Below are 57,671 nucleotides of genomic sequence, written 5' to 3' on the forward strand. Positions count from 1 at the left end.
ACTTTGGCTAGAGATACTATATCGACCTGTGGTCGACTCAATAAATTAAATAGTCTCGTTTTTTGAGTAATGGCAGACGATCCCCAATCTTCCAATGCCGTATTCACGTCACTAGGTTCTGTGCTAGTGTTGCGCATGAATTGAACAATTTTATCAGAGTTTGATATCTTCTCTTCTACCCTATTCATACGCTCGTCACTAACTAATCCTAGCTTATAAGCTATTGGTGTCAATCGAATATCTGCATTATCTTGACGTAATAGTAAACGATGTTCTGCTCGGGAGGTAAACATACGGTATGGTTCGTCTGTGCCTTTTGTGACTAAGTCGTCTATCAATACACCGATGTACGATTCTGATCTTTTCAATATGAGTTCATGCTGATCGTTGATTCGTTGATGTGCATTAAGGCCTGCGATGAATCCTTGGGCAGCAGCTTCCTCATAACCTGTAGTTCCATTAATCTGTCCAGCAAAGAAGAGATGTTTGATACGTTGAGTTTCCAATGTTAGATCTAATTGCATTGGCGGGAAGTAATCGTATTCGATCGCATAACCCGGCCTATACATCTTGGCTGTTTCGAAACCTGGAATAGATCTCAAAGCTTTTAATTGTACATCTTCAGGTAATGAAGTTGAAAAACCATTTACATAGATTTCAACTGTTCTAAAACCCTCTGGTTCCACGAAGATTTGGTGTCGATCTCTTTCTGCGAATCGATTTATTTTATCTTCTATGGACGGACAGTATCTTGGGCCTAGACCTTTGATACGACCAGTAAACATGGGAGATTGTTCGAACCCTGTTTTCAAAATTTCGTGTACATCTGGATTGGTATAGGTGATCCAGCAACAGCGTTTTTCGAGAGGTCGTTCTATATCAGTGTAAGAGAATCTGCCAGGGTTTTCATCGCCCCATTGTTCTTCCATTTTTGTATAGTCCAGACTTCTACCATCAACACGTGGTGGCGTTCCTGTTTTCATTCTGCCCGCTTCAAAACCTAATGAAACCAATTGTTCCGTCAGACCAGTTGCAGCCTTTTCGCCAGTTCTTCCACCACCGAAAGTTTTTTCTCCCACATGAATAACCCCGTTCAGGAAAGTGCCGTTGGTGAGTACGACGGCGTCACAAGCAATACGAATACCTAACGATGTCACTACACCACGAACTACATTGTCTTCTACAATTAGTTCCTTGACGGTGTCTTGCCATATATCGAGATTAGGCAAATCTTCTAATTTCCAACGCCATTCTTCTGCAAAGCGCATGCGATCATTTTGCGCTCTTGGACTCCACATAGCTGGTCCTTTCGAGCGATTGAGCATTCTAAACTGGATGGTAGATTTATCGGCGATAATTCCGGTATAACCTCCCATAGCATCAATTTCTCGTACAATTTGTCCTTTTGCTACACCACCGATAGCCGGGTTACAGCTCATTTGGGCTATAACGCCCATATTCATCGTAATTAAAAGGGTTTTCGATCCCATATTAGCAGCTACTGCAGCAGCTTCACAACCTGCATGTCCTGCCCCTACTACAATGACGTTATATTTATCAAACATGATATTTTATACTATGTTCCACGTGAAACATCTATCGGATGTTTCACGTGGAACGTTATAATAATTCCGCTAATTCAAGCCAACGAGCGGATTTGTTGTCTAATTCTAATTTTAAATCTTCAATCTTTTGAGCAATTTCACTCAATTCTACATGATCTGTAACCTGTGTTAACTTATCTGAAAGCATGGTTATTTCACTTTCTGTTTGTTCAATCTCGGTTTCTAGATTGTTGTATTCAATCTGTTCCTTGTATGATATTTTTGACTTGGTAGGTTTTGCTTCCGCGATAACTACCGGTTCAGAAACCTTTATTTTGTTGACCTTTTCCGCTTTTAATTTTTCGTCATTTTCGAATTTAAAGTCTGCATAATTTCCATTATACATATTGACAAATCCGCTGCTATCGAAAATGAATAATTGATCGGTTAGTTTATCTAATAGGTATCTATCATGTGTTACCAATAAAAGCACACCTGTGAAACGCTCCAAGAAATCTTCTAATATATTCAATGTGTCCATGTCCAAATCATTGGAAGGCTCATCGAGAATTAAAAAATTTGGATTAAGCATGAGCACACGCATTAGTTGCAAACGTTTACGCTCCCCACCACTCAATTTAGATACCATCCCAAATTGCTTTTCTGGTGGAAAAAGAAACTGAGTAAGTAATTGCGAGGCCGTAATGATTCCGTCTTTGCCCATGTCGATATGTTCCGCTACATCTTTAACGACATCAATCACGCGCTGGTTTTCCCGAAAATCTAATCCGCCTTGCTTATAATATCCTATCACGGTGGTCTCACCTGTTGATATACTTCCACTATCAGGTTCTAGCGCCTTTGTGATTAAGTTTAGAAAGGTTGATTTACCACTACCATTTCTTCCCGCTAAGCCAATGCGATCACCTTTTTTAAAGGTATAGGTGAACTCTGAAATAATTGGGCTTTTTTTGAATGATTTGCTAACCGCTTCAATTTCCATAATCTTAGAACCTTGGCGCGATGTCTGCATCTTTAATTGCACTTTGTCGTGTTCTGTAGGAGCTTTTGATTTATCCTGCAAATCATAAAATGCCTCAATTCTAGATTTGGATTTCGTTCCACGCGCTTTTGGTTGACGGCGCATCCACTCCAATTCCTTTTTCCAAAGATTCCGGGCTTTGTCCGCACTCGCAACTTGTGATAGATGCCGTTCCGCTTTCTTCTCTACAAAGTTGGCATAATCACCTTTGTATTGAAATATTTCTCCCCTATCCAATTCACGAATTTCCTGACAAACATGATCTAGGAAATAGCGGTCGTGTGATACAATTAGAACGGTCTTATTTCCGGAAGTCAACAATTTTTCTAACCATTCAATCGTCTCGATATCCAAATGGTTGGTAGGTTCATCCAAGATGTATACATCCGGCTCATCAATTAACAACTTAGCTAAGGCCAATCTTTTTTGCTGACCCCCTGACATAGAAGATATCTTCTTATCGAAATCTGATATTTGCAAGCGATTTAAGATCGTTTTGATCTGATGCTCGTATTCCCATGCATTAAGTGCTGTTAGTTCATCAGAGATGCGTCCTAATTCGTCTACATCGTAATCATCCGATTCTACTAAGCGCTCATAGTCTTTAATGAGTTGCTGTTGTTTATTATCTGCACTATATATAAAATCTTCGATCGTATTCAAATGCGCAAAATCAGGTTCTTGCGGTAAATAGCCAACACGAATACCGCGCTCACTAACTACAGTGCCGCTATCTGGATCCATTACGCCAGCCATTATCTTCAAAAGGGTTGACTTTCCGGTACCGTTGATACCTACTAAAGCTATACGATCTCCAGCCTGCATGCCGAAATGTAATTCACGAAAAAGCCAACGATCGTGAAAGGAATGACTTAATTTTTCTGTACTTAATATGCTCACGCGAGTTTTTTAATTTGTTCTGTATTATATGTGTGCACACCAGGATGATCGATCCCAGCTGTCTTTACCAATGCTTGCGCAATCGTTTTTCCATCAATGCTTCGGTATTTTTTTAGATTACCTAATAATAAGGGATTAATTATTTTGAAAAACCAAGACGCAAAGCCCTCTGCAGGTCTGACTTCGTCTCGATTTCCCGTAATTAATGCTGGTCGCATGATGTACAGTTCTTCAAAATTCAGAGCCTTGATATCTTCTTCAACTTGACCCTTCATCTGCATGTAGAAATTGTTTGATTTCACGTTTGCTCCTAAAGCAGATACGAAGGAGAATTTCGTAGCACCATTCGATTGGCCTATTTTGGCAACTTTAACAGGATAGTCATGATCAACTTTTAAATAGTCGCTCTTGTCCGGAGTCTTCTTCTTAGTAGAACCTAAACAGCTGAAAATGTGGTTGATATGTAATTTTTCGATAAAAGAATCTATACTATTAAAATCAGCCTGAATTTGAACCAGACGTTCGTGTTCTAGGGGAATTCCACGGCGGCTTACCGCATAGATTACATCATACGTATTCTGCTGTAAAAGCATTTTGGTGGTGTGCAGACCGACGAGGCCGCTGGCGCCCAATACTAAGGCCTGTGACTTTGTAGTTGACATAATATTCCAAATGTCAAAAGTACACAATAATTCGACAAGAGATTGTTAAATCCCCTTAACGAAAAGATGCAAGTATATAAGATGACGATGAAATGTATATATATCAGTTCATCCTAAAATCGGCTATGAGATTAAATCTTGGTATAGCAACGGCCAATAGTTCACCATCCGATAAGCGCTGCATCTCATAAAATCCTTGCATATATCCCATATCGCTACGTAAATTGCAACCAGAAGCATATTGATGGATTTGTCCCGATTCAAGGATTGGTTGTTCACCGACCACACCTTCCCCATCCACTTGTTTATGATCTCCTATGGTATCAAAAATATCCCAATGGCGCCTAATCAGTTGAATTGTGTCTAGGCTCTGGTTTTCTATCGTAATACGATAAGCAAACATGAAATGAAGATTATCTGGATTGGAATATTCTGGCTGATAAATTGCCTCCACCGAAATCCTTACATCTGAAGTAATTTGACTAATCATATGTTGTAGCATTAAGATACCACTAAAGTACTAATTATTTCTTTGCTCCATATCCATAACCATATCCGTAGCCATATCCATACCCGTAACCATATCCTGCCCTTCCTTTGCGGATACCGTTGAGCACGACGCCCATATTATTCAATAAACCTTGCTGGTAAATGTTTTCAATCTCAGGTAACTGTCTTTTGTCCATCTTACCTGCCCTAATTACAAAGATTGTCAGTTCTGATATTCTGTTAATAATAGAGGAATCGGCTACTACCCCGACAGGAACATTATCTACCACAATGTAATCATAGAGCTCTTTTAACTCCGCGATTAAGCTATCTAAGCGATCGCTCAAGAGCAGTTCGACGGGATTTGGTGCTACTACTCCGATCGGAATAATATCAACAATACCAGAGATTTCATTCTTGTATAAAACATCTTGAAGCGAAACGCTGCGATCAGCAAGATAATGACTCACCCCTTTTGTTTTTGGTACATTGACTTTTGCGCTTAATGTACCTTTACGAAGATCGAGATCTAACAACAAAACTTTTTTCTTTAAGAATGCCAAACTGGTCGCTAAATTAATGGCACAAAACGTCTTCCCTACTCCCTCTGTGAGAGAAGTGAGGGTGATTACCTGTTTGCTTTTTCCATTAGACATGAAGTCTATATTGGTTCGTAAAATTCTGAATGTTTCTGTTACTGGATCAGTTGCCTGTTCTCTTACGATAACGTGCACGTTCTTCTTACTGTTTTTTGAAAAAGGTATTTCGCCTAGAAATGGAACGGTTAATGATTTTTCTAAGTCTTTACGATCACGTACGGAGGTATTTAGGAAAAGTATCAATAACAAAATTGCTGTCGGAATAGCAATACCAATACCTATACCAATAGCTAATTTGCGAACTTTGTTAGGAGAAACAGGAAAATCACTACCGGAAGCTGGATCTATGACACGGATATTGTCATCTGCCATTGCTTGATTTAATGCATTTTCTTCCCTTTTATTTAATAGTAAGATGTAAAGCTCTTCTTTAACCTTTTGATTCCTTTCTATCCCCAATACTTGACGTTGCTTTGCTGGCATTGATATGGCATCTTTTTGCGCTGAGGCCATATCTCTTTGAGCATTTCTTACTCTAATTTGTAGGCCAGATACAGCATTGTCTACCGCACGCTCAATATTCTGCCTGTTGGAACTCAAATACTGATCGAGCTCCTGAACATAAGGGTTGTTTGAATTATTACCTTCTAGCAGGCGATTTCTACGTAATAGTGCGCTATTGTAATCACTGATATAACGGTCTACATTAAGATCTGCCAATCCCATATTGCTAGGAATTAATTTTTCTGATCTACCGGCATCGTAAATATAATCGCGCATCATTTCAGCAAGGCTTAGTTGCGTCTCTAACTCACGACTGGCATTTAGATATTCACGACTTTCAGTGATATACATACCTGCCGCCTCATTTACATCCATACCCTTATTATCCATTTTGATGCGTTCTAAGTCGGTTTCCACTGTACCTAGATCACGCTCGATAATGGCAATACGCTCCCGAATAAAATCAGCCGTACTAACAGCAACACGATTTTTTTCTTCCACGGTTTGTTCATTATATACCTCAATAAGGGTTTTGATCAGGTCTGTCGCTCTTTTTGGAGAATGATCTTCTAACGTTAATTGCAAAAGTCCAGCATCATCTTCTATTTGAACGATCTTCATTCTAGATAGAAAATAGGACACCATTGTTTCTCTGGGGATCTTCGTCACCGTGATTTCCTCACCAAAGATGGAAGGTTTGTATAGCTTATTGGAAGATATTGTAAGCTTTCCTATAGGTGTTGTAGTTTCTTCTCTTAATTTAATCCTTTGGCTATGAATGATGTTATCATTTTCCATTAATAGAAAGTCTACATGGTTAGAATCCTTTGGAATAATAGTCATTGAAGCATGCGCTTCCGGATCTAATTTAGTAAAGGTCACTCGGATAGGAGAATCTTTATATAATTCAATATTGCGTAAACCCTCTGTTTTTGAATACGATATATCACCCTGAATCGTTGCAATAGTGTGCCGCATCAATTCCTTAGATTTCAATTGCAGAATTTCACTTGCCACACTAACCGTATTCATCATAGAGCTACGTGTAAATCGCGCTGTGACGTTCGTATTTTGAGGAGTCTTAATCATCAGTATAGCAGCTTTGCTGTATACAAAAGGTGTCTTACTATATTGATAATAATAATACCCACCAAAAAATAGTACTGAAAGTAAAAACCACTTCCAATGAACAAAAAGGTATTTAAGTAAATCAAGTACGTTAATAGACTTGTCTTCTGCTCCTGCTATATTTGTATCTTTTAACATAAAGAGATTATCGAATTAGAATTAATATGGATATTATCATACTTGCTACACCAGTGAATAGTCCTAAATAACGTATGGTATTATCTTCTCTTGCTGACGGAATAGGACCTTTAGGGTGTACGTAGACGATATCGTTTTGTTGCAAGAAAAATGTTGGCGAATTAAATAAGTTAGTTGATTCAACATCATTCATATACATCTTGCGTACACCATTCTCTTCTCGGATAACACTGACTTTGCTTGGCACAGCATTAGAAGTTAATCCACCAGAACGAGCTAATGCATCTAATAGTGTTACTCGAGTGTCCGGAATATCGAGTATACCCACAGAACGAACTTCACCCATCATAGTAATTTTAACATTTATCAATTCTACTTTGACGATGGGTTCCGCAATCAATTTTTTACTGACCAAATTTTCCCATATTAAATCGCGTACGCCATCAATCGTTAGACCCTCTACGCTCAAAGAACCAATGATTGGGTAATCAATTCTACCATCAGTATCTACCAAAAAAGTATTATTTGATTGTCCACCTCGGATATTTGCTTGTCCGTCAGGATCAATACCGTAATTACCTATGTCTAAATTAAATGGTGCTGCCAACTCGGGATTCTTGGAACTAACCGTTATGCTCAGACGATCGTTTTGTTGGATACGAATTGGAGCCGCTGCAACCGTAGGGTAAGCGACACCTTCTTTCATATCTTTTACGTAAACAATTTTCTTGGACACGATGCAAGAATGTAATGAAAATAGAGATATTAAGGCGGTAAAAAACAGTAATTTTTTCATGTTTTATTATGATTAAGCATTTTTAATTTCGGTAGCAGATAAATATGCGGCCTCTGCATTGGGAAGACACTCCAATTCGCCGATGGCTACATTTGATACAATGTGTTCAACGAGATCTGCCATGCTAGCAAATAGATCCTGATTCCATCGAAGCGCAGAGCAACTAGGCAACAAGGTAATGAAAGCAAATTGACCAGATTTCCAAGACATTTTATTATGAGGAGCTTGTTTAAGCCTTACGATGGCGCGTAAATCCGCACTTGCATTACGATAACACGGAGTTTTCCCACTCCAAGGTGTCCCATAAATACGAACGGTGCCATCTTCCTCTATCTTTACCGCAGGATTATCATCATTGAGCAACTTCGAGCCATTTATGTGTTTTAGCCATAAATTACTGTGCGTACTTTTTCCCGTTCCACTTTTCCCCAAAAAAGCGTAAGCCTCTTTACCTCTTTCAATAACGGAGGCGTGGATCAGAATTGTTTTATGCAACAGGGCAGATTGAGCAAAAGTGACCATCAGTAACCAGCTAATGATTTCTTTTGGTGCGACCGAATCGTAAACCCAATGAATTGTTGATTGCGAGAAATCTTTTTTACTCGTCATAAACCAAGTTCCTGGAGAATGCGCGCTCATTATTGTCGTAACGTATTCGTCAGCCATTTCGAAAAACTTAAAACGATTACCCCAAATAATGGATATGTCACTCAAGAGCTTTGCTCCAGTGGGTGGTTTATCAAACCGTTCTTTTGTGATCAGTACACGACTTATAACCGGCCTAAGTTGAGAAACTTCCACTCGAAAATCGTGGAAGCTAGGAAGTAAGCTATCTAGGTCTATCTCGGTGTCAGATTGCACTTCTATCGAGCAATCTGCTATCGTATAATAGAAAGATTGTAGCACAGAAGGGTTTTGGTTAGTTTCTTTCTTCATTTTTAGTTAGTGCAAGTAAACCGATGTATCACAATATTCCGCTAATTTTAGATCATGCGTAACAAATATCAAGATTTTATTTTTTCCTTCATATAATAATTGTTTAATAAGACGCGCTGAAGTTTCCTCATCTAATGCAGATGTAGGCTCGTCAAAAAGCCACACTGGCGTGTCTCTAATGATAGCTCTAGCTATAGCAATACGTTGCGCCTGTCCTTCTGATAATCCATATCCCGATTCTCCTATAAAGGTATGTATTCCCTGCGGTAAGTCATGTACAAAATTTGCGGAGGAAAGCTCCAAGGCAGATTCTATCTTTTCAGTTGATACAAGCAGAGAACCCACAATATTTTCTCTTATGGTGCCAGTGAATAAGGAATTTCCTTGCGGAACAAAAGCGAAGTTTTCGCGGTGTTTTTCATCTAATAAATGTACCGTGTTAATTCCATCTTCTAAGGAAATTTTGCCACTATCTGGTGTGCACAAAGCAAGTAATAGCCGTAACAACGTAGTCTTGCCACGACCACTGCTTCCTAATATTGCTAATGGCTTCCCTACACATACCTCAAAAGATAAATTGTTGATAACGTTGGTCTCTTCGTACTTGAATGATACATTTTCAAAACGTATTTTCTCAATACTTTCTAGCTTTACTGGCTTTGGTTTTATTTCTTTTTTATCTTCAAAAAGCTCTAATATACGATCTAAAGACACTCTAAATCGTACTAAGGAAGGAACAAAGGCTGCCCCTGATAAAATAGGATTTTGTATACGTCCTACTAACTGTAAAAAAGCAGTCATCGTACCAAATGAAATCTCGTGTTGATTAAGCCGGTATACTCCCCAAATAAAAGCAATCAGGTATCCAATATTCATGGTGATCCTAACAGTTGTATTGCTGATTAAATTGAAATTGATTTGACGCATCTTTAGTTGAAGCAGTCGTGCTTGTTCGTTTCTCAATTTATCATCTCGATGAGGGAGTAACCCAAGCGCTTGAATAATCATCCGGAAACGCAGGTTTTCTTGAATAATATTTCCTACAGCACTATCAGCCGCTTTTGCTTCCTGATTCAGCTTTCGCATCTTTTTAAAGTAGAGCTTAGAAAAGAGGAATAACGGTGTAATGATTAATATCATTGCGGCTAATATAGGATCCATGCTCCATAAAAAATATAAGGAGGCAAGTAATTTTAGTATCGTAACAAAGAATGATATCCCCGCACTGCCGATCATCTGTACCACATCGCGATTGTCTTCCTGAAGTCTCATCATTAGATCGCCAGTTTGTCTTTTTTTGATCGAATTCCAACTAGAGAGCATCTGCTCTTTGGTGAGCAAGTTTTGAAGTTGAATGGTCATTTTTAGCCGCGTATTCTCGTCAATCCAACTAGATATAGTTCGTATAATTACTCCACCTAATGCCGCCACAATGATTAGGACAAGTATCGGAAGTATTTCTTTTTCAAAATCTGCTGTTGCACGATCTATCGCAATTTTAGACCAATAAACAAACAGAAGAGATAATGCAACTCCCACCAATTCTAATAAAAAATACAACGATAACCGTACTCGATATCTTTGTGTGAAGGATCTGACCCACTCATATTGTTGTCGATAGGTATAATTCATGGACGGCAGATTAGTTAGTGAAACGCGAGTAAAACTGTACCATTGGAAAAGAAAGTGCTTCCATACGCGCAAAAGGTAGGTATCTCATTAAGTTCTTCCACAAACGTGTATTTAATACCGTTCGATTACCAGTTTGTGTTTCTGAGTCATCAGCCGAAAATCCGAAGTTTCCTGCAGTCCATACATCTCGCATCATCGTTTCTACAAACGAATATTTGACCAAAGGGAAAGGAAGTTTATTTTCCGGTAGGCCGAGATATTGTACTAATACCCCGTGTAACACGTGGATAAATTTTAGAACACCAAATCTTTTGTAAACAGTCAATAATTTGTCAGAGTTCAACTCCTCTTGATACGTGTAGCAAACACGGGCAGCATCGCATAACTGTCGTAAGCCAATTCCATAAGCCAACAGATGTTTAAGAATATGAATCGAAACCGAAACATGCATTAACAAAGAAGAGGGCAATAGCCATTCATCACCATTATTCCAAATTGACTGCGTTAGATTTGCTTCAGATCGGTATAATTGCTGGGTAAAATGTGCTTTGAACGGATTATGAATGTCAATCATACGACGATGTAGTTCTACTTCAGCATCGTTCCAGATGGCATACGTACTAAAACCAGGGACAGATTTTACTTGAACGCCTTGATCTGTTAAGAGCTTTCTAGCCAAGTCGTATTCTTTTTTGTTCTGAAAAAACCAATCGATGTCACCAGGAAGGCGTACACTAGGATTTTCGTAACAACGAGCAACTCCCTGTCCCTTTAGCAGAAGGGGATGAAGATTGTGATTTGAAAAAAAATTAATTTGCTCGTTAACTTGTTTATCCATCCACCCGTTACGTTGCTCGATCTGCTCCATGCGTACAGTCCAGGATAAAATTAAAGAACGAGGCGGCAATAAGTGGTCTGGTAGTGTGATCATACCTTGATACAATAACCCTTCGACAGTATGATTTAAGGCCATATGAAACACATCTTGCCATTGATTGGAAGACAAGGGAAACCCTTCGAAATCAGATACTGCTTGATTCCAAAGACCAGATCTCAACAAAGTAAGAAATACGTTTCGTGCCTTCACCCTTTTACTTATAATTTTTGTCCAGCAAATTTTGAGCTATAAAAACATCTAGCAATTTTTGAACATCTTTACTAGCTTGTTCTTCTGACACCTCGTATTCTTCTAAGAGCTTTTCAACCATATCTTCCTTGGAAAACTCCTGAGGATGTAGTTGTTGCCAAAGCCAAGCTGCTGTTTCGTTCAACGTATAAACTTTTGATAAATCGACTTTATCCTGTCCAGGTTCTACAATGATATAGTCTTTTCCGATCTGTCTTAGTTTAAGCTCTTTTCTTAATTTCATAGATTTATTTTACGTTTAAACAATTTTGCCCACACCCTTCTTACTGGTCGTACATAATACCAGAATTGTGCAAAGCACATTACTCGACTTGTATAAAGCGGTACATTTTTTTTGTTTCGAGTGGCTTCACACAGAAACCCAATTACCGACTGACGCTCTACTTTTTCTATTTGCACCAAATTAGCATCACCCGCCAGAAAAACATGTTGCTTGTCTAAACGGACTATTCGATGAAGAATATAACCATTTTCAAAATAGGCTAAAACAATATGTCCAATCTTTAACGTTATTCCTTTTAGTGGCTTCACAGTGATAAGATCTTTCTCTTTCAAGAATGGACTCATACTTGAACCTCGAACTGTAAAAACAACTTCTTTTCCAGCATTGATGTACTCCAGTACGTGCTCGAAAAAAACACTGTTTTTAATAGTTATTGGTAAAATATGCGACATAAAAAGAATCCATTTATCCTAACAACAAATCTAGCTCTTTTTGTGTTGAATTGAAGAACTGACTCTATCAGCATCAGAATAAATATAGATACTTGTCGATAATACGCTACAATTATTGAATACTAGTTATAGGCCAATATTTTCATAAATCTGTAGCGTTTTGTCGATCATACATTTGTCCGTAAATAATCTTTCATACCGCATCCGTGCACCCGCACTCAGCTTTTGATACGTTTCTTGATTTTCTGCTAAGTGACGAATAGCTTTTGCTAGCGCTTCCGGATTTTCTTTTTCTACCACAAACCCCGATACGCCATCAGCATTGACCCAGCTTACACCCGAGCCCTCGATATGAGTAGATACTACAGGTTTTCCGAGCGACATCGCTTCGATTTGTACAATAGCGAAAGCTTCTGTTTTCTGCGTAGAGCTTAGACAGAATATATCACAGATATCAAAGTAACAAGGAACCTCATCGTCAGCAATATAATCAAGGAGTTGAACCCGATTACAAATATCTAATCGAGAGATCAAAGCGAGTAAATCTTCTTTTAAAGGTCCTTTTCCACCAATGATAAGAAGATAGCTATCATCTAGCAACTTCATCGCCTCTATCATATGGTTATAACCCTTGTATTCTACTAAGCGACCTAAAGCAAATATAATTTTTTTACCAGTATATTTTTCACGGATTACTTGGGAGATGCTTTTTTGTGGCTGTAAGGGCTCTACTCCGATAGGAATGTAAGTCACTTTGTGTTGCACTTTTTTCAAAAATGGCGACTCTTGTACATAAGTAGGAGATGTGCCCACGATTATATCTGCTCTTTTGATAAGCCAACGCTGCAAAGGCTTGTACAACAGCAATAGTTTTTTTTGTTTTACAATGTCGCTATGCCAATGTAAGACCACTTTTCCCTGATATCCAGAAAGGAACAAAGACAGACATGCCATCGGATCGGGATGATGAATATGTATTGCGTCGTAATGCTTTTTGATCTTACGAAGCTTGGAAATCATTGCCGGTGCTAACATCGTAGCTGCTAACTTTAATTGAGTCGGTACAATGATTATACGAGCATATTCATTAAGTTGTATATCTCTTGCCTCGTAATTTTCAGTACTGGCACATAGCATATCACAATGGATTTGGCGCTTGGATAAACCTAGCATAAGGTCGTACATTACTTTTTCGACGCCACCACGAATGGGATAAAACTTGCCGATCTGCAATATTTTTCCCTTTTGACGATTATCTCTATCCATGTAATAATGTTTTAAATAATTCACTCCAGCTATGTGCTACCGGGTCTTCAATAGGTTCTCTTTCTACAGCGGTAAGAAATGCGGTGTCACCCATAATTAGACGCTCCATTTGCGTTGCCAAATCATTTGCATTTTCAGGGTTGAAGAAGGCAACATTATTGCTTCCTGCTGCTGTTTCATGTGTGTATGGAAGATCGGCCAAAAGCATCGGCTTTTCAAAAAGAGCGAATTCTGAAATGGGTAGTCCCCAGCTCTCGACTTTGGATGGGAAAAGCAAACAATTGCTTGCTGCATAGATTTTGAACAGTTCATTTCTGCTCACAAAGCCACCAAAATTCATAGTTTTAAGGCTTCCCCAGTGCTTATACAACCATTTTGCATAGGCATTTTCATCACCTTTAACGGTAATTTGAATTTTAAAATTTTTCACACCGCGTTTTTCCAAAATTTCTGCAGCTGCGCAAAGCACTTCAAAATTTTTATGGCTATTTGGTGATGCCGCATATATAAAGCGATATAGCTGATCTGATGTCTGTTCTACGTTTATGATTGGCATTTTGCTTTCATGCTCTGGAGGAGCAACTATTATACTTTTTTTGTCGAAACCAAACATAGCTGACATAGCATTTCTAAACCAAACTTGTTGGACGACTAAGAAAGTGTTTTGGTGAATGTTAGTCCGATAAATGTATTTAGTAAAAGCCGAAATTGCCGCAATTTTTGGAGAGAACAACCAATCGTGCATTTTACGCTTATAGAAAGCGTAAGTATTATGACAATACACTGCACGCCGTTTTGCGATTACTGTTGGTGTGGTATCGTGTAAAGAGAACCACAAATCGATGCTTCCGATTTGTTTTGATACAGATTTTAGACTGATATATTCATACCACAAGCGATTGATCCAGCGCTTTTTGGGCCAGCGTGTTTCTATGTATTCAATATTTGGGAACTTGGCTAATTCTTTATCATAAACAATGGCAACAATACGGTATGCTGGATCACTTGCCAATGTAGAAAGATAGGCCAAGCAATCTTTTAAAATAGTTAAAGTCCCGGCTTCTACTAAATTAACTGCAGAAATGACAATCGTCTTTCTCATTGTGACATTACTCCTTTACGCATTTTTTTGATTCGGTTGTAGCAGTTCATTAAATAAATCTAACCAGTGCTTCATAATTAGATCTTCGGCATAATTTTCAGACATCTCAGCAGCATTATTTCCGAGTTCTTTACGAAGTTCGTGGTTGCCCATTAGTTTGGTCAATTTATCTGCCATTCCTATTCGGTCTCCTTCTTCAATCAGATATCCGTTGACACCGTTGTGGATAATATCTCTCGGACCACATTTGCAGGCATAAGAGACCAAAGGAAGTCCACACGCTTGTCCTTCCAGCAATGCCATAGGCAATCCTTCATAGCGAGAAGTCATGACTAATATGGCGCTATCCACATAAGCATTCTCGATATCCGCCACAGGCGGATGCAAGGTGACTGAATTTTGCAAATCAAGCTGATCTATTAGATTTTCTAACAGTTGTTTCTGAAAACCCTGACCATAGATCGTCAAAGACCAGTCTGGATAAAAATGTGAAACCAGTTTCCAGATATGAATTAAATCTTCAAAATTTTTCTGTGTATCATAGCGCCCAACGGCAATTACACGTTTGTTGAGTACTGTAGATCGTTCTTTCGGAACAAAGCTATTCGCGTTGGGAATAACATGGATATTGGGGAGCGCACCCCAGTATCCCTTATCTTCTTCGGTCAATACGACGAATCTGCTAAATTTTTTGACTAAATTCAGGTCTTGATAACTACGGAATTTGTCAAGCCATCTCCATACTCCCTTTCTATTATATTGAAGTCTTTTGTAGCGCGAAAAATGAATTTCTAAGACCTTTCTACTACGATCTCTTAAACGAGAAAGAATAGTGACGTCGTGATCAAAAAGAGAAATAACAATGTCTTGTGGTTTCTCTTTTAATAGTAAGCTCAATTTTTTTCGGTGGATTCTTTGTTTGCGAGCGTAAGAAACCAATCGCATAGCCAAGCCGTAATTTAGGTCATCTGTGTAATTGATTTGCAAATCAAAAGATCGAATCTTCGGGTCTAGAGAATAATACGAACCTCTTCCTTGCTGATCGGTAGTAATTACAGTGACCTCATGACCCAGCTTCGCAAGGTAATTGGCTTTGTTTGCCAATACGCGCTCCATCCCACCAGAATTATATGTACCGAGGATGCAATACGCGATTTTCATAGCTTCGGTTTTGGAATGGTACACGATCATTTACAAATCTATCTAGGCAAAAGAATAAGGCATAAAACTGGAATATATCTGTAGCCACCTTTACCCAAATCATAAAACTAAGTGCCATCATCAGTAAAAACATAATGGTATATTGTGGATTTGCTCTGGCAAAATACATTGGTAGATAGACGAAAAATAACGCAAAAACAGAAAAACCGATAAGTCCACAATATAGAATAAACCGACAGTATCCAATATCAGTGCTGTAGATGAATCCATCAAATAGGCCACTACCGATCATCCAAGTTTTAAAATCTGTTGGCCAGATCCACATATTTGAATTAAGTTTATCTGTAGAATCGGTACGCCACTCGCCCTGCTCAACCCAGTTAAAAAATCCTTCAAAAGCAAAGCGCATATATTTATAAAAAGCTTCGTTTGTTTCGTAAAGGAAAACGCTAATCATGACAGCAGAAACAAGAAATAAGGCAAACCATGTAGCGAGTTTTATGGCGTCTTGCGTGATACGTAATCGAAAAACTCCCGAAAATAATATAAAATACCCAGAGGCCAAGCTCAATCCAAGTATGGTTGTTCGTGAAATAATATTGCCAACTACAGCGATAATAAAGAAAGATAGTAACAAGAATAAAATGTTGGTGATGCTTTTTCGCGTAGTAACATCGTGATTGAGCGTTGCAGCAATCATAATGAGGACTACTGAAAAACGCACACCTGCAGGATCTAGCGCAGCACCAACACCATAGAGTCTATCGACCTCTTCGTAGAACTCTTGACCCTGTACGGCGAATGAATCCACGAAAATTTGAATGGCTGGGATGTTATCGATCATCAGAGCGATAATACATTGACTAGCACAAACCGCAGCCAGATAATACGTTACTAAGCGAAAACTGGTTTGCCCGTGAATCAAGCGATATAATGAACATAAACCGTAAGCACCAAATAGCCAAAGCACGAGACTGATTACATAAGTGGCATAGGCGAAATCTTTCGTATTATTTATATCGGCCGTAATAAAACAGATAAGAGAGAAAGTAAAAGAAAATGCGATAGAACCTAATATTCCCGAAGTCATGGTCAACTTTTCTTTACGAATCGTATTGAACACCATCATGACTGCCCCTAAAAGACCTATCATAATTTTGGTGTTTATTGTTTGAGGAATAAACGTGAAGCTAAATGGAAATAAAAAGAAACTTGTCAGTATCCCGACAATTATATATAATGGGAGACGAATCATTGATAGTTATTTATAGATGATACCATACACCACACGGATTACTAGGTAATAATATAATTTTATCAACCAAAATTTTCCAGATAGAGCCCATCGCTCTAAAAGGCGAGTTCGCCAGGAGTTATCCTTATTTTTACCTGCATATTGATTGACCTCTGGAAACCAGCTCTGCCATCTTCGATACTGACTTGTTTTGTTAGAAATTAATAGCGGCAACTTAATGTTCAATTTAAGGAATGCTGTAAATTTTTCCAAATCGAAAGTTAGCGACTTTTCCTTCAAGAAAATGACAGCTTGATTTACATTATTGCTTACTTGTAGCATATGCGCCTCAGAATAAGTCTTTGTGAGCGAATCATTGTTTGATTGACGATAATGATATAAATACTGATCTAGGTATGAAACGGTATTAGCCACAGCAAAAAGCTTTATCATCACCATCAAATCTTCACCCATATTCATACCTGGAATAAATCGGATTTGGTTATCCTCGTACAAAGAACGCTTGACGAGAAAAAGCCAAAGATTCCAACGCATCGAACCACTCATCATCTTTACCAACGCATCTGTTGGAGACGTAAATGTAGGTTGCGTCATTTTACGCTTATTTTTGTCAAACGCTAGATACCAATTGAATCCGACGATATCAGCATCTGTTTTCACAGCGAGCAATACGGCATCGTTTATGGTGTTTGGCTCCAGCTGATCATCTGCATCCACATAATAGATATACTCACCTTTGGCATGATCTAAACCCGTATTGCGCGCTGCAGCGGCACCTTTATTGTTTTGGTGCTGTATCAATAGTGAAAGGTTATCCTCTTCCCTATCATTTAAAAAAGTTTTTACTAATTTTTTTCCGTTATCCGAACTGCAATCATCTACGAATACAAACTGAATATTTTCGTACGCCAAAAGACTTAAACTTTGTAAGCAGGTCGGCAATGTCTTTTCTGCATTGAAAATAGGTGTTATTATGCTGATGAGAGGTTGACTAATCATAAAAGATCCTGATTTTAATTACTAACCTTTTTAAGAATTTTGTGGACAATATCCATGTTTTTGCTGTTAAACTTTCGAGCAAACAGTAATGGTGAATGGATTAATTTTTCGTAATCTTTATTGGTAAAATCATTTATCTGTCCATTTTCCCAACCGATCAACCGTAAACTGCCTCGACCTTCGTCTTGTATATCATAGATTTGTTTGTGAAAAGGCGAATGCCAACAAATGGTCTGTTTATAGATCTCGTCTGCACAAAACGTATGCTGGTAAGTCTTTAATACATGGTGCTCCTGAGTCAGTAGATGACCAACGAAATTATGTGTAACACTAACCCAGTTTGTACCTTTTTTTAATTCAATGCTTTTAGATCTGTATAGATTCAATGTGATCTGCAATTGCATGAAAGCAGCTCTTACTGCACGTCTAACGAACTGGATAAACCCTTTCTTCCTGACGAAATGTTTTGAAAAAAGATGGTATCTTTTTGCCTTTCGTTCCAATTCTTTTGAAATATCTCCAGATGTAAAACCGATGAATTCTGTACCAAGGTTGTGTTCGAAAAATGCATGAGTGTAGTCTTGAGATTTCAAGGGCATATCTACTCCAGACATCAAATGATAGTATGCATATTCATCATGTTTGAATGCGGTATTGAAAAGTAACAACTCTACTTTGATCTGGCTCACATCTCCCCATCTAACATCAATTCGATTATCCAATACGATTAATTCTGCGTAGCGACAAACGAGATTTGGAATAGCAGGCACTTTTTTGTCAAAATGAATGAAAATAGTGTTTCTTTCGTCATCCAAAGCAGCCACAAGGCATGTTAGCACATCGAATTCGTGGTGGGCAACAATAAGGTAAGCATGTTTTCTCATGTGCTTTGATTCATTCAACGCCGTATAAATTTACGAACACCTTCCAACAAATTTTTACCCAACGAGGTTGCGTAGATTGCGGCCAGCAATCGAATCCTAGAGCTATAGTTATTGAATTTCTTGATAGAGTTTGGTAAGTTGTTATAATATTTCCACCAAATATCAAAAGCCACGGTAAACGTATTCCAAGGTTTCGGACCTGTATAGTGAATATTACCTTTTTGTTGAACGTTTATCCAATCATCCTCGCTGTAAAACTGTAAAAAATTATCCTTGTAAGCAGGTATAAAAAATGTACGAATACTATTCCAATAAGGTGGTAAACCTATTATCTTGCCGGCACATAACTGATTGATAACGTCTTGGTCTGGAAATTCTAAACCGGGAAAACGTAATGCGTCTAAAAATTTAGCACTCATATTATCTTGGCGAAGTTCACGCAAATTCATCAGTAGCAGCCCAGAATTTATGTATTTTCCAGGATCGCAACCAATGGCCAACATATGCTCTTTCTGAAAATCTAATGTTGCTTCGAAAACTCCTGCCATATAGTGGCCTGTTAGATCTACCGAATGAAAAAGTTCTGCGAGATCATTGCGAACAATTATGTCACAGTCTATGTAAATGATGGTGTCAAATTCAGGGAGAAGATCGGGTAGTAACAAACGGTAGTTTGCCGCAACAGTGTATTTCTCGTCAACGTAGATATCATCAGCGATTTTACCAGCTAAGTTTAGGAAAGACAAGGTGTTGGTGGGCCCGATCAACTCTGCTAAAGAGTTTCTCATTTCATCGTTTAGTTCTTCAGTAAGTAAACAAATTACATGAAAAGAACCCTTGAAATTGGAAGATTCAAGAATAGAAACCAAGCAAGTACATGCGGGCACATAGTAGTTAGGCGTGAAAGCTAAGACAAGAGGTATACTATTTTTGTGCATTGCGATATCGTTTTGTAAATATAGCTTTAATTTTTGTTATCAATAATTTAGAAATTTTCTCAGAAAACAGGGTTGATCAAGCAACTATTATTCGTATTCCTTTAGCGCCTAAATACTTTGTTATAGAAAAATCGGCCCAGTGTAATGCTCTTATCTCGTATGGAAAGTAATTCACATTGGCTTATTTTCCAAAATTTGTACCAGGGCAAATATTTGATAACCTGATTGTAGTAATCGTAAAGGCACTTTTTCTGGATGTATTTCGAGTTGTTTTCGTAAAAAAAGAACTGATCTCTTTCTTCAACAGGTTTCTCGTAATTCAAGGCAAGTAGCCAACGATAAAATAGGGTCGTTGCTAGCAGCTTGTTATCTAGCTGGCGTCTGTCACTTGATAAATGTATACCAGATATCCTAAACGAAAATAGCGCGTGATCTGTATTTGCTATGCCATTTTCGGCCATCATAATTGCTGTTGCAGCATCTGAGCAGAATGCAGATGGAAAATTTATAAAGCCTTTGCTCTTTAATACAGTAGTTTTAAACATGTAATTGCCAATACACGTAAAAATCGTAGCGCGTAACCAATGGTATAGAAACTCATGTTTACTACAGTATTCGGATATCGTTTCATCAGTTATCGACACTTCATTGTGTTCATTGATGATGGATGTTTTGGCTCTTACAATGTCTACGGCGGGGTATTTTACGGAAAGGTCCACCATAGTTTGCAAAAAGTTTGGATGATAGATATCATCATCCGCCGCTAGGACTATATATTCTCCTTGCGCAAAAGTAATGGAGTGATTCCATTGTTTTACAAGATCATTACCACCGATGTTCTTTGGGTTGCGATAATATTTTATGCGAGAATCTTCAAAAGAATCAACGATGACCTTTAAGTTTTCGGGCGAAGTATCATCTACGACAATAAGCTCCCAATTTTCGTAAGATTGATGCAGGATACTTGAAATTGCTTGCTCAAGATACGTTGCTTTATATGCCGGAAGAACAAAAGAGATTAGTTTCATGGTGTTTTTGTAGATTGAAAAACAACTATTTTGAAAGTTTACGACCTATTTTTACCATCGCAACATATAAAGGATAGCATGTTTTCTTTATCAACAGTATTAATCGTGTTGATAATCCCAAAGTATCGTTTGTATAAATGTCTCGTAAGCTGTATTCTGACCAAATGTGGTTTGTGTTTTTGATAGTTGGCAAAACAAATCGTTTCAATAACGCGGAATCTAATGCTGAAGCGTCGTCATTGCGGCCTAGGTCTATAAAGAAATTTCTACGGTTATAGATGGCTTCTGTTTTATCTACAAAGCCAGCTGCGTTTGTCTCATCAGCAGTAATGCTTCCTGCGCGACGGCGGTAATAATACAAAGGAATATCCATATAACAGGAGACATCTACTTGATGTAGGATCTCGTGTATTACAAATTCATCTTCGTGTACTCTGCCTGAAGGATATCGAATTTGATCAAATAAACTTTTTGCATACAGCTTGTTCCAAGGAACGACAAAAAGTATGTCGAAAATATCTACCAATTTTTTTAATGGATCTGATAGGTTTTGTATCTCGATTTGACTGACGTTGATCTGGTCAGTAGGATTAACTTCAAAATCTTGATCAAACAGTTCATATCCGCAAGTTATCAGCTTATTAGACCCGATAAAATTAAGTAACAACTCGATAAATCGAGTGTGTACACGATCATCGCTATCAATAAAGGAGATGTACATGCCATTTGCATGATCTAGCCCCGTGTTTCTGGCTGCTGAAACGCCAGCATTTTCTTGGTGAATAACCTTAATGCGCGCATCTTTCTTTGCAAAATCGTCGCAGATTGATCCGCTTGAATCTTTTGATCCATCATTCACTAAAATAATTTGAAGGTTTGGATAGGATTGTGCCAAAATGTCTTCCAAACAATGCGCTAGATATTTTTCTACATTGTAGATCGGGACAATGACAGAAACTAATGGATGTTGTGTCTCGCTTATCTTTTCCATAATTCTCCTGCGATAGCACGACATTGTCTAATAATCCTTTCTTTTAAAGGAACTTTTTCTGAGTACATCGTATATATTTCTTGGTAAGCCTGTTTAGGAACCTTGTGTCTCACACTATAGAAGTTGCTGAAATGGTAGGCAAAGATTCCTCCTTTATGTACAAACCCTTGTAGAAGCTCATTCAGGTACGTGATTGCTTGTAGTTCTTCCTTAAATCGAAGCCCTGAAGCAGTTGTCTTAGTAGTAACATCTGCTGCATGTTTTCTGAAATAACTGAGAAACTTACCGCTGACAAAAACGTCGCCGAGTAAACTAATTTCACTCCAAAAAATCCAGTCGCCACAAAGTTTATACTTCAAGTATTCTGAAGAAACCTTATAAAATGCAGCTTTCTTGAATATGGCTTGGCTAGCGTTCCAAATACTTAAATGAGGCAACATATGATTTTGGACAAAATTTAAGCCGCCTATCGTATTGTGTAAGTTTTTTCCCTCGAATCTAGCGCTGATGTATTTAGGTTCCTCTTGTACCAAATATAGCTGAGTGAACGCCAAATTTGTGTTTGGGGAGCCGTTAGTTTGGCTTATCAATTCTTCCAAAAAATTGGGCTCTGCCCAATCGTCACTTTCTGCGATCCAAATCCACTCTCCTTTTGCAAGCGCAATACCTTTCTCCCATTGCTTAAAAGTACTTCCCGAATTCTTCTCGTTATAAACAATATGTGACACCTTCGGGTGGTTAGCATATTGATCTATGACACTTCTGCTCTCGTCCGATGAGCAGTCATCCATTATAATGAGCTCAAAATCTTGATAAGTTTGATTGAGTATAGAATTTACTCGCTGCTCTAGGTAAGGAGCATGGTTATAGTTCGGTACAATTACGGAGACGGTTGGCATGTTAACGGATAGGTTTCAATTCTTGGCTAATTAGAAATAGTAAGTCTATAGTAAACTTCGAAAATTTACTGATCGATTTTCAACTTGCATCTTTTTAATGATCTCTATGTTGATCGTACTTTTCCTTGCTTTTAGATTGTTCAATTCATTTACTCTGACAAATTCATAGCCAAGGCTATTGAAATCACCCATATTTTCGCTCAATACAATGGGTGTAATCCCATAAAACATGTATTCTATTAACTTTGTCGGACAAGCAACTCTATTGACAATGATGTCGTCTCGTAGAACAAATCCATAGTGACATTTTTCGTAGTAGTTCTTCAATTCTGTGGGAGAAACACTTAATACTTCTACATTATTGATTTCTCCAATTTTTTCGCGAACTAAAGAGACCATCTCTTCTAATTCTCCAGTAAGAATATAAAAATGATAGTTACTGTTACGTGCTAATTTAGCGATGCTTTCAAGCATCATTTCTGCATTCTGCCACTTTTGTAAATTGCCTGCGTATACAAAGTTAATGGTCTCATCCTCTATCGGCTTGGGCTGTGGTGGCGATTCTTGAAGATGAGCAGGAAATATAGAATATTTGAGACTTGAGAATTTGGCATTTGGATATTTCTCCTTATAGTATTTGGTCATAGCGTCCGTAATGGTAACTATTTTCAAATTACTCATCTTAAACAATCTCTCCTCAATTTTCTTAAAATGCTCAAAATAATGGTGATATCCCATAAATTCATTTTCTTCTGGAACCACTCCATGAACGTCTAAAATTATAGGGCGCTTTACGAGGTATAAAAAGAAGAATACATATGTTGGCACATTGTATAATGAATGTATGTAAATATTAGAAGCAGAAAAAAATAGGCGGAGTATAAGAAAAAAGTCTCTAACAAGACTGAGGGAGTAGAGCGTCAGTAATCCGCGGCGTTCGATGATTTTTTTTGTTTTTTTTCGATTGTATATAGTTAAGTAAGCGCGTTCTCGATCAGCGAATTGCGCGTCGATACTGGCAATTCTTTGAACCATACCATCTTTCTCACTGGATTCTGTTGGATATGTTGCTAAGAATAAAATCATCTCTATTTATGTGTTATTTGTTCAATAAAGTCGGCAATCCTAGCGCAAGCCTTTCCGTCACCGTAAGGATTATGAAGTTCAGCCATAGCTTGATATCTCTTTTTATCATTAAGTAACTCCGTAGTTTCACGAATAATTTTGTCGGTGTCTGTTCCCACTAATAGTACAGTTCCTGCATCTACAGCTTCTGGCCTCTCGGTATTCTCCCGTAAAACCAGTACCGGCTTGCCTAAACTTGGCGCCTCTTCCTGAACTCCTCCAGAATCCGTAAGAATTATGTACGAATGGCTCATTAACCATATAAAGGCTTCATAAGATAATGGAGGTATCAGGTGTATATTCTCTACAGAGCTGAGTAAGTCGTAGACAGTGTCTTTAACTTTTGGATTAAGGTGCACCGGATAGATGATTTGTACATCTCTGTTGGAATTGGCAATGTTAGACAATGCATTGCAGATATTTTCAAAGCCTTTACCATGGTTTTCTCGTCGATGACCGGTAACTAAAATAATCTTTTTTTTGTTGGTGATGAGTTTCTTTAACGCATTAATTTCATCAGTCTCCAGTAAAATAGCTTTTTTTGTACTGTAATGTAGGGCATCAATTACGGTGTTGCCAGTGATCAAAATATTTTGATCATCAATGTTTTCAAGCAAAAGGTTTTTTTTGGAAGTTTCTGTGGGCGCAAAATGATAATCTGCTATCCGACCGGTAATCTGCCGATTTATTTCCTCTGGAAATGGTGAAGACTTAACAAATGTTCTTAAGCCAGCCTCCACATGGCAAACTTTTGCTCCTGAATAAAAAGCTGCGATACTGGCGGCCATAGACGTAGTTGTGTCACCATGTACATAAACAAAATCTGGGTGATAATCGTCTAATACAGATTCTAAGCCATTAATAATTCTAGCGGTAAGACCATGTAAGGTTTGTCCCGCAGTCATTAAATCCAAATCATAATCCGGCGTAATATCGAAGAAAGTCAATACCTGATCTAACATCTCACGGTGTTGAGCGGTAACACAAACCTTCGTGTCGAATTGATCACGTTGTTCAAACTCCTTGATTAAGGGAGCCATCTTTATCGCTTCGGGTCTAGTTCCGAAAATCACTAGATTTTTAACCATCTTTTCGTATTATAAAATAAAGACCTAACCATTATTCTAATTAGGCTGTAACCAAATTTTGATCTTCGTACCGTGTTCAAATTCAATGATATACGTTCGGTAATCGATTTTATCGACTCAATGACAGATTCTTTAGAATGATTATTCTTGACGTAATGCAAGCCTTGTATCGCATCATTTTCAATATTTCCATTAGCAATTTTATTCATCAAACTACTAAAATCGTGGGGGTATATATTTTCATCATGATACTCATCAGCAACAGAATATTCTACCGATTCATGTACAAAGCGAAATCGGTTGGTTAGGGGAATATCTATATATGAAAAATCGACGAGTATGGTAGGTATATTTAGCAAGGAAGTTTCCAATGCGGAGGTACCCATTGCAAATACTAAATCGACTTTTTCAATTAAATACCTATCTAAATCGTCGCCAGATAACGTGCCTAAAAAGCGTAAGTTAAGGTTTGATACTGTTTCTTTTGAGCGAATAAGGGACATCTTATCTCCCTCGCCGATGATATGAAAGTCGATACTTTCATCCGTGTTTGAAGTTAGATAATTGTTGCAATGATCAATTATATTCGCTAAGGCAGTTACCTTTTCTGTAGAAAGTCTTCCGAGCCAGCCGAGTGATATGTTTTTTTTAGGTGATGAATTACTACCGTAATCTTTCTTAATCAAGGGGGTTCTGCAGAAAATAGGCAAGAACTTTCTATTGCTTATCTCAAATTCATATAAATTTTTCTGTATGTCTAGGTTAGGACCATCCATAAAATGTACACCACCTAATGAGATCAGGTTAGAAAGATCCTCTCCATAGATGTTATAATTGCTTCCAGTTAAATTTTTGCTGTAGATATCGATCATTGCCTTAAGACCTATGGGATGAATCGACCAAAAAAGGATCTTCGTTCCACCGAAAAAGTGGCGACAAATGTCAAATATTGATGACAATGGGGTAATAAGTAAATTCCTTTTTGAAAAATATAACGGTTTGTTGCCAGTAAAAGGTATCAAATTTATATTATCGCCGCTTTTGGAAATTTCATTGGCTACGTACCCGTCTTCGTAATCTACATATTGAATTTTTACTTTGGATAAGTGTATTTCTGATAATTCTCGCGCGAGTCGTAAAAACAGCAGTTCTGCCCCACCCAACACATGACTTGGATAGAAGAAAGTAATGGTTTTGAACATTGACTGCTTCATGAATGATTATCTTTTTATCATTTAGTATTTGCGGCTGTCTCCAGTACACGAGTGCAACTAATCTAACCTGAAATTATTTAGTGAGTCGACAATGGTTGCTACTTCGGAATCCAGTAATATAGGACTGATCGGCAAGCTTAAAACTTCCTCATGAATCTGTTCCGTAATCGGAAATGTGAGATTATTGTACTCTTTATAAGCAGCTTGTTTATGAGGAGGAATAGGATAATGGATCAGTGTTTGTATACCATTATCTGTCAAATATTGCTGAAGTCTATCCCGGCTTTTGGTACGTATTACATACAAATGCCAAACATGCTCCTCTTGTTGAAGTGGATGCTCTGGCAATATGATCTGCTTATTTGTAATGTGAGCAGAATAATATAGCGCAATTTCTGCTCTACGTGCATTATCTTGATCTATAAATTTTAATTTTTCATCTAATACAGCCGCCTGAATTTCATCTAATCTAGAGTTCAGACCTTTGTACATGTTTATATATTTCTGATTAGATCCATAGTTCGCAATAGCACGAATAGTTTTTGCTAAAGACTCATCTTTGCAAGAAACCGCTCCACCATCTCCCAATGCGCCTAGATTTTTACCGGGATAAAAACTAAATCCAGCAGCATCCCCTAGCGCACCTGTTTTTATCTCATTCCAAACAGCTCCAATCGCCTGTGCATTATCTTCGATAATCTTTAGCCCTTTTTGCGCAGCTAATTGAGCTAATCCCTCAGAGAAAACCACGCGCCCATACAAGTGGACCAGAAGTATCGCTTTAGTGCGCGCTGTAATATGTTTTTCGATTTGATTGATATCAATATTAAACGTGCTTTCGTTGGGTTCACAGAATACTGGGATCAAATCATTATCCGAGATCGCTAGAACAGAAGCTATGTATGTATTGGCAGGAACGATCACCTCGTCTCCAGCTTTCATCACCCCCATCTCAATATAGGCTCTAAAAATTAGCCTAAGTGCGTCTAACCCGTTGGCCACGCCAATAACATGTGGTGCTTGGATATAAGATTTTAACGAATTCTCAAAATTAACAACCTCTTCTCCTAATAAGTACCAGCCTCTTCGGAATACGGTAAGCATTCTGGCTTCAATTTGATCCTGATAGGTCAGGTTTATTTTTTGTAAATCTAAAAACTTAATCATTTATATTTTTCTATATCGTATCCATTTCCTTCTTTACAATACCCGTTAAAATCGAGCAGCTTTCCATCTTCAGTGACGTAACCGCGGTGTTTTGCAGGATTGCCGTAATAAACATGATGTGCCGGAATGCTTTTGGTAACGACACTTCCAGCACCGATAAATGCAAATGGGCCTATCGTAGCTCCGGCGATGATGGTGCTATTAGCTCCTATCGACGCTCCGTGTTCAATTATTGTTTGTTCAAAACTCTGAGGATATTGTTTCGATCTCGGAACTAAATCATTTGTGAAAGTAACGTTTGGACCAATAAAAACATTGTCTCCCAGTCTAACTCCATCCCATATTTGAACGCCGGATTTTATGGTTACGTTATTTCCAATGATCACATCGTTCTCAATAAAAACGTGACTATTGATATTACAATTTTGTCCAATTGTAGCTTCAGCAAGTATGACACAGAATTGCCAAATAAAACTACCTTCTCCAATTTTTGATGTCTGTACGTCCGCTGTTGGATGAATTTTAGCCATTTCTACTTCTTAAAAAATTATTATAATCCCTGATATAATCGCTCTCATCGTAAAGCTCGGAGGCGAGCACTAAACAAATACTACCGCTCGAAAAATCTTTCATCTCACGCCAAATGCCAGGTCTGATATGGAGCGCTTTTTGAGGGCTATTTAGAAAAATCTCTCTTTTATTTTTCCCATCATCTAGTACGAATGTAAAGGAGCCGCTTGCTGCCATGACATATTGCTGTAGCTTATAATGGGCGTGTCCTCCACGATCTGCACCATATGGGACATCATAGAGATAATATACTCTTTTTACAGAAAAAGGGATCGAAGACTGGTTTTCAAGGGCAGTCAGGCTTCCCCGATCTTGATGTAAGACCTCCAGATCTATCACTTCACAATCATCTACAAGAAACATGCTTGTTGAATTAGATTTTTGAATTTTCATTCTTAAAAATGTTAAAGTCTCGAATATAATCCTCACTATTATACGACATATCTGAAACGATTAAGGCTAGTGAATTGGTAGAAAAGTTTTCTAAACGTCGCCAATACATATTCGGAACATACAGGCCATAGTACGATCTATTTATCGCGTATTTCACCTCTTTTTCTCCATCGTTAAGTACGATATCGAAACTGCCCGACAACGCAATGATGAACTCTTGCTGTTGACGAAAGGCGTGACTGCCTCGTGTTTCTCCTCCTGGCACATCATATATCCAATACGTTCGTGCTATGTCGAAAGGTATTTGTTTATTGTTTTCGAAAAAAGATAAGTTTCCGCGATTATCTAAAATCTTGGGTAATTCAATAATTCTAGGTTCGTTCATAATCGGCTAGTATATACACTTAAAATGGGAAAAACCTTACAACTCCTGTAGCTCCACCATCCTCTTGAATTTGGGAGAGGAGTCTTTCAATGCATTGAAAGAGCCGTGATCTACAATCTTTCCATCACTCATCAAGACGACCTTATCTGCATTACGAATAGTGGCAAGGCGATGCGCAATAATAATGATGGTAAATTGTCCTTTGAGCGCATCAATATTTTCTTGTATAGTTTTTTCAGTTTCTGAATCTAACGCCGAGGTTGCCTCATCCAGGATCAAAATATCAACATCCTTAAATAGCTCTCTCGCAATGGATATCCGCTGTTTCTGCCCTCCGCTCAAATTAATGCCATTGTTACCAAGTTCTGTTTCTTTTCCCATGTGTAAACTGTCAACAAAACTTGTTAAAGAAGCTCTATTCAATGCCTCTTGAAACCGTAAAATATTTTCTTCATTAGGCTCAGCCCATAAGGTAACGTTGTCATAGATACTGGCATTGAATATCACGGTTTCTTGCGATATATAGCCGATCTTTTTTTGGAAAGAATATCTATCTAAACTTGTCAATTGATTGTTGTCGATCGAATAGGTGCCATTATTGGTGTCAAGCAAACCTGCAATGATATTTACTAGGGTCGACTTTCCACTACCCGATTCGCCCACTAATGCAGTGGTTTCATTTTTTGAAATTTTTAGATCAATTCCTTTAATGATGCGGTGATTTCCGTAGGAAAATTCAAGGTCTTTAAAAGTGAGCCCTTGTTGTAGCGATTCATATTTAGTTAAGCCTGTTACTTCGCGGTTTTCATCAATCTCTTCAGTAAACTTGGCAACATTCTCCATAGTGCCCACTTTACCCAAAAAGTAGTTATACTGTGCTTGAAGATCTGTTAAGTTGGTCAAGGCGCGATAAAAGAAAAGCAAACTGACAATGATTGTGCTTAAAGGGCTTTCTCTGACATAAACCTGCAATAAGATTACTGCCGCAACGATAAAGATGAGTATCGGCTCTCTAATTGCCCCTGTGATAGACCCTAATTTGCCCAATCGGTAATTTACTGCCTCAATAGATTCTATATTTCGAGCCACTCGTTTTGCATAATCTTGGATAAAACCCGTCGCCTTCAAATATTTAAAATTGGCCACCAATTGAATAATGGTGCCTTGGTAGTCGTTGCTTTCACTGACCAATTTTCTTGATGCGGCAAGAGTAAATTTGTAAATCCACTGGAAAACAAAATTAAACAACAACCCACCGATCATGATCAAAATAGCAAACTCAGCATTCATGGCAAAAGCAAATAGCATATAAACGATCACCATCACCCCTTTTTGTACAATAATCAAATAATCTCGAAAAGCATACAATAGGTTGTTTATCTCGCTGGTCATGAGATTCTGTACGGCACCAACATCGGCCTTGATAAAATAGCGGAATGATAAGTGCGAAAACTTTTCTAATAGGTTTTTGCGTGTTGAGACGAGGAAATATCGAGATACTTTTGCATCATAGATAGATTTCGCATAATAGAATAGTCCTTTGAAAGCAAAGAAAACAACCATCAGGATGAGCATATTCACTAAAGTGAACTCTATTCCGGCAATGGTGAAAAAATTCATCAAGAAATTATCTTCCGCAGGCGCATTTGCTGTCCCTCCTTCTCTATCTGCCGCTATCTGAAATAGGGGTAAAAACATACTTAATCCCAGCCCGTCCATCAAGCCAAACATGAAAGTCAGACCGATAACGATGAAGATCCGGTATCGGAGATATCGATAGAAATAGGTGAAGTTTTTAAGGTATTTTTTGATAAACTGCTTAAGCATGGAGTCTGATGATTCTGTCGTAATAATTTTATTTACCAAACTCTGCTGCTAAAGTTCGTCTTAATCCCTCTTGCATACTGTATGGCGGTTGAAAACCCGAAGTCATTGCTTTGGTAGAATCGTATTGTGTCACAGCACAAAACTTCTTAACTCGAACAGAACTAATCGGCAGCTTTTTTCTGGTTAGAAAAGCTAAGACATCGAAACCATATCCGCCCAGCATGCCTAACCAATACGGAATACGTAATGTGGGAATACGTTTGCCCAAGATTTTTCCTGTATGATGTACTAAATCTTTGGTAGTAAAATCCGGCTTATCCACATAATTATATACGTGTACACCAGGGCTAATTTTAGCAATGAGGAATTGCAGGAAAGCAACGATATTTCCAACGTAGGACATGGATTTTTCATTGTTTCCCTTCCCGATAAGCATAAATTTTCCAGAAGCTATTTGATTCAATAGATTAAAAACGTTGCCACGGTTGCCTTCGCCAAATATCACTGTCGGCCTGACAATGGCAATGCTCCAATCAGGATGGTCTTGCGCCCATTGTTGTAGCACCAATTCGGCTTCCCATTTACTTTTTCCATAGTGATTGAATGGCTCCGCCGGAAAAGATTCATCAGGGTTGTCCTTGTCTAAGCCATAAATAGCGACAGAACTGGTGAAGATAAGTTGTTTAACACCTTGCTTCTTCATTGCTTCTAACGTGTTCTGCATTCCTTTTACATTAACGTCGTAATACAATGATGTTGGCGAGACATCGTCGCGGTGTTCGGCGGCTAATAAGACGACCACGCTTGCTTCAATTAGTGAATTAGATAATGACTCCGTATCTAGCACATTTCCTAAAACCGTCAAGGTAGGATGCGCTTCACTTGGCTGTTTATCAATATTTATAATTGACAGTTCGGGAGTTACGCCTAGCGCATCAATTAATTTTGTTCCTACGAAGCCTGATCCGCCTATGATCGCTATTTTCATCCAGAAAGGGTAAGTTTTTGTGCGTTTCCGCCAATTATTTTAATTGATCTGCTACTACCTGATTGTGATTTTTATATTTCTCAGATGTCGATTTCGTAACGATAGATTGCTTACGCTTAAGCGTTTTATCTATTATAGTATGAAAAACACCCCATAATATTAAATCAGCTGCAAGCACAATATTATTACTAATAAGCTGTACAGCTATGGCATTAAAGATACAAAAAAACCCAGCAAGTGAAATAATGGTAATCATTGCTTTTTGATGAGACATGCCCAGGTCTAGAAGCTTATGATGTATATGGCTACGATCAGCACGAAAAACCGGCGTGCCTAAACGCAAACGAACGAGCATAACACGTGCAACATCCATCACAGGTACTATTAAGACGGTAAATGCTACAACAATTGCTCCTTCGGAGAAGGGTTGGATATGTGGGTTATTCATCGCGTAGCTTACGGATAAGAAAGACATCGATAAGCCAAGTGTTAGACTGCCGGAATCCCCCATAAATATCTTACGTTTTTTTCGAGAGATCCCAAATACGTTGTAGTGAAAAAACGGGATTAATAGCCCTGCTGTTATAAAGGCAAATAAGGCATGTAACCACGCTTGATTAATCATAAATAGCGTGCCCAAAGCTAAACATCCAACTAGTACCAGGCCCGAACATAGTCCGTCGATACCGTCAATGAGGTTTATTGCGTTGATGATTAAGACGGTTATAAAAACAGTTAGCGGTACTCCTATCCAAGCAGGTATATTAGTGACAAAAAATACACCATACAAATCGTTAATCCATACACCTGAGATAGGTAAAAAACAGGCTACAAATATTTGCATGTAAAGCTTAGTCCTAGCGTTAATACCGATCAAATCGTCGGTAATACCAACAATAAATAAGACGACCAATCCACAAACAAGACCCATAATCATAGGGTAGATCTCGAAAGTTTCCAGATTAAAATCCACCAGATTATTTCTGTAACATAAAATCAAAGTGAGGACGACTAAAACACATTGGATCGGTACAAATGTGACCCCTCCAAGTCTAGATACTAATTCTGTATGTGTTTTTCTGATATCAACAGGGTCAAACAGTCGCTTACGATAACTGATAAGAAGAACGTATGGCAATAATAGTCTACCCAACAGAAAGGCTACGATAAATGCTGTAAATACGACCAATATCTTCATCTTGCAAATGATGTTAAATTAATCATGTAGTTGTCTGGTAATGTCTATATATCAAGTCGTGTCGATACTATATTCAGTCGAGTTTACGCTCAGCCGTAAAGGTACTACAAGTGTACTTCAGGGGCGAATGTATATGTTATAATTATTCGCTTCTGTAGTTTTCACACTACAAATTCTCGTGACACGGCATGGTTGCATTAAGATAGCGTTTTTCTTTTTTTTAAGAGAACTTTGGGGTGTTATCGATCTAAATGACGTTAGAAGACAGGTGTTTAGCAAGCGATAATCATGTGTTTTTTATCCTATCTACCAGAAATTGGCACCAAGTGATGATCATAGCGCTTAATTTATTTTGGTTTGGGATAATGTGCGATCCCGAATTCCCTGCTGTTCTATGGTGAGTGCTCTTTCAAGTTAAGGCTTATGTTTTTTTCTTTAACAATTTTCCCTCTCTTTTTTTAAAGATATTTTGTCTGGATAATATTGGCCAACAGCGCTATGATAGATTAAATAAATTTCCCTCAATTGGATTTGATTAATAATGACAAGAAACAAATGTCATTTTTTTGATTTATCAAGAATATTTTCTCCCTGTTGTGTTTTATACATACTATATTTAAATGGTTTTATCTGAGTAATTTATGGTGGTTGTAGTTTTATTTTTTACCACTGATTAATGCTAAATTGATAAGAGGATGATTTTTATAAATCATTCTATGATACAGACTAGTTTACAATAATAATTTCACGTATAAATACTTATTTTATGAAAGATCAAAAAAGAAGTTATTCGAACCCGCAAGTAGAGATTGTTTCTTTGATAACGGAACATGGAATCGCAGCGTCTTCAGTGATGGTATCGGGTGGTTTAAACGGTAACCAATATCAACCTACCGTAGAAGATTGGGAGGTTGGGGGGAATGGTTCTTGGATTACGGATTTGTAAGATAGAGCAGAAAACCAATAAATACTTTAGTACCTATATTATGATGATCGCACAGACTTACTTCGGATTCTCGCGTCGAATGGGCGCTTGTTTTATACTACTTTCTTACTTTATTACATCTTGCGAAAGAAATGCGGGCCGAGAAGACCTGCAGGATCCTAATGCCAGTTTAATGGTTGTGGAGGCAATGGTGGATGACACGGAAAATGTGGATCTAACTTCGCCGATCAATGCTATGGGAAGCATTGGAAATTCTTCTCAATCATCTAATAGGCACGATGTTAATGAATTAGCAAACAAAAGTACTTTTGTGGAAGGTGATGATTTTGATGCGATCACTTCTATCTCTAATAATTGGAAGAAAAGTGTTGGTGAGGGCTCTAATGAGCTTGCTTCTGGGGGAGGCATCTCACGTGCGGCAACTCCAATGACGCCCGGCTTCAAATACAGGCTTGTTCTTTATAAGTTAGTCGGTAGTACGCAGACGTATTGGCGACAAAAGCAATTGACATCTTCAACATCTACAGTAACAGATACAACGCAACAAATAGAAGTAGTAAGAGGGGACACCTACCGTTGGTATGCTTATTCTTATAATAATGCTACGGATATTCCTGTGCTAGCAAATCCGGGGGCAAATCCGCAAATAAATATGGGTAACAACTCAGACTTCCTGTATGCTAATGGTACAATATCAATTCCTGCTACAGGAGCTGCGAATACACCATTAAATATCAATTTTCTTCATCAGGTAGGTCGCTTGGCGGTAGAGATTGATGCGCGAGGTATGTTTGCTGATAATATTACACAGCTGGATGTAACTTTAGGAGGTCTGCCAGGCGCAAGTGCGCCGCTTACTAATGGGACTTTTGGGTTAGTTAGTGGACAGGTTACGAGTACTGCTCCTTACACGCCGTCAGCAACATTAGCGGTAGGTAATTTTCAAAATGTAGATGCGGGTTTTAATGATCGTAAAGCAATATATTTCCATTCGGCGACACCAGCCACGTTGTCAAATAATCTAGCTGTCACCTTAAATAATGTTACGATTACGATGACGGATGGCACTACGACGAGAGCTTTTACTGGTTTAAATAGGGTTTTTAATCTTACTGTGCCTTCTTCTTTGGCAGCTGGACGTACGCATAATGCCAAAATAGATTTAGTGGAATCTCCCCTGATTGTCAATAATGGATTGGGTACAACACCAGTCCGCTGGGCTAGAACGAATCTGTATCTACATCCGTCAGCACGAAATCGATACCGATTTCATGCGACTTATGCGCATACGGATATGCGATCTTCCTATTGGCCTTTCCGAGCGAACACGCCAACGATGTTTGGTGTAGATGGAGATCCTTGTACCTTGGTTCATCCTACAAGTCGGCCTGGTGACGGACTTAGCGTCTGGCGGCAAGCTACAGTAGCCGATTTTAATACGTTGGGAGTATCTCCTGGCGTGTTTGGTCCAACAGGGCCTTCTCAAAATGTGGTCTACAATCCAAATGGTGGACTAGGATACTATGAGTACCCAGCAACAGGTACTGGCGCTCCGCAATACGTTAGTTCAAACCTACGATTTAATATGAATGGATTCGCGAACGCCGTTAACGTAGTGAGCGGATTGATTAGTATTGAGATTGGAAATCGCGTAGGTTATGGCACAGAGGCACGAATTTGGACGCATGATCAATTTGTGGCAATTCCACCTATTGTGTCATTGGGCGCCTACGGTTTTAGGGCTGCCAGGGTTCCTGCCTCCGGACTCACTGCGGCTTACAACAGTATCAATCCTAGCTTATTAGAAGTGCTTAATCTGAGCCTTTTGGGAGGCGGATTGCTGGATTCTTCGTTTCAAAATGTGCGCTGTGTAAGAAGATAAAAACGCTATTACCAATTGTTTGTTAGTAAACGTAGCGCTTAATTTACACGACTCGAATTCGTAGTGATCTGAACTGACTTGTAGTTTGCTACTCGTGAATATTGTGTTTTCAAAACGCTATCTTTGTGTGTCCAGACATACGTATACATACGATTGAAATATGATAATAGCTGTAGATTTTGACGGAACTATTGTAGAGCATCGATATCCTGAAATTGGTAAACCTGTACCATTTGCTATTGATATCTTGATAAAGCTACGCGAGGAACGACATACACTAATCTTGTGGACGGTTCGGGAAGGTGCTCTTTTGCAGGAAGCTATTGATTATTGTGCGGCGCACGGCGTTATTTTTTATGCGCACAATGCTAACTTTCCCGAAGAAGAAACCACGCGCGCTTCGCGCAAGCTTACAGCAGATCTATTTATTGATGACCGGAATCTCGGTGGGTTACCCGATTGGACGGCCATCTATCGAGCCATTTCTGCTATGCGACACGGATCGCAGGATATTATACCTATATTGTATGGACAACCCAATCTAACCGCAAGAAAGCAAAAAAGAGGTTTTTTTGCGGCTCTGTTTGGAGACAATTAGTGATCGATTTTAATTTCCTGTAGTTATGAGAACACCGCTGATGTGCTGTATTTCTCTTATCTTTCTTATTACCATATCCTGTAAAGAAAGCAAAGAGCAGTCTAAATCCCCGCAGTCTACAACTTTAACCGTATCGGAGTTTTGGGGTCAATATGATTTTAGTGATACGGTTAATATAGTCAAGCCAGAAGTGGGAGAGCAGGCGGTGGCAGACTTCCTCGCTTTGGCAACACAGAGCGATAGCAAAAAGTCTGTTGAGGCTATTAGAAACATGCTGCCGCGAGCGGCAGTATCCCTTACTGTATTGAACTTCTTTGTAGAGAACTATGGGAAATACCTTTATAATCCTAATTCTCCGATGTACAATGAAACGCTCTACCTACCCGTATTAGAGTTTGTGGTAAGTGAAGAAAGTATACCGGATTACGAACGTCAACGCTTTCAGGATCGGTTAACCTTAATTCGGAAAAACAATCCAGGCAGCAAAGCAACTAATTTCTCCTTCGAAACGGTTAGCGGTGAAAAGACCGATTTGTATAAACAAAAAGCAAAGTACATTTTAGTATTCTTTTATGAGCCAGGTTGCGGAGGTTGTGCCAGTGCTATTGAAAGTCTGCAGCCTATTGTGCAGGTTCAGGAGTGGATTAAGCGTGGAGATCTAGAAATACTGGCTATTTATGCCAATGCTGAGCAAAGCTTATGGGAAGATTATCAGCAATACATTCCATCGTTATGGATAAATGGGTTGAATGCGGATCGTTCTATTTTGGCCCATAATCTGTATGATCTTAAGGCGTCGCCAACCTTTTATTTATTGGATGATAAGAAAGTGGTATTACTGAAAGACCGCAATCTGGCTGAGAATATCGGTTATCTTGAGCGATTTTTAAATTAGTGAGATCTAGAATTTGGTGCTATTTTTTGCTTCTACGATTGCTATAGTCCAGTCTGAAAACTAAAAAAGTAGGAGTCGGATTATATCTTCATTGACTTGATCCGACTCCTACTTTTTTAATTCATTATTGTTTCCTAATTCGTGTAGATTCAGGCTTAGTTTGCTCTTACACAGCGGATAGATACGGCTGTATTATCATCCAATGAAGCGAATCCAAAGGTGTAAATATTTGGGCCGATCTGCATTTTCTCAAAGTTATTACCATTTTTGAGCATGTACCACCCTGTGTCATTTAAATCGGCGCGAGCGGTATTGTCATTATAAGTTCCTTCGAATGAAATGAAGAGATATTTTTTATAATCAGCTCCAGGGTCGGTTTGCTTGCCGAAATACATGCCACGTCTAGCGCCTCCAGGGTAGCTTTCTGCAATATAACGTACCGGCGCGTAAATGTTCGGCCCCGGATGCCCGCTTACTTGAGCTTCTGTTGACGTTCTAATATTTTCCATTTCAGCGCGCGTTGGAAGCCTCCACGTGTTTAAAGGCGCGACTAGGGTACAAGGGTCTCCAGCTCCACCATTTAGTTCCGCTCGCGGCCTTTGATTATTTTGTCCCCATGGTAGATTGTCTAAATCATTGCGCCTAGGTTTAACGTAATTTTTGAACCAAAGATCGCCATCACCTTTGCTTGAAAAACTATAGGTATTTGAGCTGCGGCTATAAACGAGATTGCCCGGAGCATAGGTACTATTACCTAATTGGATTCCTGGTTCTGCATCAGGCGTGAAGGTTTTTATATTTAGAGTCAACACATACCGAGTTCCGGGAGCAAGTTTTATACCTGGAATAGTAATTGCTTTTTTAGTTATGTTGTTAATAGTAATTTCGTCGATCGTGATTGTGCTTGTGTTAGCTCCGCTATTACAGACTATGGTAGCCTCATTAGTTGCGCTATTTGTCGAAGTGTTTACAAACACAATCTCTTTACCATTTGCTGCTCTGTTATTGTAAGCTAACACATTGCCATTGGAAAGGCTAATGGTAGGCGCTAGGAAATGATCTCCTATACGCGCTTTTATAGTCGTAATATTGCCAACACTTCCTGAATTAACGCGCGTGGCAAGTTGGCTGAAAGCGTGTTTCAACAAAACATTCAGCTCATTTTTACCCGGTTTTAGCGTTAAGCTCTTACGGAAATGTATGAAATCTGTGTTGCCATCTATACCTGTGAAAACGGCATCAGACAATTTGCCAGCAGGAGCTGCTGGTACCTGCGAATTACTAAGGATAGAATATGCAATAAAAGTATATGTACTCCCGCTATTCAGATTCAATCCATTTCCGCTATATGCACCAACAGTGTATATTGTATCCACAACTTTAATTTCGTTGCTATCGTAAGCTAGAAGACGATATTTAATGCCGTTGTCGAGTTTCCAACTTTTCGGTCCGCTGTTCGTTATTCCTGCGGCGCGAGAAACGGTGTGGTTAGTTTCGGTAGTGCCCCCTTCAGAGGCAGCTGTGGCGCCATCGGGAGATAATGATACTGTAACCCCGAAATCTTGGTTAAATGGTATGTTTACAATTTCTATAGCATTGTTTTCAATCGTTGTTGTCGCAGCGCGATTTACTGTGTTAGACTCTTCTGTATCACTGGATTCCGAACTCTCGAGTTCTAAGCCAACTAAATTGACATCTAAAGAGGTAACTTCATTGACATTAAAGGACTCTTTGTTACAGGAATACAATGCTACTACGAATACAAGTAGCAAAAGGAATGGTCTGGTTTTCATGAATCGAAGTTCTAGATGAGAATATGATTACCAATAGATCTCGCGATCATCAGCAATATTGGACTCCCATACATGATCTACATCTTGATTCGCTGATTGAACAACGACTTGGGCCGATCCGGCTGCGATGCTGTTTTCCAATTCTACAATAAAAATATCAAGGGTTGGCGCAAGATAGGTGCGACGTACTTTTGTGTTCATTTTCTTTACCTTTTGTTTTTCAAAATATCCACACTTGATGTGCGGATGTGTATAGACTGAGGCAAATCTAAAATATATTTTTAGTGTTTGAACACTAATTTTCCCATCCAATTTGTATTTGTAGTTGCTTGTCTACAAACGAAAAAGCCCCCCAAGATTATCTTGGAGGGCGGAAATTTTCTCATGTCATGTTAAGATTCTTCGGAGGCGATTTCTTCGTCTACGAGTATACGACCGCAATGTTCGCATACCAAAATCTTTTTACGTTGTCTGATTTCCGACTGCATTTGTGCAGGGATTTTATTGTGACAACCAGAGCAGCTGTCGCGCTCGATTGATACGATCGCTAAGCCATTGCGGAAAGATTTACGTAGTTTATTCGAAACCTTCAACAAGCGCTCGTCAATGTTACTTTCAGAAGCTTCCGCTTCTTTCAAAAGTGTATCTTCTTCTTTTTGTGTTTCGGAAGTGATGTTTTCCAACTCTTGTTTTTTCACTTCCAATTCACCTTTACTGTAGTTAAGATTTCCTTCAGTCGTCTCGTACAGTTCCGTTTTGTTGTTAATCTCAAATTCAGCTTCGCGGATACGCTTCTCACAAACTTGGATTTCTAAGCCTTGTAGCTCGATCTCTTTAGTGATCGCATCGTACTCGCGATTATTCTTTACTTCATTTAGTTGAGTTTCGTATTTCTTGATAGCTGCTTGCGCATCTTTAATCATGTTTTTACGTGACACGATGGAATCTTCCAATTCGTCAAGCTCACTACGGATTTTCTCGTTACGCGTTTCCAATCCCGCGATCTCGTCTTCTAGATCAGCCACCTCAATAGGCAGTTCTCCCCTTACCTGGCGAATTTTGTCAACTTTGGTATGGATCGATTGCCATGCCCATAAAGCTTTTAGTTTTTGTTCTACAGTTTGTTCCATTAAATAAAGTACTTTATCGGATTTGTCTCTGTTTCAGTCAACAGGACAGCAAAGTTAGCAAATTTTTTCTGAATTAATTCCAACAATAATTCTTGCGTAAATTGTTCACTTTCATAGTGTCCTACGTCGGCTATCAAGATTTTATTTTCGGCATCAAAGAACTCATGATACTTATAATCAGAAGTGATAAATACATCAGCTCCAGATCGTATCGCATCTTGCAACAAAAATCCACCAGCACCTCCACATACTGCGACTCGACTGATCCGCTGATCAGGTAGGGCAGTATGCCGGATGACAGAGAGTTTTAAGGTGTTTTTCAAAAATCGTAAGAAATCTTCCCCCTTTAAAGGTTCGTTCAAGTTGCCGATAGCGCCCGAGCCGATCTTTTCAACCATATTGTCGAGCTGTAAAATATCATAAGCTACCTCTTCATACGGATGAGCAGCAAACATGGCAACCAATACTTGGCGCTCGATGTGCGCAGGATACACTACCTCAATTTTCGTTTCTTCCACACGTTCTTGTTCACCGCGAGATCCGATCGTCGGACTCGCATCATCTAGCGGACGAAAAGTACCGTATCCAGCCGTATTAAAACTTGCTTGATCATATTCTCCGATATGGCCCGCGCCACCTTTAAATAGCGCTTCACGCACGTCTTCTACATGTGTGCGAGGCACAAATACGGTAAGCTTTTTCAGCAAATGTTTTTTGGGCGCTAATATGGAAACCGACTCCAGCTGAAGTTTTTCGGCAATTTTGGAGTTTACTCCACCCAATACATTATCCAAGTTGGTATGTATCGCATAGAGCGCAATACCATTTTTGATGGCTTTGATGACGGTTCTTTCCACATAATTTTGACCCGTGAACCGTTTCAATCCCTTAAAAACGATGGGATGATGAGAAATGATGATATCACATCCTTCGGCGATAGCCTCGTCTACCACAGCTTCTGTGCAGTCCAAAGAGATCAATGCACGATGTACCTCATCGTTTGGATTCCCAACGATTAAGCCAGAGTTATCATACGACTCTTGATAGCTTAAAGGGGCAAATTGCTCTAGATAGTTGGTTAATTCTTTAATCTTCATCGGATTGTTGTTTTTGTTTCCAAGCTTCATGCTCTTCAATCAACGACTTAAACTGTACAATCTTATACCAATACGATATAAAATAGGTGATGCACAGTATGAAGGCCAGCAAACGTATGAAGTCTGGGAAAAATGGAATGTTGTATATCAGAAAAGACCACGCATAGCGATTTCCGATTTGTAAAGTCGGCATGTCTTCTACCGCAACTTTGCGATCAAAAAACTCGTTATTGAAAGAATATGCCAATCGCTTGGAGACCTCGAAATTCCAAAAAATATTAAAGAGTGGCACTGCCAAAAACCAGGCTTGATTGGGTAAGATAACTTGGTTTTCGGGCTTAATCAGTAATAATGTCTTGCGCACGTTGTACGCGAAAAGAATCCACACCAAAAGGATGACGATCAAGACATAGATCGTCAACTGCTGCAATTCGGCAATTAATTCTGGTGATAATTCGGACATGTATGTTACGTTATGATATATGATGATCCCGAACTCTGCGTGCTGCTAAGATCATTTCAGCTAAAATTACGGATATTATGAAGCAAAAAGGAGGAATATAGCAGGTTTTTTATGAAGATCAATTCCTGTTAATGTTTTCCACCTAGAGATCGGCTGCGAGATAATCTGTTCGTCCTCGCCAGTGAGATTCCAAGCGATGCACAACCGCGTATTTGGTCGGCAGGTGCGTAATAATTCACTTAGGAGCTGCTCATTACGAAAAGGTGTTTCGATAAAGATTTGTGTGCTGCGCTCTCGCGCAGATGTTGCTTCCAGATCCTTGATCGTACGGCTTCGAGCCCCTTTGTCAATGGGCAAATATCCTTGAAAACTAAATTGCTGTCCATTGAATCCTGATCCCATCAATGCAAGTAAGATCGAGCTGGGGCCGACTAAGGGAATAACGTGTATGCCGCGTTTATGCGCTTCCGCAACTATTAATGCGCCTGGGTCTGCCACGCCGGGGCATCCGGCATCAGACATTAATCCTACATCTTTGCCTGACATCAGCCCTTTAAATACAGCATTATAATCCACCTTATCACGCGCATGCTTGCCATAATCATGAATAACCAATGCGCTTTGCGGAATTTTGAGCCCAGCATGTTTCAAAAAACGACGTGCGGTCTTTTCACTCTCCACGATATACTCATCGATAGATTGAATAACTTCTTGATGTAATAAAGTGTATGATGCCTTCTCTGCGCTTTCTGCTAGCGGTACAGGTATAAGATAAAGTTTTCCAAACGCCATGCTGCAAACTTAGTCATTTAGCTTCTAAACCTATTGATATTATCTGCTGTTGCGATTGCGAATTGCGTAGCTATCAATTTAGATTATACTAAAAAAGGATCTGACCGATTGGTCAGATCCTTTTTTTTATTGGCTGAAAGTTGCTTACGCTTCTAGTTCAGCATAAGCCTCTATCGGAGGGCATGAACAGATCAAGGTACGATCACCTTGCGATTCATTGACCCGACCAACGGTAGGCCAAAATTTATTGTTTCGTAAATACGCCAATGGATAAGCAGCTTGTTGACGGCTGTATGGACGATCCCAAGCATCATCAATCACTACTTGCGCCGTGTGCGGTGCATTTTTCAACACGTTTGTTTTAGCATCCACTTCGCCAGATTCTACCAAAGCAATCTCTGCACGAATGGCGATCAAAGCATCACAGAAGCGATCTAATTCTGCTTTCGATTCCGATTCTGTTGGCTCAACCATCAAGGTGCCAGCTACTGGGAATGAAACTGTTGGTGCGTGGAAACCGTAATCCATCAAACGTTTCGCAATATCAGCGACCTCGATACCTACATTTTTGAAATTGCGACAATCCAAAATCATCTCGTGTGCACAACGACCATTTGCGCCAGCGTACAATACCGGATAATGTTCTTCCAAACGCGCTTTGATATAGTTCGCATTCAAGATGGCGATTTGAGTAGCGTTGGTAAGACCTTTGCTGCCCATCATGGCAATGTAGGCGTGTGGAATCACCAAAATGGAAGTAGATCCGTAAGGTGCTGCAGATACTGCTGTGATTCCTTCTTTTCCAGAAACTGGTACTACGCTGTGATTAGGCAAGAATGGCACCAAGTGCTCGGCTACGCCGATTGGTCCCATACCTGGGCCACCACCACCATGAGGAATACAGAATGTTTTGTGCAAGTTTAGGTGACAAACATCCGCGCCAATAAAGCCTGGGCTAGTCAAACCAACTTGTGCATTCATATTCGCACCATCCATATATACTTGGCCGCCATGTTCGTGAATCGTATTACAGATCTCAATGATCGGCTCTTCAAATACACCATGTGTCGATGGATAAGTCACCATCAAAGAATGTAGGTTTTCGCTGTGCTCTTCTGCTCTGGCTTTTAGATCGGCCACATCAATATTACCGCGCTCATCGCATTTCACGACCACCACTTTTAGGCCTGCCATCGAAGCAGAAGCTGGATTAGTTCCGTGCGCAGAAGCCGGGATCAAACAAATATTGCGGTGTCCTTGGCCTTTGCTCTCCAAATACGCTTGGATAACCATTAAGCCGGCATACTCACCTTGAGCGCCAGAGTTGGGTTGGAAAGACATTTTGGCAAATCCTGTAATCTCAGCTAACCATTGGTTCAACTCATCCAACAATTGCATATAGCCCGAAGTCTGGTCAACTGGTGCAAATGGATGCAAGCTTCCAAAACGTGCCCACGTTACTGGAATCATCTCCGAAGTCGCATTCAACTTCATGGTACATGATCCTAACGGAATCATCGAATGGCACAAAGAAAGATCTTTCGCTTCCAACGATTTGATATAACGTAGCATCTCACTTTCAGAGTGATAGCTATTGAAAACAGGGTGTGTAAGATAGTCTGATTGGCGTACTAAATCAGCAGGAATTGCTTGCTCCAATTGTTCTGCAATCGCTTCAACATCTACATCATTCGCATTTTTGCCTTTTATTCTCGCAAATACTTTTACAATGGTTTTGATGTCTTCGAATGTCGTGGTTTCGTCGATAGAGATTCCTACAAACTGATCTTGGTAGAAGAAATTAAGGTTATTATCTAGTGCTTCGCCTTTCAACGTGCCTGCTTGCTCACCAACTTCAAAACGAAGTGTGTCAAAATAGTTTGCATTAAGCTGCTTGTAACCTAAAGCTTGAATGGCTTGGTCGGCCAAGCGTGTTAAGTCATGGATTCTCGAAGCAATATTTTTGATGCCTTGTGGGCCGTGATACACCGCGTAGAAAGATGCCATAATCGCCAACAAAGCTTGCGCTGTACAAATGTTGGATGAAGCTTTGTCGCGACGGATGTGTTGCTCACGTGTTTGCAACGCCATACGAAGCGCATAATTACCGGAAGAATCAGAAGTGACACCGATGATACGGCCGGGAATTGAACGTTTGTACGCATCCTTTGTAGCGAAATAAGCGGCATGCGGTCCGCCAAAACCCATTGGTACACCAAAACGTTGGCTATTACCAACTACAACATCAGCGCCCCATTCGCCCGGAGGCGTCAATAACGCCAGCGACATCAAATCTGCTGCTACCGCCGTGGTAATGCCTTTTTCACTAGCCGCGCTAACAAGCGCACGATAATCGGCTACAGAACCACTCGCTGCAGGATATTGTAAAAATAGTGCAAATACATCATCGGCCAAGTCACTAGCAGAGATATCTGCTGTTCTGATCTCGACACCAAATGGTAAAGCACGGGTGTGCAATACATCTAATGTTTGTGGGAAAATGTCGGAGCTGACTAAGAATGTTCGTGCTTCCTTATTCTTGCGCGCATTAAACAACATAAACATTGCTTCGGCTGCAGCAGTTGCTTCGTCCAACAAAGAGGCATTGACGATTTCCAAACCAGTCAGGTCAGAAACCATCGTTTGGAAGTTCAATAAAGCTTGCAAACGTCCTTGCGCAATTTCGGCTTGGTAAGGTGTATATTGCGTGTACCATCCTGGATTTTCAAAGACATTACGCTGAATAACGCCTGGAAGCACGACATTGTAATAACCCTGTCCGATAAAAGATTTGAAAACTTTGTTCTTTTCTGCGATCTGATTGACACGCTCAAGGTAAGCGACTTCACTTAACGGAGCTGGCAAACGAAGCGCCTTTCTCCGAATAGGAGCGGGCACGGTTTGCTCTATTAGCTCGTCTAAAGACGACACTCCCAGAAAGTTTAACATCTCGTCTACCTCCGTGGTCCGTGGACCATTGTGACGATCTTCAAATTTTTCGCTGTAGAATATGTTGCTCATTTTTGCCCTTAACTTTTTCATTTACATTGTTCTAGCGTCCGTTTTACTCGCTTTTAACTGGCTGCTATTTTATGAACATTTTGATGGTGCAAAAATACGATTTTTATCGACGAAAAAAGAGCCTTGTAATTCATTTATTCTGAACCCTATAATAGCCTACTTAAACCATATTTTAAGTGCCACATATCTAACAGCTCAAAGACAAAAATCACTATAGAGATTCTAAAAATTCAACGAATTCGCGGCGGACTTTATCGTCGGTGTTTAATGAGATGCTGTGTTCTATACTATTCGACCCATTTCGGAGCTTCACGATGTAATCGGCTCCATCGACGCAACGCCAACATTCTTGAATAGGAGTTTTTTGAAGATCAAGTTTTTTTACAAAAGAGTTCAGTTTCTCGAAAACTACTTCATCCGTTTGTTGTACTTTTTCTGCCTGCAGAGTCACACAGCTATTTTGGGGTACAGATTTACTGGTGAGATCTTTATTTATCTTTATAACTTTAGTCGTGCCGCACATACCAGCAGCCAAACTAATCTCGGCTTCTAGACCTTCTGGATTGCTGATCCATTCATCTTTAGAACATGAAAGTAGGAGGATCACACACGAAAGCAGAATGATTTTACTTCTCTTCATAATTTTGTTTTTTGGGAGTTAACTGTATTTGAAACGTAAACTGTTCAGGTGTCGCTACCTAAAGGCTAAAAATAATTCTGTAAATTTAAGCGACATGAATCCTCTAACTAGAAAGTATGTTAAAGCTTGGTATACACAATGAAACAAACCGATTACGCTCCGTAATTTTGGGTCGAGCAGATTCTAATGGCCCAACGCCAACAGAAGCCGAAGCTTACGATCCCAAATCGCTGGAACATATTCAAGCCGGCACTTATCCAGCGGAAGGTGATATGGTGAAGGAACTCACTGCATTTCAACACGTGCTTGAAAAATACCATGTGGAAGTGCTGCGACCTAATCTGGCTGAAAATATGAATCAAATCTTTACCAGAGATATCGGTTTTGTGGTGGATGATGTCTTCGTGAAAGCGAATATATTGCCCGATCGGGCAGATGAATGGGAAGCGATTCAAAGAATTGTAGAACAGGTTGACCCGAGGAAATTAGTTTTTCCGCCAGAAGAAGTGCATATCGAAGGTGGAGACGTCTTAGTGTGGAACGATTATTTGCTGATCGGAACCTATACCGGAGCCGATTATAGTCAGTACAATACCGCGCGCACCAATTCAGCGGCCATTGCTTTTATGCAGGATCTCTTTCCGCAGAAAAAAGTGAAGGCATTTGACTTGGTGAAGTCCATGACTAATGCGCGCGCGAATGCCTTGCACTTAGATTGCTGTTTTCAACCTGTGGGCAAAGATAAAGCCATTATTTATGAAGGAGGATTTCGGAATCCCGGAGAATATCGGTTCTTGGTTGACCTATTTGGCCTAGATAACCTTTTCCAGATCACGGCTGACGAGATGTATCAAATGTATTCCAATGTGTTTTCTATCTCACCAGAGGTGGTTGTTTCCGAAAAGCAATTCACCCGGTTAAACGATTGGTTGCGAGCGCAAGGACTGCACGTAGAAGAAATCCCTTATCACGAAATTGGTAAACAAGAAGGTTTGCTGCGATGTTCCACTTTACCACTTTATAGAGATTGAACTCATGAAACAAACTACCGATACGATCTTGATGGTGCGACCATCTCAGTTTCGCAAAAATGAAGATACTGCGATCAATAATTATTTCCAAACCGCCGAGGACACGCGAGATAATACGCAGGAGTTGGCGTTGACGGAGTTCAATGCGATGGCACAGTTACTGCAAAACAGCGATGTACGAGTCATCATCGTGGAAGATAGTGGCCAATGGGATACTCCCGACAGCATCTTTCCGAATAATGTGATTTCCTTTCACGGAAGCAAGGCTGTGCTATACCCGATGTATGCCGAAAACCGTCGGTTGGAACGCAACCTGAATGTGCTCGGCGCTTTGCAAAAAGAAGGTTTGCCGTACGATCAGATCATAGATTATTCCATTTATGAAGATCAACATTACTATTTAGAGGGCACGGGCGTGTTAGTTTTAGATCGGATCAACAGCGTGGCTTATTGTTCTTTGTCGCCACGCGCTAATCCAGCTTTGGTAGATCGCTTTTGCGAAGATCTGCATTATAAAGCCGTCGTTTTTGATGCTCTTCAAGAGGTAGATGGTGATGCATTGCCGATCTACCATACTAATGTGATGATGGCGTTAGGAAGGGAATTTGTGGTGATTTGTCTGGATTCGATCAGAGATAGTGCGCAGCGTAAAAAAGTGCAGCAAGCGCTGGAAGGCAGCGGTCGAGAGATTATCGAAATTAGCGAAGAGCAAATGAACCATTTTTGTGGCAATATCTTGGAGTTGCGTACCAAGACTAATGTAGATCCACTGATTGTGATGAGTGAGCAAGCGCATAAACATTTCACCGATGCGCAGAAGGAAAAGCTAGCTGCATACGGCGAGCTTCTCTACACGCCATTGTACACGATTGAGAAGTATGGTGGAGGGAGTGCACGCTGCATGATTGCAGAAATATTCCACGCATAGATCGCATCGGTTTTTTCGTTATTTTTGTTCCAAATGAACCGAGTCATGCAGATCGAACAACTCTACCAGATATATCAGCAATTTCCTCAAATCAGTACCGATACGCGGCAAATTAGCCAAGATTGCATCTTCTTCGCGTTGAAAGGCGGCAACTTCAATGGCAATGCCTTTGCCAAACAGGCACTTGCCAGTGGTGCGAAGTATGTCGTGATTGATGAAGTAGCGTATCAAGAAAACGAAACGCAGTATATTCTGGTAGATAACGTGCTCACCACTTTGCAAGAGTTGGCGAAGTATCATCGTCAACAGCTGAACATTCCAGTGATCGGTATTACCGGCACGAACGGCAAGACCACAACCAAGGAATTGATCTACGCCGTGCTCAGCGAAAAATATCGGACATTGGCCACCAAAGGCAATTTAAATAATCATATTGGTGTACCGCTCACGCTTCTGAGCATCGGCGCAGATGTCGAAGTGGCCATCATTGAAATGGGCGCGAATCATGTGGGCGAAATTGCTTTCCTATCTAGTTTAGCACAACCCACATTGGGCTTAATCACCAACGTTGGTAAAGCGCATTTGGAAGGATTCGGTTCGTTCGAAGGCGTAAAAACAGCTAAAGGAGAATTATATACGTACTTGGCAGATCATCAAGGCACCTTATTTATTCAGGCGGACAACACGCATTTGCTGGACATGGCTAAGGACAAACAGTTCCACCAAGTGATTCGATACGGCACATCAGAAGAATACGACGTGTCTGGCAAGCTTTTGACGGCAGATCCTTATTTGCAGATCGAGTGGAAGGTGAATCGCGGTGCTTATCAATCGATTTCGACGCAATTGACCGGCTCGTACAATACCGAGAATATCTTGGCGGCTATCGCGATCGGACTTAGCATGGGCTTATCTGCCGATCAAATCAATGCTGGCGTAGAGAAATATACACCGCAAAATAACCGTTCGCAAGTCACTAAAACGGCGCGAAATACCGTGATTGCAGATTTTTACAATGCAAATGCCAGCAGCATGGCAGCAGCGTTAGACAATATGAAAGTGGTGACGGCCGATAGAAAAGTGATCATTCTGGGTGATATGTTCGAAATGGGAGCGGAGAGCGCGACCGAGCATCTTGCTGTGATCCGACAAGCGGAAACCATCCCAGCAGATTTGCGCATTTTTGTGGGGAAAGCTTTTTTTCAGCAAGACAATGGGCAAGATCATTTCTTCGCCACGACCGAAGAAGCGGCAGTATTTCTGCGCGAGCAACAATTAGCCGAAAGCTTTATTCTGTTGAAAGGTTCGCGCGGAATGGCTTTCGAGAAATTAATGGAAGTACTGTAGGTTTTTGGTAGGCAACAGTTCCTGACTATTGTTCAGGAACGTGCAGATCTAATTCTTTTTCTTTGTTAATTAAGGCAGCAATGCTGGTGTCATTCAAGATCTGTAGCATGGCATTCCGCACGTCAGTAAATGTATCACGGATACCACAAACGCGTTCTTCCATGCATTCGTCGCACGAGCGATAAAAGTTAAGACTTACGCAAGGCAATAAAGCAATCGGCCCGTCAATAAGGCGCATGACCTGAGATAAATAAATATCTTCTGGTGATTTATTCAAACTATAGCCACCACCAGCACCTTTTTTAGAGTACAACATGCCAGCGTTACGCATCTCCAACAAGATTTGCTCTAAGAATTTTTTTGGAATACGCTCTTCATCAGCGATCTTGACGATCTGCATCGGATCCTTCCCATAGTTTCTCCCTAAAAGCATGAGTGCCTTAATAGCATATTTTGTTTTCTTCGATAGCATAGCCGCTCAGATAATCTAAATGATGTACAAAATTACGAAAAAATATCCGTTTGCAGGGTGCTATGCACTTATGCCTTCGGCAGATGATCCTTTAGAAACTGTCCTGTATACGATTTCTCGCAATTCACCAATTGCTCAGGCGTGCCCGCAAAAACCAATTCACCTCCAAGGTGACCCCCTTCTGGACCAATATCTATCACCCAATCGGCCGATTTGATCATGTCCATATTGTGCTCAATCACCAAGATGCTATTGCCCAGGGCAATCAGCGCATCAAAGGACTTTAATAGTTTCAGAATATCGTGGAAGTGCAAACCTGTCGTTGGCTCATCAAAGATGAATAAGGTCTTTTTGCTATTGTTCCCTTTGATCAAGAATGATGCTAGCTTTATCCGCTGTGCCTCGCCACCCGAGAGCGTGCTTGATGATTGTCCTAGCTTTACATAGCCCAATCCCACGTCTTGTAATGGTTGTAGTTTAGCAATTACTTTGGGTTGGTCGGCAAAAAATACCAAAGCTTCGTCTACGCTCAGTTCCAAAACTTCCGATACATCTTTCTCTTGATAGCGTACATCCAATACATGTTGCTTAAAGCGTTTTCCACCACAAGCTTCACATGGCAATACAATATCGGCCATGAATTGCATTTCAATCTTCACTTCGCCATCACCTTGGCATACATCACAACGACCGCCTTCCACATTGAAAGAAAAAGCTGCCGGTTTCAGACCGCCCGCTTTTGCTGCGGGAAGCCCGGCATACAAAGCACGCACTTCGTCCCACGCTTTTACGTACGTCACCGGATTAGAACGCGAAGATCGGCCAATTGGATTTTGATCCACCATTTCCACTTGTTCGATGCGTGCGGTATCACCCTCCATGGTATCAAATAAACCAGTCTGGTCGCCCGTGTAGTTGCCCAAAGTTTTTTGCAAAGCAGGGTAGAGGATGCGTTTTACCAAAGAAGTTTTGCCCGAACCCGATACGCCGGTTACGACCGTAAACACATGCAAAGGAAACTCCACATTGATGCCTTGCAAGTTGTTTTCGCGTGCACCCAAGATGCGAATCGAATCATTCCATTTGCGGCGTGTCGCCGGAACTGGAATGGCCATGCTGCCACTCAGGTATTGTCCGGTCAGACTTTTTTTGTCTTTGATAATCTGTTCATAATCACCCGCAAAAACCAATTCACCACCATTTATTCCGGCCTCCGGACCAATATCGATGAGGTAATCCGCCGCTTCCATCATTTCCTGCTCGTGCTCTACCACGATTACCGTATTGCCGACATCGCGCAACGACTTCAAAACACCAATGAGACGTTGCGTATCGCGCGGATGTAAACCGATACTCGGCTCATCCAACACGTAAATAGAGCCTACTAATGAACTGCCTAAAGAAGTGGCTAAGTTAATGCGTTGGGATTCTCCACCAGACAAGCTATTGCTCAGTCGGTTCAAGGTGAGATAGCGTAAACCCACATCGCACAAAAATTTGATGCGATTACTGATTTCTTCCAATAAGCGTTTTGCAATCTTTTGCTCCTGCTCGGAGAGAGAAAGCTGTTCGAAGAAAACCAGTGCTTCGTCGATCGGTAGCAGTACGATATCAATAATGGATCTGTCTGCGATCTTCACGTATGTCGCATCTTTGCGCAGGCGCGAGCCATGACATTCTGGGCAGTCTGTCTTTCCGCGATAACGCGAAAGCATCACCCGATATTGGATTTTATAGGTCTGTTCTTCCAGTTCTTTGAAGAAATCGTTCAATCCGCGGAAATATTTATTTCCCGTCCAAAGCAATTCTTGTTGCGCTTTGGTCAATTCGTTGTACGAGCGGTGGATCGGAAAATCGAATTTTAAGGCCGTTTTTACCAAGGCGTCGAGCCATACGCTCATCTTTTCACCGCGCCACGGCGCGATAGCGCCGTCGTATACCGATTTGCTTTTGTCTGGAACGACTAAATCGGGATCAATGCCAATCACTTTGCCATAACCTTCACAACGCTTACAAGCACCGTATGGATTATTGAAACTAAAGAAGTTGGGTGATGGTTCTTCGAAAGTAATTCCGTCTAACTCAAATTTGTCTGAATAGGTGTGGCGTGTGCCATCAATATCCACGGTACAATTGCCTTTTCCTTCAAAGAAGGCCGTTTGTATCGAATCTGCCATCCGATTTACCGTATCTTCTTCGCCATCCCAGCGGATGCGGTCGATTACGATTTCTACATCTTCCGAGCCAAAAGCAGCGTTGCGAATGCTGCTATCTTCCAACAGCGCCTCGATCTTGTGCATAGCCTCTTTGTAAAACACACGAACAAAACCTTTTTGCAATAAGACGGATAGTTCTTCCTTCAATTTACGTCCGTTGAGCGGAATGAGCGGACAAAATATCGTGAAGGTACTGTCCGTAGGACGGTTCGTCAAATCAGAAACAATAGAAGTCACCGAATCTTTGGTCACTTCTTGACCAGATACCGGCGAAAATGTGCGTCCGATACGAGCGAATAATAATTTTAGGTAATCGTATATTTCGGTAGAAGTACCAACGGTAGATCTCGGATTGCTGGTGATGACTTTTTGCTCAATAGCGATTGCTGGCGCAATGCCTTTGATGTAGTCTACCTCCGGCTTATTCATCCGACCCATAAATTGGCGCGCATAAGAAGAAAGACTTTCGACGTAACGTCTTTGGCCATCTGCGTACAGCGTATCAAAAGCGAGCGAAGATTTACCAGAACCAGACATTCCGGTAATGACGACTAGCTTATTTTTCGGGATATCGACATCAATATTTTTTAAGTTATTGACCCGGGCTCCCTTGATTAAAATGTGTGATTTCGCGTCGTGCGCAGACTTCTTTTGCATAGATCGCAAAATTACACAAAAACTACCTAATATCCGCTAGTCCGTCCTCTTGGTTTTCGGCAGGGTCGTCGGCCAATTTGGCAAGCAATTGCTGCACTTCCTCCTCGCTACGAGTGAGTTTCGCTTTGCATACTGCGATCAAGTCGGAAGCGCGTTGGATCTTTTCGGAAAGACTATCAATATCGATTTCGCCAGATTCCATATCGACGACAATCTGCTGCAATTCGGCATACGCCTCTTCATACGTATAGTTATTCTCCATGAGTCAAGTCGTTTATGGTGCTCGTAAAATGTCCGTCCAATACATGAGTTTCGATCACAACGCCGGGTTGCAGGTTTTTTGTACTTTGTACCGCTTTTCCATTAATGCGCGTGATGCTAAATCCTCGCTGCAATAGGCGTTTGGGATCTGATAGTTGAACGAGTTGTGTGATATGTTGCAAAGCCGTATGCTGCTCGCGAATTTTTTGAGCGCTAGCACGGGCTAATCGTTGATGGAAATCTTCTAGAAACAGACGATGTCTTTGCAAAGGCTGTTTACTCTGCCAGTTCAAGGCTTTCGAGAGCTGCTTCAGCGCATCTTTTTCCTGTTCAAATCGCCTTCGTGCACCATCTATTGTCCGTGTGACTAATTGATCGAGCGGAATGGCGAAATCGTGAAAGCGTTGCAATAGAAAATCCGCCAACTCACTTGGCGTAATCGCATTTTTATACGAAACTAACTCAGACACCGTTTCATTGGTAGAATGACCTATTCCAGTAAGCACGGGCAATGGGAAAATACAAATCGCTTTGGCCAAGTGGTAATTATTGTAGCTTGAGAGGCCGACCTCGCCACCGCCGCCGCGGATTATCGCGACCGCGTCGTACGAATCTGCTCGCTCGGCAATATTGGCCAATTGTGCAATAATCGAAGGAATGGATTTATCACCTTGAAGCAGCGCAGGGAATAACGTCATCTCCAATCGATATCCCCACGGATTCTGATTGATGATTTTGTTGAAATCCGATAAGCCTTTGCTCGTTTCTACCGAGATAATGGCCAATCGTTTTGGTAAGCGAGCGAGCTTTAGCTGCTTATTGAGCAAAAAAACGCCTTCTTCCTGTAATCGGCGCAAACTTTCTTTTTTCTCCTTCTCTAACTCGCCCAACACAAAAGCCGGATCGATATCTACGATGCGTAAACTGAAACCGTAAAGCGGATCGTACGAAATCCCTGCTTGAAATAAAATAGTGATTCCATCGCGGAGCGGTTCCTGCAACAACTCCAAAAACTGCTTGTTAATGCGTGCAAAATCAGATTTCCATAAGATGGAGCGCATTTCAGCAACCACTTTGCCGTCTTTCTTTTCTACCAATTCTGGATAAGCGTGTCCGGAATGGGAGTAGTGGTTGAGTTTATTCATCTCCGCCTTGATCCAATACAAACTTTGGTAGCGATCGCTAATGGTTTTCTGAATACTGCGAGAAACCTCGAGTAAGGAAAATACAGTTTTATGATCGATCGATTCAGGCATTGAGTCAAACATAGATAAAAATGCCTTGAAATGCAATGCCGCAAAAGCAGGGCATTATGCTTATCTTGTTAACACGATCAGCAAACAGCATCACCATGAAAAACCACTGCAAAACCGCTATCATATTTAGGTTATCGTCGATCATCTTGGTCATGCTATTCACCGTTATCTGTGATGTGCGTGTTTTAGCTGCCGAACCTCCGGTTACTAATCGCACCGAGCTATTAGCGGACAGCAAAAACTTTTTGCCAGTTGGAGATCTTTCCAAGCAATCTTTGGTGATCATCACACCTTCCACCAAAAAATACGAAGCGTTTATTCGGCAAGCCGATCGGTATGCTCCGATGTCCGCCTTTTCATTTGCTTCCCTTGGATCTGTGGTAAAGCAATCACAAGTCATTTTGGTTGTTGCGGAGCGAAGTGAACTGCGAAGTGATATCCTTTCCAGATTGCGCACGTATGCCGCAAAAGGTCAAACTATTGTGTTTTGCGAAATAGGAGGTAATAGCTACAGCCTGCCTGCTGGATTGACGGACAATATGATTCACCTGAGTAATCCCGCTAAAACGAAAGCAGCTCAGCGTGATTTGGCGATGTCTGTGTTTGGAGGTTTGCCGATTACTTCTGGCAAGAACAAGCGTGCCCAAACGCGCCTACAATATGATGATGGTCAAGTAAAATCTTGGGGACTGGATGTCGTGAAGATGACCAGAAAGATTGATGCGATTGCTGATGAAGCCATGAAAGAACAAGCAGCGCCGGGCATGGTGGTGATGATTGTCAAAAATGGCGCGGTGCTGCTAGAAAAAGCGTATGGCTTTCATACCTATGCTAAATCGGAGCGCACGACATCAAATGATATTTTTGATCTGGCCTCCGTTTCCAAAATCACAGCCACTACGCCTTTGATGATGCACTTGTACGAAACCAAACAAGTGCAGTTGGATAGCACTTTGGGATTTTATTTGCCGGCAGCACGCCGGAGTAACAAATCAAAAACCAGCATACGAACGGTGCTTTTGCATGAAGGTGGTTTTGAACCTTACATTCCTTTTTATCGTGATCTTAAATCAGGAGATGTGCAGCGCGCAGCTTCAACTACGCACGGTGTGCAAATGGCCGATCATGCCTTTCTCCGCAATGGATATTATGAGCAGATCATGTGGCCCAAAATGTTGGCTTCGCCTATAAAAGATGCAGGTAAATACGTCTATTCAGATATTAGCATGTATGCCATGAAAGAAGTGGCCGAAAAGGTGACGAATGAAGGAATAGAACCGTACTTACAAAAATGGCTGTATGGCCGAATTGGTATGCAAACGACGGGTTATAATCCGCGAAAGCGCTTTCCGAAAAATCGATTGGTACCTACAGAGAATGACACCACATTTCGAAAAGAATTGTTGCAAGGATATGTGCACGATCAAGGTGCCGCGATGGCGAATGGCGTGGCAGGTCATGCAGGTTTGTTTGCCTCCGCCAATGATCTCGCCATTTATGGGCAAATGCTATTGAATCGGGGAACTTATGGCGGCGTGCGCTATTTTCAACCGGCGACGGTCGATTTATTCACTTCTCGGCAATCGCTCACTAGTCGTCGCGGATTAGGATTCGATCGTTATGATATGGATGCGAGCAAAGCATATCCTTCGCAATTAGCCAATGAATCCGTTTACGGACATACGGGCTTTACGGGTACTTGCCTGTGGATTGATCCAAAGAATCAACTGGTCTATATATTCTTATCCAATCGTGTATATCCGGATGTGTCCAACAAATTATATGACCTCAATATTCGTAGTCGCATACAAGATGCGGTTTACGAAACGATTAACGAAACTAGATAGTATCATCCTCGTTGTAGAATTCGATTAAGCTCTGCATGTACACGTCATTCCAGCCGTCCACGATTTCCTCGTATGCCTCATCAGGAATGTTGGCGTGCTGCACTTCAAAGGAAGTACCTTTCTTGTGTGGATGTAGTTTGATGGTTACGATGGATTGTTCGTCTTGCTCACCGAAATACCATTCTTGTACAATCTTCTGCGAAGGGATCAATTCCAAAAAACGACCAGTGATCGCACCGTCCCACATGGAAAATTCGCCATTCGGTTGTGCATCAATCGTTACGATATCACCCGTCCACAACCGGATCGTGGTTTCTGTCGTCAGCGCTAGATAGACTTCTTCCGGCGTAGCTGCCAAGGTGTAATATTTCTTGAAATGCTTCATGCACCAAAGATAGGGCAATATTTATGATTTGTGTTTTTTATCCTAACTTTGATGTATGAGTAACTTCCTGCCCAACGAGCTGATCAATCGGTTAAATGAAGAGCCTGAGTTCAATATGCAAGCTTTTCTAAAGGTGCATGAGAATGAACAGAAAATCTCCTCCATTCGGGTAAACCCAGCAAAATTACCTGATCCTACATCCGTGTTATCTATTTCGGAGCGCGTGCCATGGTGTGATCGGGGTTATTTTTTGGATAAGAGACCAATATATACTTTAGATCCTCTTTATCATGCTGGAGCTTACTATTCACAGGAAGCAAGTTCTATGTTTTTGGCCTTTGCGGTACAATCGCTGGGCTTAGATACGAAACCACTTCTAGCGCTAGATTTGTGTGCGGCGCCAGGTGGCAAATCTACTTTATTACAAACCTACCTTTCGGAAGATTCCTTATTAGTCTCCAACGAAATCATCAAAGCACGAGCCAATATTCTAGAAGAAAATAGTATGAAGTGGGGCGGCGTAAATGTCGTAGTCACCAATAATGATCCAGTTTCTTTTGGTCGATTGCCCGGTTTCTTTGATTTGTTGGTGGTGGATGCACCTTGTTCTGGTTCAGGCATGTTTCGCAAAGATCATGATGCGATCGATGAATGGTCGGAAGCGAATGTAAAGCTTTGCGCCGATCGCCAACGCAGGATTTTGGCCGATACGATTGGATCGCTAAAAACAGATGGTTACCTCTTTTATTCAACCTGTTCTTATTCTCGGGAGGAGAATGAAGAAATAGTCAATTGGTTGATAGAAGAATTTGATTTGACATCGATAGCGCTTGATCCGCCTGCGGAATGGGCGATTACTACAACAAAAGCAAATGATGTATCTGGATATCGATTTTATCCGCACGAAGTAAAGGGCGAAGGCTTTTTCTTTGCCGTTCTGCAAAAGAAAGGGGAGCAGTCAACTTTCAGTAGAAAGAAAATCAAATCAGAGAAAAATAATGCTCCTAAAGAGGAACTGCGCAAGTGGATGAATGATGAAGGACTGTATGGCTTTCTACATAACGACCAATTACATGCTTTCCCTAAAAAGTATGAGCTCGAACTGGAGTTCATGCAGAAGATTCTGTACTTAAAGAATGCGGGTACGCGATTAGGTAAATGGACTGGTCGAGAACTAATACCTTCACACGATTTAGCATTGAGCACACGCGTGCGTCAAGATATTGCTGGTGTAGAATTAGATCAGGAAACGGCTTTGCAATTTCTTCGAAAAGAAAATTTGGATGCAACCATTAATGATTCGGGAAAAACGGGCTGGTTATTGGTGCGTTATCAGGGGGTAAA

53 protein-coding genes (2 of these 53 running past the window's edge) are annotated in these 57,671 nt (G+C 40.4%); 9 read left to right on the plus strand and 44 right to left on the minus strand.

Annotated elements, in window-relative coordinates; translation table 11 throughout:
- From mnmG to DC487_RS07900, 31 genes are all read right to left on the minus strand, one after another.
- Nucleotides 1-1,565, minus strand: the 5' portion of a protein-coding gene (mnmG, locus tag DC487_RS07750; RefSeq protein WP_116775387.1) for a tRNA uridine-5-carboxymethylaminomethyl(34) synthesis enzyme MnmG. The gene continues 292 nt to the left of window position 1, outside the view; only the first 1,565 of its 1,857 coding nucleotides appear in the window; its start codon is at nucleotides 1,563-1,565; its stop codon lies off the left edge, out of view.
- Between the two features lie 55 nt (nucleotides 1,566-1,620).
- Nucleotides 1,621-3,486, minus strand: coding sequence for an ABC-F family ATP-binding cassette domain-containing protein (locus DC487_RS07755; protein ID WP_116775388.1), 1,866 nt, complete (start codon nucleotides 3,484-3,486; stop codon nucleotides 1,621-1,623).
- On the minus strand, nucleotides 3,483-4,148 hold the full coding sequence (locus tag DC487_RS07760) for an NAD-dependent epimerase/dehydratase family protein (protein ID WP_116775389.1): 666 nt from the start codon (nucleotides 4,146-4,148) through the stop codon (nucleotides 3,483-3,485). The genes DC487_RS07755 and DC487_RS07760 overlap by 4 nt, the downstream gene beginning before the upstream one ends.
- Before the next feature lie 103 nt (nucleotides 4,149-4,251).
- On the minus strand, nucleotides 4,252-4,638 hold the full coding sequence (gene apaG, locus DC487_RS07765) for a Co2+/Mg2+ efflux protein ApaG (RefSeq protein ID WP_116775390.1): 387 nt from the start codon (nucleotides 4,636-4,638) through the stop codon (nucleotides 4,252-4,254).
- 34 nt (nucleotides 4,639-4,672) lie between these two features.
- On the minus strand, nucleotides 4,673-7,006 hold the full coding sequence (locus tag DC487_RS07770) for a GumC family protein (RefSeq protein WP_116775391.1): 2,334 nt from the start codon (nucleotides 7,004-7,006) through the stop codon (nucleotides 4,673-4,675).
- Between the two features lie 7 nt (nucleotides 7,007-7,013).
- Entirely contained in the window at nucleotides 7,014-7,802 is a 789-nt protein-coding gene (locus DC487_RS07775; protein WP_116775392.1) for a polysaccharide biosynthesis/export family protein, read from the minus strand.
- 12 nt (nucleotides 7,803-7,814) lie between these two features.
- Complete coding sequence (locus DC487_RS07780) at nucleotides 7,815-8,738, minus strand: hypothetical protein (RefSeq protein ID WP_116775393.1); 924 nt, start codon at nucleotides 8,736-8,738, stop codon at nucleotides 7,815-7,817.
- 6 nt (nucleotides 8,739-8,744) lie between these two features.
- Nucleotides 8,745-10,370, minus strand: coding sequence for an ABC transporter ATP-binding protein (locus DC487_RS07785; RefSeq protein WP_116775394.1), 1,626 nt, complete (start codon nucleotides 10,368-10,370; stop codon nucleotides 8,745-8,747).
- Between the two features lie 10 nt (nucleotides 10,371-10,380).
- Entirely contained in the window at nucleotides 10,381-11,457 is a 1,077-nt protein-coding gene (locus tag DC487_RS07790; protein WP_116775395.1) for a nucleotidyltransferase family protein, read from the minus strand.
- 4 nt (nucleotides 11,458-11,461) lie between these two features.
- Nucleotides 11,462-11,740, minus strand: a complete 279-nt coding sequence (locus DC487_RS07795; RefSeq protein ID WP_116775396.1) for a PqqD family protein — start codon at nucleotides 11,738-11,740, stop codon at nucleotides 11,462-11,464.
- The gene (locus DC487_RS07800) at nucleotides 11,737-12,192 is read right to left on the minus strand and encodes a S24/S26 family peptidase (RefSeq protein ID WP_116775397.1); all 456 of its coding nucleotides are present in this window, start codon (nucleotides 12,190-12,192) and stop codon (nucleotides 11,737-11,739) included. The genes DC487_RS07795 and DC487_RS07800 overlap by 4 nt, the downstream gene beginning before the upstream one ends.
- 126 nt (nucleotides 12,193-12,318) lie before the next feature.
- Nucleotides 12,319-13,458, minus strand: coding sequence for a glycosyltransferase (locus tag DC487_RS07805; RefSeq protein WP_116775398.1), 1,140 nt, complete (start codon nucleotides 13,456-13,458; stop codon nucleotides 12,319-12,321).
- The gene (locus tag DC487_RS07810) at nucleotides 13,451-14,560 is read right to left on the minus strand and encodes a glycosyltransferase (RefSeq protein WP_116775399.1); all 1,110 of its coding nucleotides are present in this window, start codon (nucleotides 14,558-14,560) and stop codon (nucleotides 13,451-13,453) included. The genes DC487_RS07805 and DC487_RS07810 overlap by 8 nt, the downstream gene beginning before the upstream one ends.
- Nucleotides 14,561-14,575: 15 nt before the next feature.
- Nucleotides 14,576-15,721, minus strand: coding sequence for a glycosyltransferase family 4 protein (locus tag DC487_RS07815; protein WP_116775400.1), 1,146 nt, complete (start codon nucleotides 15,719-15,721; stop codon nucleotides 14,576-14,578).
- Nucleotides 15,687-16,874 (minus strand): hypothetical protein, encoded by a 1,188-nt coding sequence (locus tag DC487_RS07820; RefSeq protein ID WP_207774339.1) that lies wholly within the window; start codon nucleotides 16,872-16,874, stop codon nucleotides 15,687-15,689. Before DC487_RS07820 ends, DC487_RS07815 begins: the two co-directional genes overlap by 35 nt.
- Before the next feature lie 108 nt (nucleotides 16,875-16,982).
- Complete coding sequence (locus DC487_RS07825) at nucleotides 16,983-17,975, minus strand: glycosyltransferase family 2 protein (RefSeq protein ID WP_116775401.1); 993 nt, start codon at nucleotides 17,973-17,975, stop codon at nucleotides 16,983-16,985.
- Between the two features lie 14 nt (nucleotides 17,976-17,989).
- On the minus strand, nucleotides 17,990-18,859 hold the full coding sequence (locus DC487_RS07830; RefSeq protein WP_116775402.1) for a beta-1,6-N-acetylglucosaminyltransferase: 870 nt from the start codon (nucleotides 18,857-18,859) through the stop codon (nucleotides 17,990-17,992).
- A gap of 14 nt (nucleotides 18,860-18,873) precedes the next feature.
- Nucleotides 18,874-19,797, minus strand: a complete 924-nt coding sequence (locus tag DC487_RS07835; RefSeq protein ID WP_116775403.1) for a glycosyltransferase family 8 protein — start codon at nucleotides 19,795-19,797, stop codon at nucleotides 18,874-18,876.
- A 101-nt stretch (nucleotides 19,798-19,898) separates the two neighbouring features.
- Nucleotides 19,899-20,825, minus strand: coding sequence for a glycosyltransferase family 2 protein (locus DC487_RS07840; RefSeq protein WP_116775404.1), 927 nt, complete (start codon nucleotides 20,823-20,825; stop codon nucleotides 19,899-19,901).
- 25 nt (nucleotides 20,826-20,850) lie between these two features.
- Complete coding sequence (locus tag DC487_RS07845) at nucleotides 20,851-21,816, minus strand: glycosyltransferase family 2 protein (RefSeq protein ID WP_165799044.1); 966 nt, start codon at nucleotides 21,814-21,816, stop codon at nucleotides 20,851-20,853.
- On the minus strand, nucleotides 21,804-22,715 hold the full coding sequence (locus tag DC487_RS07850) for a glycosyltransferase family 2 protein (protein WP_116775406.1): 912 nt from the start codon (nucleotides 22,713-22,715) through the stop codon (nucleotides 21,804-21,806). The genes DC487_RS07845 and DC487_RS07850 overlap by 13 nt, the downstream gene beginning before the upstream one ends.
- A gap of 45 nt (nucleotides 22,716-22,760) precedes the next feature.
- On the minus strand, nucleotides 22,761-23,801 hold the full coding sequence (locus tag DC487_RS07855; protein ID WP_116775407.1) for a glycosyltransferase family protein: 1,041 nt from the start codon (nucleotides 23,799-23,801) through the stop codon (nucleotides 22,761-22,763).
- 2 nt (nucleotides 23,802-23,803) lie between these two features.
- Nucleotides 23,804-24,928: a non-hydrolyzing UDP-N-acetylglucosamine 2-epimerase gene (wecB, locus tag DC487_RS07860; RefSeq protein ID WP_116775408.1), complete on the minus strand. Its 1,125-nt coding sequence runs from the start codon at nucleotides 24,926-24,928 to the stop codon at nucleotides 23,804-23,806.
- On the minus strand, nucleotides 24,913-26,142 hold the full coding sequence (locus tag DC487_RS07865) for a glycosyltransferase family protein (RefSeq protein ID WP_133228455.1): 1,230 nt from the start codon (nucleotides 26,140-26,142) through the stop codon (nucleotides 24,913-24,915). Before DC487_RS07865 ends, wecB begins: the two co-directional genes overlap by 16 nt.
- A 57-nt stretch (nucleotides 26,143-26,199) precedes the next feature.
- Entirely contained in the window at nucleotides 26,200-27,309 is a 1,110-nt protein-coding gene (locus DC487_RS07870) for a DegT/DnrJ/EryC1/StrS family aminotransferase (RefSeq protein WP_116775410.1), read from the minus strand.
- Nucleotides 27,306-27,839: an acyltransferase gene (locus tag DC487_RS07875; protein ID WP_116775411.1), complete on the minus strand. Its 534-nt coding sequence runs from the start codon at nucleotides 27,837-27,839 to the stop codon at nucleotides 27,306-27,308. The genes DC487_RS07870 and DC487_RS07875 overlap by 4 nt, the downstream gene beginning before the upstream one ends.
- Entirely contained in the window at nucleotides 27,832-28,272 is a 441-nt protein-coding gene (locus tag DC487_RS07880) for a sugar 3,4-ketoisomerase (protein ID WP_239016341.1), read from the minus strand. The genes DC487_RS07875 and DC487_RS07880 overlap by 8 nt, the downstream gene beginning before the upstream one ends.
- Nucleotides 28,253-28,657, minus strand: a complete 405-nt coding sequence (locus tag DC487_RS07885; RefSeq protein ID WP_116775412.1) for a sugar 3,4-ketoisomerase — start codon at nucleotides 28,655-28,657, stop codon at nucleotides 28,253-28,255. Before DC487_RS07885 ends, DC487_RS07880 begins: the two co-directional genes overlap by 20 nt.
- Nucleotides 28,658-28,693: 36 nt before the next feature.
- Nucleotides 28,694-30,484: an ABC transporter ATP-binding protein gene (locus DC487_RS07890; RefSeq protein WP_116775413.1), complete on the minus strand. Its 1,791-nt coding sequence runs from the start codon at nucleotides 30,482-30,484 to the stop codon at nucleotides 28,694-28,696.
- Between the two features lie 28 nt (nucleotides 30,485-30,512).
- Nucleotides 30,513-31,472 carry an NAD-dependent epimerase/dehydratase family protein gene (locus DC487_RS07895; RefSeq protein WP_116775414.1) on the minus strand — a complete coding sequence of 320 codons (960 nt, stop codon included), beginning with the start codon at nucleotides 31,470-31,472 and terminating at the stop codon, nucleotides 30,513-30,515.
- Nucleotides 31,473-31,506: 34 nt separating this feature from the next.
- Nucleotides 31,507-32,670, minus strand: a complete 1,164-nt coding sequence (locus DC487_RS07900) for an MraY family glycosyltransferase (RefSeq protein WP_116775415.1) — start codon at nucleotides 32,668-32,670, stop codon at nucleotides 31,507-31,509.
- Nucleotides 32,671-33,436: 766 nt separating this feature from the next.
- Here DC487_RS07900 and DC487_RS17215 point away from each other — a divergent pair.
- The 4 genes from DC487_RS17215 to DC487_RS07920 all read left to right on the plus strand — a co-directional run bounded on the left by DC487_RS17215 (nucleotide 33,437) and on the right by DC487_RS07920 (nucleotide 36,991).
- A complete protein-coding gene (locus DC487_RS17215; RefSeq protein WP_116775416.1) occupies nucleotides 33,437-33,616 on the plus strand; it encodes a hypothetical protein in 180 nt (59 codons plus the stop codon).
- A 40-nt stretch (nucleotides 33,617-33,656) separates the two neighbouring features.
- Nucleotides 33,657-35,498 (plus strand): hypothetical protein, encoded by a 1,842-nt coding sequence (locus DC487_RS07910; protein ID WP_133228459.1) that lies wholly within the window; start codon nucleotides 33,657-33,659, stop codon nucleotides 35,496-35,498.
- A gap of 160 nt (nucleotides 35,499-35,658) precedes the next feature.
- Nucleotides 35,659-36,096, plus strand: coding sequence for a BT0820 family HAD-type phosphatase (locus DC487_RS07915; protein WP_116775418.1), 438 nt, complete (start codon nucleotides 35,659-35,661; stop codon nucleotides 36,094-36,096).
- A 25-nt stretch (nucleotides 36,097-36,121) separates the two neighbouring features.
- Nucleotides 36,122-36,991 (plus strand): DUF5106 domain-containing protein, encoded by an 870-nt coding sequence (locus tag DC487_RS07920; protein ID WP_116775419.1) that lies wholly within the window; start codon nucleotides 36,122-36,124, stop codon nucleotides 36,989-36,991.
- A gap of 155 nt (nucleotides 36,992-37,146) precedes the next feature.
- Here DC487_RS07920 and DC487_RS07925 read toward each other — a convergent pair whose 3' ends face one another.
- The 8 genes from DC487_RS07925 to DC487_RS07955 all read right to left on the minus strand — a co-directional run bounded on the left by DC487_RS07925 (nucleotide 37,147) and on the right by DC487_RS07955 (nucleotide 45,927).
- Entirely contained in the window at nucleotides 37,147-38,784 is a 1,638-nt protein-coding gene (locus tag DC487_RS07925; RefSeq protein WP_116775420.1) for a hypothetical protein, read from the minus strand.
- Between the two features lie 27 nt (nucleotides 38,785-38,811).
- A complete protein-coding gene (locus DC487_RS17220) occupies nucleotides 38,812-38,985 on the minus strand; it encodes a hypothetical protein (RefSeq protein WP_165799045.1) in 174 nt (57 codons plus the stop codon).
- A gap of 191 nt (nucleotides 38,986-39,176) precedes the next feature.
- Complete coding sequence (locus tag DC487_RS07930) at nucleotides 39,177-39,914, minus strand: zinc ribbon domain-containing protein (protein ID WP_116775421.1); 738 nt, start codon at nucleotides 39,912-39,914, stop codon at nucleotides 39,177-39,179.
- Nucleotides 39,914-41,011, minus strand: coding sequence for a Nif3-like dinuclear metal center hexameric protein (locus DC487_RS07935; protein WP_116775593.1), 1,098 nt, complete (start codon nucleotides 41,009-41,011; stop codon nucleotides 39,914-39,916). Before DC487_RS07935 ends, DC487_RS07930 begins: the two co-directional genes overlap by 1 nt.
- Complete coding sequence (locus DC487_RS07940; protein ID WP_116775422.1) at nucleotides 41,001-41,474, minus strand: hypothetical protein; 474 nt, start codon at nucleotides 41,472-41,474, stop codon at nucleotides 41,001-41,003. The genes DC487_RS07935 and DC487_RS07940 overlap by 11 nt, the downstream gene beginning before the upstream one ends.
- A 75-nt stretch (nucleotides 41,475-41,549) precedes the next feature.
- Nucleotides 41,550-42,266, minus strand: coding sequence for an SAM-dependent methyltransferase (locus DC487_RS07945; RefSeq protein WP_116775423.1), 717 nt, complete (start codon nucleotides 42,264-42,266; stop codon nucleotides 41,550-41,552).
- Between the two features lie 144 nt (nucleotides 42,267-42,410).
- Complete coding sequence (gene gcvP, locus DC487_RS07950; protein ID WP_116775424.1) at nucleotides 42,411-45,287, minus strand: aminomethyl-transferring glycine dehydrogenase; 2,877 nt, start codon at nucleotides 45,285-45,287, stop codon at nucleotides 42,411-42,413.
- Nucleotides 45,288-45,498: 211 nt separating this feature from the next.
- The gene (locus DC487_RS07955; protein WP_116775425.1) at nucleotides 45,499-45,927 is read right to left on the minus strand and encodes a hypothetical protein; all 429 of its coding nucleotides are present in this window, start codon (nucleotides 45,925-45,927) and stop codon (nucleotides 45,499-45,501) included.
- Between the two features lie 116 nt (nucleotides 45,928-46,043).
- Here DC487_RS07955 and DC487_RS07960 point away from each other — a divergent pair, with 116 nt between their 5' ends.
- Genes DC487_RS07960 through DC487_RS07970 form a run of 3 tightly spaced genes read left to right on the plus strand, consistent with a single transcriptional unit; the run spans nucleotide 46,044 to nucleotide 49,233 of the window.
- Nucleotides 46,044-46,958: a dimethylarginine dimethylaminohydrolase family protein gene (locus DC487_RS07960; protein WP_116775426.1), complete on the plus strand. Its 915-nt coding sequence runs from the start codon at nucleotides 46,044-46,046 to the stop codon at nucleotides 46,956-46,958.
- Nucleotides 46,959-46,962: 4 nt separating this feature from the next.
- Nucleotides 46,963-47,886, plus strand: a complete 924-nt coding sequence (gene ctlX / locus DC487_RS07965; protein WP_116775427.1) for a citrulline utilization hydrolase CtlX — start codon at nucleotides 46,963-46,965, stop codon at nucleotides 47,884-47,886.
- Between the two features lie 45 nt (nucleotides 47,887-47,931).
- Entirely contained in the window at nucleotides 47,932-49,233 is a 1,302-nt protein-coding gene (locus tag DC487_RS07970) for a UDP-N-acetylmuramoyl-tripeptide--D-alanyl-D-alanine ligase (protein ID WP_116775428.1), read from the plus strand.
- Between the two features lie 25 nt (nucleotides 49,234-49,258).
- Here the strand turns inward: DC487_RS07970 and DC487_RS07975 are convergent, their stop codons facing one another.
- The 4 genes from DC487_RS07975 to xseA form a co-directional block, all read right to left on the minus strand.
- On the minus strand, nucleotides 49,259-49,705 hold the full coding sequence (locus DC487_RS07975) for an RrF2 family transcriptional regulator (RefSeq protein WP_116775429.1): 447 nt from the start codon (nucleotides 49,703-49,705) through the stop codon (nucleotides 49,259-49,261).
- 68 nt (nucleotides 49,706-49,773) lie between these two features.
- Nucleotides 49,774-52,578 carry an excinuclease ABC subunit UvrA gene (gene uvrA / locus DC487_RS07980; protein WP_116775430.1) on the minus strand — a complete coding sequence of 935 codons (2,805 nt, stop codon included), beginning with the start codon at nucleotides 52,576-52,578 and terminating at the stop codon, nucleotides 49,774-49,776.
- 22 nt (nucleotides 52,579-52,600) lie between these two features.
- Nucleotides 52,601-52,840 carry an exodeoxyribonuclease VII small subunit gene (gene xseB / locus DC487_RS07985; protein WP_116775431.1) on the minus strand — a complete coding sequence of 80 codons (240 nt, stop codon included), beginning with the start codon at nucleotides 52,838-52,840 and terminating at the stop codon, nucleotides 52,601-52,603.
- Entirely contained in the window at nucleotides 52,830-54,107 is a 1,278-nt protein-coding gene (gene xseA, locus DC487_RS07990) for an exodeoxyribonuclease VII large subunit (RefSeq protein WP_239016342.1), read from the minus strand. The genes xseB and xseA overlap by 11 nt, the downstream gene beginning before the upstream one ends.
- A 44-nt stretch (nucleotides 54,108-54,151) precedes the next feature.
- On the opposite strand from xseA, the gene DC487_RS07995 reads away from it, so the two are divergent.
- Nucleotides 54,152-55,942, plus strand: a complete 1,791-nt coding sequence (locus DC487_RS07995) for a serine hydrolase domain-containing protein (RefSeq protein WP_239016343.1) — start codon at nucleotides 54,152-54,154, stop codon at nucleotides 55,940-55,942.
- Here the strand turns inward: DC487_RS07995 and DC487_RS08000 are convergent.
- Nucleotides 55,935-56,327: an SRPBCC domain-containing protein gene (locus tag DC487_RS08000; protein ID WP_116775432.1), complete on the minus strand. Its 393-nt coding sequence runs from the start codon at nucleotides 56,325-56,327 to the stop codon at nucleotides 55,935-55,937. The two genes, DC487_RS07995 and DC487_RS08000, sit on opposite strands and share 8 nt — an antisense overlap.
- Nucleotides 56,328-56,382: 55 nt before the next feature.
- Between DC487_RS08000 and DC487_RS08005 the strand changes: the two genes are divergently transcribed.
- Nucleotides 56,383-57,671, plus strand: partial view of a methyltransferase RsmF C-terminal domain-like protein gene (locus DC487_RS08005; RefSeq protein ID WP_116775433.1) — the 5' portion only. 76 nt of this gene lie beyond the right edge of the window; 1,289 of the gene's 1,365 nt are visible here — the first part of the coding sequence; the start codon lies at nucleotides 56,383-56,385; the stop codon falls past the right edge of the window.

The sequence above is a fragment of the Sphingobacterium corticibacter genome (assembly GCF_003076635.1).
Taxonomy (GTDB): Bacteria; Bacteroidota; Bacteroidia; order Sphingobacteriales; family Sphingobacteriaceae; genus Sphingobacterium; species Sphingobacterium corticibacter.

Coding starts and splice junctions, on each gene's coding strand:
- DC487_RS07770 (WP_116775391.1), bottom strand. CDS start 7,006: ATGTTAAAAGATACAAATATAGCAGGAGCAGAAGACAAGTCTATTAAC.
- DC487_RS07805 (WP_116775398.1), bottom strand. CDS start 13,458: ATGGATAGAGATAATCGTCAAAAGGGAAAAATATTGCAGATCGGCAAG.
- DC487_RS07785 (WP_116775394.1), bottom strand. CDS start 10,370: ATGAATTATACCTATCGACAACAATATGAGTGGGTCAGATCCTTCACA.
- DC487_RS07835 (WP_116775403.1), bottom strand. CDS start 19,797: ATGCACAAAAATAGTATACCTCTTGTCTTAGCTTTCACGCCTAACTAC.
- DC487_RS07910 (WP_133228459.1), top strand. CDS start 33,657: ATGATGATCGCACAGACTTACTTCGGATTCTCGCGTCGAATGGGCGCT.
- DC487_RS07775 (WP_116775392.1), bottom strand. CDS start 7,802: ATGAAAAAATTACTGTTTTTTACCGCCTTAATATCTCTATTTTCATTA.
- DC487_RS07970 (WP_116775428.1), top strand. CDS start 47,932: ATGCAGATCGAACAACTCTACCAGATATATCAGCAATTTCCTCAAATC.
- DC487_RS07940 (WP_116775422.1), bottom strand. CDS start 41,474: ATGTCCGAATTATCACCAGAATTAATTGCCGAATTGCAGCAGTTGACG.
- DC487_RS07890 (WP_116775413.1), bottom strand. CDS start 30,484: ATGCTTAAGCAGTTTATCAAAAAATACCTTAAAAACTTCACCTATTTC.
- DC487_RS17215 (WP_116775416.1), top strand. CDS start 33,437: ATGAAAGATCAAAAAAGAAGTTATTCGAACCCGCAAGTAGAGATTGTT.
- ctlX (WP_116775427.1), top strand. CDS start 46,963: ATGAAACAAACTACCGATACGATCTTGATGGTGCGACCATCTCAGTTT.
- DC487_RS07955 (WP_116775425.1), bottom strand. CDS start 45,927: ATGAAGAGAAGTAAAATCATTCTGCTTTCGTGTGTGATCCTCCTACTT.
- DC487_RS07815 (WP_116775400.1), bottom strand. CDS start 15,721: ATGAAAATCGCGTATTGCATCCTCGGTACATATAATTCTGGTGGGATG.
- DC487_RS07845 (WP_165799044.1), bottom strand. CDS start 21,816: ATGGAAAAGATAAGCGAGACACAACATCCATTAGTTTCTGTCATTGTC.
- xseB (WP_116775431.1), bottom strand. CDS start 52,840: ATGGAGAATAACTATACGTATGAAGAGGCGTATGCCGAATTGCAGCAG.
- DC487_RS17220 (WP_165799045.1), bottom strand. CDS start 38,985: ATGAACACAAAAGTACGTCGCACCTATCTTGCGCCAACCCTTGATATT.
- DC487_RS07960 (WP_116775426.1), top strand. CDS start 46,044: ATGTTAAAGCTTGGTATACACAATGAAACAAACCGATTACGCTCCGTA.
- DC487_RS07820 (WP_207774339.1), bottom strand. CDS start 16,874: ATGATAGGTCTTTTAGGGGCAGTCATGATGGTGTTCAATACGATTCGT.
- DC487_RS07935 (WP_116775593.1), bottom strand. CDS start 41,011: ATGAAGATTAAAGAATTAACCAACTATCTAGAGCAATTTGCCCCTTTA.
- DC487_RS07900 (WP_116775415.1), bottom strand. CDS start 32,670: ATGAAGATATTGGTCGTATTTACAGCATTTATCGTAGCCTTTCTGTTG.
- DC487_RS07780 (WP_116775393.1), bottom strand. CDS start 8,738: ATGAAGAAAGAAACTAACCAAAACCCTTCTGTGCTACAATCTTTCTAT.
- DC487_RS07865 (WP_133228455.1), bottom strand. CDS start 26,142: ATGAAGCAGTCAATGTTCAAAACCATTACTTTCTTCTATCCAAGTCAT.
- DC487_RS08000 (WP_116775432.1), bottom strand. CDS start 56,327: ATGAAGCATTTCAAGAAATATTACACCTTGGCAGCTACGCCGGAAGAA.
- DC487_RS07895 (WP_116775414.1), bottom strand. CDS start 31,472: ATGAAAATAGCGATCATAGGCGGATCAGGCTTCGTAGGAACAAAATTA.
- DC487_RS07875 (WP_116775411.1), bottom strand. CDS start 27,839: ATGGCTAAAATTCATCCAACAGCGGACGTACAGACATCAAAAATTGGA.
- DC487_RS07810 (WP_116775399.1), bottom strand. CDS start 14,560: ATGAGAAAGACGATTGTCATTTCTGCAGTTAATTTAGTAGAAGCCGGG.
- DC487_RS07995 (WP_239016343.1), top strand. CDS start 54,152: ATGCTTATCTTGTTAACACGATCAGCAAACAGCATCACCATGAAAAAC.
- DC487_RS07880 (WP_239016341.1), bottom strand. CDS start 28,272: ATGAAAATTCAAAAATCTAATTCAACAAGCATGTTTCTTGTAGATGAT.
- gcvP (WP_116775424.1), bottom strand. CDS start 45,287: ATGAGCAACATATTCTACAGCGAAAAATTTGAAGATCGTCACAATGGT.
- xseA (WP_239016342.1), bottom strand. CDS start 54,107: ATGTTTGACTCAATGCCTGAATCGATCGATCATAAAACTGTATTTTCC.
- DC487_RS07945 (WP_116775423.1), bottom strand. CDS start 42,266: ATGGCGTTTGGAAAACTTTATCTTATACCTGTACCGCTAGCAGAAAGC.
- DC487_RS07870 (WP_116775410.1), bottom strand. CDS start 27,309: ATGATTAAGTTTTTAGATTTACAAAAAATAAACCTGACCTATCAGGAT.
- uvrA (WP_116775430.1), bottom strand. CDS start 52,578: ATGCAAAAGAAGTCTGCGCACGACGCGAAATCACACATTTTAATCAAG.
- DC487_RS07825 (WP_116775401.1), bottom strand. CDS start 17,975: ATGATTAGTCAACCTCTCATCAGCATAATAACACCTATTTTCAATGCA.
- DC487_RS07885 (WP_116775412.1), bottom strand. CDS start 28,657: ATGAACGAACCTAGAATTATTGAATTACCCAAGATTTTAGATAATCGC.
- DC487_RS07915 (WP_116775418.1), top strand. CDS start 35,659: ATGATAATAGCTGTAGATTTTGACGGAACTATTGTAGAGCATCGATAT.
- DC487_RS07855 (WP_116775407.1), bottom strand. CDS start 23,801: ATGATTTTATTCTTAGCAACATATCCAACAGAATCCAGTGAGAAAGAT.
- DC487_RS07920 (WP_116775419.1), top strand. CDS start 36,122: ATGAGAACACCGCTGATGTGCTGTATTTCTCTTATCTTTCTTATTACC.
- DC487_RS07850 (WP_116775406.1), bottom strand. CDS start 22,715: ATGCCAACCGTCTCCGTAATTGTACCGAACTATAACCATGCTCCTTAC.
- wecB (WP_116775408.1), bottom strand. CDS start 24,928: ATGGTTAAAAATCTAGTGATTTTCGGAACTAGACCCGAAGCGATAAAG.
- DC487_RS07930 (WP_116775421.1), bottom strand. CDS start 39,914: ATGGAACAAACTGTAGAACAAAAACTAAAAGCTTTATGGGCATGGCAA.
- DC487_RS07975 (WP_116775429.1), bottom strand. CDS start 49,705: ATGCTATCGAAGAAAACAAAATATGCTATTAAGGCACTCATGCTTTTA.
- apaG (WP_116775390.1), bottom strand. CDS start 4,638: ATGATTAGTCAAATTACTTCAGATGTAAGGATTTCGGTGGAGGCAATT.
- DC487_RS07840 (WP_116775404.1), bottom strand. CDS start 20,825: ATGAAACTAATCTCTTTTGTTCTTCCGGCATATAAAGCAACGTATCTT.
- DC487_RS07800 (WP_116775397.1), bottom strand. CDS start 12,192: ATGTCGCATATTTTACCAATAACTATTAAAAACAGTGTTTTTTTCGAG.
- DC487_RS07830 (WP_116775402.1), bottom strand. CDS start 18,859: ATGAGAAAACATGCTTACCTTATTGTTGCCCACCACGAATTCGATGTG.
- DC487_RS07795 (WP_116775396.1), bottom strand. CDS start 11,740: ATGAAATTAAGAAAAGAGCTTAAACTAAGACAGATCGGAAAAGACTAT.
- DC487_RS07760 (WP_116775389.1), bottom strand. CDS start 4,148: ATGTCAACTACAAAGTCACAGGCCTTAGTATTGGGCGCCAGCGGCCTC.
- DC487_RS07925 (WP_116775420.1), bottom strand. CDS start 38,784: ATGAAAACCAGACCATTCCTTTTGCTACTTGTATTCGTAGTAGCATTG.